Raw genomic sequence first — 57671 nt, forward strand, 5'->3', positions numbered from 1 at the left:
GCTTTATCCGTTTTATTTAGCATGGACATGCCTTTGGCAAAGGCTCTTACTCGTGAAGGATTAGCCACACAAACCTTTACACCTGCATCATATAGATAATATCCCAAATTCTCATGATAAACCGAAGCCGCTTCCATGATTGCTGTCACTTGATTAGGTTCAATTTTAAGAGTGATGAGCCATTTGAGCAGACTGCCAAAGCCACTTTCTGTATTAGTAAATATTTTATTTTTTCTTTTTCCAGTCAAACCTTGAGGAAAAATGCAACAATCTATTTTGGTTTTACTGACATCAATACCTAGCATAATCATGGTGATATTCCTTGAGTTTAAGCTATAATTTTTATCCCATTAACCATCATCTTACCTTGTGAATACAGCATCAAAGTGCTTAGTTACCGTTCAGAGTTGTATGAGGGATAAGGGCAAATTGTAGGTTTTATCTCAGGTTCAAATTTAAGATTTTAGCAGCACTCCAAACTCTACAATTTGCGTATAGTGGTAGCTAATCACTATATCAATCAAGATACAAGAAGCACTGCTTCGTAAGGGTGAGGGGATAGATAATTAGAGAAATTAGCCTTACTTTTGTCAGGGAGATGAGAAACACTACTTCGCAAGGGGAAGTTAACAATAAAAAAAGCCCCTACATGAGTAAAGGCTCTATAAATCACAAAGACTTACTTATTACATGCAGGCTGTGAACGGTCAATAATTTGAGTACCTTCTACACGGTAACCAATTTGACCCACGAGGAATGCTTGGTTCAGTTGAGTAATGACAACATCTGAAAGTGCCACAGCACAAGAGTCTTTTTCAATTGCACGATCAATAGCAGTTTTGAAATTAGGAATACCTAAAGGGAATAGTACAACAGGAACTTTATCTTCCCCTTTCACACGTTCACCTTTTACAAATTGGTTTGAGTTTAAATTATAGTTTTTGGTAGATGCTACAGTCATATCTGCCATACGAACTGAACAGCCAGTAAATACAATTGTTGACATTGCCAGAACTGAAACTAGTAATTTTTTCATATATACCCCGAATAATTATAAAGATAAAAGCGAGTAGATTTTATATTTAAAGAAATAAAAATCAACAATTTAATTTTAAATTTTGATCTAATTGGAGGTGAGGTTAGAGGTGCTAAACTGAGTTTTTAATAGAACTGTATTATATGAATCTTTAAAGCTTTTCATTTATAAAAAAAGCCCCTACAACGTAGAGGCTTTTTCTCATCTTAATCTAACAATTAAGACACTTTATCACCCGGCTTCGCGCCAGATTCAGGTGAAATCACCCAAACACCGTTGCCATTGCCCGCAGCGAGTACCATACCGTTTGAAATACCAAAACGCATCTTACGTGGTGCAAGGTTTGCATTCACAGAGAGTAATCGCTATTTATAGAATGGGATATAAGAAAGACTATTATTTTGATTGATTTAATATTTTCTCAATGTCCTTAGAGAAATCGACAAGCTCGAACTCTCCAGTATCGCAATTTGCTAACTTACAAACTTCTTCTTCATACTCATCAGAACCCATTGAAGCTATCGCTTTTTGCTTCCAATACTCTGCTTTTTTTATACTTTGTAACTTTTTAGGTAATCGAAAATTATACTCATCGACAAGTGTTCTTTGTGCGATAGGTGAACCTTGTTCGCCTGCTTTTTCTAAGAATTTTAGATATTTGGTGGGATCATATTCAAAGTGTTGAGCTAGTAAATACGAGGCATAAGCATTATTTTGATCTGATAATTTTTCAATAGGGCTTATATCAATTTCAGATTTTAGTTCAGTTTCTTTGAAGAATAATACGAATTCAAGAAGAGCCATAGATGCAGATGGATCACCCTGTAAAATATATTTATTTAAGGTCGCAAGGTATTTTCTTTTTTCTACATTAATATACTGATTGATCTTTGCTTCATTATTTTCTTTTAATAATTGATCTAATTCAGGTGAATATGAAATTGAGTTCGGTGCTGATGGATCAGACATTAATGAATTTATAAGCTTTTGATATTTATCTTTCGCTATTTGAATAGTCGGACTAAATTTATATGTTATTTCATTTTCAGTGGAATGTACCATCAGTGAGATGAACAAACTAATAATCAATATGGATATTTTTCTTAACATGGTTGTACCTTTTTATATGAAAAAGGCTTCCGAAGAAGCCTTATTTTAAAAATATCAATTAAGACACTTTATCACCTGGTTTAGCACCAGATTCAGGTGAAATCACCCAAACACCGTTGCCATTGCCCGCAGCGAGTACCATACCGTTTGAAATACCAAAACGCATCTTACGTGGTGCAAGGTTTGCCACCATCACCACCAGTTTGCCTTTTAAGTCTTCAGGCTTATAGAACTCACGAATACCGCTAAATACGTTACGTGGCTCAGCTTCACCCACATTTAACGTCAATTGAAGAAGCTTGTCAGAACCCTCAACGTGAGCTGCTTCTAAGACTTCAGCCACACGTAGGTCAACTTTCATAAAATCATCAATATTAATGATTTCAGCTTCACCGACTTTCGGTTCTGGCTTTTTCTCAGCTTTCTTCTCTTTTTTCTTTTCCGCTTTTGGTGCTTCCGCAGGCGCAGCTAAAGAATCTTTAGATGCATCGACCATCGCTGCGACCGCTTTCGGGTCAACACGTTGCATGAGCGGTTGGAACAATGCAATTTCATGACCAACTAATACAGTTTTACGTGATGCAAAGTCAAAGCTGTCGAGTTGTAAGAAGGCTTGAACTTGTTCAGCCAATGTTGGCAATACAGGCGCCAAGTAAACCGCCAATTGACGGAACAGGTTAATCCCGACAGAACACACATCATGCACTTGCTGTTCTTCGCCTTCAATTTTCGCAAGCGCCCAAGGCTTTTTCTCGTCGATGTATTGGTTGGCTTTATCCGCCAGTGCCATAATTTCACGAATCGCAGTAGAGAATTCACGTGCTTCGTATGCTTGCGCGATTGAATCACCAGCGTCAATAAAGCTTTGCACCAGTTCAGGCTCGGCACAGGTTGCACTTAACTTGTTATCAAATTTGGTGTTGATGAATTTGGCACAACGGCTGGCAATATTCACTACTTTACCCACCAAGTCAGAGTTTACTTTCTGCACAAAATCATCCAGATTCAGGTCAGAATCTTCAACTTTATCAGACAGTTTAGAGGCAAAGTAGTAACGTAAGTATTCCGGATTCAGATGCTGTAAATAGGTTTCTGCTTTAATGAAGGTACCGCGAGATTTCGACATCTTCTGGCCGTTTACAGTCAAGAAACCGTTTACAAATAAACCGGTTGGGGTGCGGTAATTAGCACCTTCCAACATTGCTGGCCAGAACAGCGCGTGGAAATAGACAATATCTTTACCAATGAAGTGATAGACCTCATTGTCAGAATCTTTTTTCCAGTAATCATCAAAATTCAGGTCTGGACGTTTGGTTTTGACGTAGTTTTCAAAGCTCGACATATAGCCGATAGGTGCATCGACCCAAACGTAGAAATATTTATTTGGCGCATCTGGAATTTCAAAGCCGAAGTAAGGTGCATCACGGGAGATGTCCCAATCGTTCAGGCCATTGTCAAACCATTCATCTAACTTGTTGGCAATTGATACCGGCAAACGGCCTTCATCACGGGTCCATTTTTGCAGGTATTCACCAAAGTTTGGCAATTTAAAGAAGTAGTGATCCGATGATTTTTCAATCGGCGTGGCACCGCTTAACGTCGATTTCGGATTTAACAGTTCAGTGGCGTTATACGTGGTTCCGCAGACTTCACATGAGTCGCCGTACTGATCTTCGGCTTTACATTTCGGGCAGGTGCCTTTAATGAAGCGGTCCGACAGGAACATGCCTTTTTCCGGGTCGAACAGTTGTGTCACAGGACGAACGGCAATATTGCCGGCATCACGGTTCTTGAGATAAATTTCTTGCGCGCGCGCCTTGTTGGTGTCGCTATGGGTGGAATCATAATGATCAAAATCGACCTTAAAGCCGGCAAAATCACGCATATGTTCGGCCTGAACATTGGCAATCTGCTGTTCTGGTGAAATACCGTTGGCTTCAGCACGTAGCATGATGGCGGTACCGTGAGCATCATCCGCACAGACATAAGTCACTTCATGGCCCATTGCACGCATGGCACGAACCCAGATATCTGCCTGGATATAACCGAGTAAGTGGCCCATATGGATTGGACCATTGGCGTATGGAAGGGCGTTGGTGACTAAAATTTTACGCACGGATTAACTCTCTCATTCGTATTCATTATGCAATGTCCGCGATTTTACCTTAGATGATGCAGGCTTGCACAAGGGAATCGGTGAATTCTTTTCAGGACCGGATAAAATCTGCATTTCTGTGCCGAAAAAACAGAAAAAACCAAGTCTTTGACTAAGATTTATAATTCCTGTGGCTGTGCTGGCTTAACCTTCGTTTAAATACCCGTTAAACTAGGGCATTCGGTTGTATATCCAGATTTGGAGTAACTTTATGTCGTGGCTTTCTTCACTAAAATCGGTCTTTGCTCCTGCACAGGAGGTGAAAGAGGAAGAAATCCAGAAGGTACTGCAAAACTATGTACTTCCTGCTTCCCAAAACGCACTCAAAGAGCGTATTTCTCAGGTCAATGTACAGGGACAAATCCTGCAATTAACTATCAATACTTATCCGGAAGAAAAACAGTATTTGCAGCAGATTCATGATGAACTGGCCGATGTACTCGAGCAATGCGGCATCAAGGAACTGAATCTGCATGTGGTGCAGCAAAAAACCGGAGCGAAAAAAGAGGGCGGCTGTGGTCATAACCATGCCGAAGGGGAAAGCTGTTCCAGCAAACCACAAGCTGCAGCAAAATCCAATCTGCCACCTGTGGTCGATGCTTCGGCAAGTTCAGATGCGCTCAAGCAAGCCAATGCCAACTATCAACCCCAGCAAGAAGAAGCGCCAATTCAAAAAGCTGCACCGCAGCAGCGTGATGTGCCAAAACATCCACGTATTCAAAACGTAATTCTGGTGTCGTCCGGTAAAGGCGGGGTTGGAAAATCAACCACCACCGTTAATCTGGCCTTGGCGATGCAACAGCTGGGTCTGAAAGTGGGTGTATTGGATGCCGATATTTATGGCCCGAGTATTCCAACCATGCTCGGCAATGCCGGCCAAACCCCGATGATTGAAGCCGAGCATTTTGTGCCTTTAGATGCTTATGGGATGGCGGTGCTGTCGATTGGTCATTTAACTGGTGATCATAATACCCCGGTGGCTTGGCGTGGACCAAAAGCTACGGGTGCCCTGATGCAGTTATTCAATCAGACCTTGTGGCCAGATTTAGATGTACTGGTGATTGATATGCCGCCGGGAACCGGTGATATCCAGTTAACCCTGGCGCAGCGTATTCCGGTCACGGGTGCCGTAATTGTCACTACACCGCAAAACGTAGCCTTAATGGATGCGACCAAAGGCATTGAGCTGTTTAACCGTGTACAGATTCCGGTGATAGGTGTGATTGAAAATATGTCGACGCACATCTGTTCTAACTGTGGTTTTGAAGAGCAAATTTTTGGGACCGGTGGTGGCGATCAACTGGCCGAGCAATACGATATTCCATTACTGGGCCGTTTGCCGCTGAATGTGCAGATTCGTGAAAATGCCGATGCCGGTAAACCTTCTGTGATTGCCGAAGATGATGCAGCTGACAGCTATCGGGAAATTGCTCAAAAAATTATAGATAAGCTGCCAAAAGTGGACAAAGACCAGAACCGTATTTTTTAATTCTGTAATGTAGCGAATAGAAAAAAGCCCAATCTTCTGATTGGGCTTTTTGTTTTAGGCAGACGATAAACCGGATGGCGTCGATTTTTGCTTTCGGGCTTGCAGTACATTAACGGCCACTGCAATTACCACCATGATGGTACCGGCAATATCGGTATAGGTTTCTGGAATAATCATCATTAAGGCACCCACCCCCATGAAAATTCGCCAGAACCAGTTTAAACCGGTTTTGAAATAGCCCTCGACCGCAGCGCCCAAGGCCAGAATTCCAATAACCGAGGTCACGGTAATGCTGACAATGGTGGTCCAGGCCGGGAAGGCAAATTCACGCGCATTAACGGCAACATTGGTGGTATCAATCATCAGCATGGCCGGGTTATATACAAACAGGAACGGCACAATAAAACCGGCCAGTGACAGTTTCAGTGCTTGAAAACCAGTCCGCATCGGGTCACCGCCAGCAATCCCGGCACCGGCAAAGGCGGCCAGCGCTACTGGCGGGGTAATATTGGCAAACAGACCAAAATAGAACACAAACATGTGCGCCACCAGGGTCGGAATATCAAAATGGGCCAAAGCCGGCGCAGCCATGGTCGCGGTAATGATATAGGCCGGAATTGAAGGCAGGCCCATGCCCAGAATCATGGAGGCCAGCATGGTAAAGAACAGGGTCAGGAACAGGCTGCCCGCACCAATACTCATAATGGATGAGGTCATGACGGTACCAAAACTGGTCAGGCTGACCACCCCAATAATAATTCCGACCACCGCACAGGCTGCCATCACCGATAAGGACTGCCGGGCGCCATCGGCCAGGGCATCCAGAATCTCCTGAATCCCCATACGGGTAGATTTTCTAAAGGCTGCCACAATAACCGTAAGCACAATGGTATACACCGCGGCATAACTGACCGGAATTGACTGGAACAGGAAAAACACCAGCGCCACAATCGGAATCAGCAAATGCCCGCGCTCTTTCAGCACCTCTTTAACCCGGGGCAAATCTGCTTTGGGTACCCCTTTAAGGTTGTCTTTCCCGGCACGAAAATGGACTTGGGCCATCACGCCTAAAAAGTACAACAGCGCCGGCAGGGTCGCGGCTAAGGCAATGGTACCATAACTGACCCCGGTAGTTTCCGCCATAATAAAGGCACTAGCGCCCATCACTGGCGGTAAAATCTGTCCACCGACCGAAGCACTGGCTTCCACCGCGCCGGCAAAATTTTTGTGATAGCCAATCTTTTTCATCAGCGGGATGGTAAAGGAACCGGTGCCGACCACATTGGCCACTGCCGTACCATTAATACTGCCCATAAAGCCACTGGAAATAACCGCCACCTTGGCCGGGCCACCCTGTTTATGTCCGGCCAGTGCCATGGCCAGATCATTAAATAATTTGCCCATCCCCGATTTGGCCAGAAAAGCGCCAAATAAAATAAACAGGAAAATGAAAGTCACCGATGCGCCAATCGCCGATGAATACAGGCCTTCGGTTTTCAGATACATCTGCCCGAAAATATCACTCACGGTATAAGGCCGGGTCAGTAGCCGTTCCGGCATCCAGTTAAAATGACTGATAAAAGGATAAGCCAGGAAAATCAGCCCGAGAATCGGCAGCATCCAGCCCATGACCCGTCGTGCTGCTTCGACCACCAGCACCACGGTCATAATTGAAAACACAATATCCAGCACATTGGGAATCCCGCCGCGGGTGGTCATAATGGCCTGATATTCTTTCCATAAATATAAAAATGAAGCGAGAGAGGCGAGGGCCAGAATCCAGTCGAACCAGGCCACATGCTGGCGGGAACTGGACTGTCGTGCCGGATAAAGCAAAAATACCAGCACCAGACCAATGGCCACGTGCGCCGAGCGTTGTAGCAGCTCTGGAAGCGGGTTAAAGGTAATAAACAGATGAAACAGCGAATAGCTGATGGCAATCGCGGCAATAAACCAGCTGACCGATTTGCTAAGAGGTTGGCGCGTGACCGATTCCCGGTCAAATTTTTCCAGCAGGGCCTGCTGTTCTTTTTCATCCAGCTGTTCAATGGTTACTTTTTCTTGTTGTGTCATACGCAGTCTCCTTGACCCCACCATTTCCAGAACGGTCGTTGCTGTACCGAAAAATGCACCACCGTGTAATCAGGAAAATCTTCGGCTATGGGCCAGCGTTTCTGATTGATCTGGAGCTGTCCTTGCATACGGCGTGAAATGGTCCAATGTAATTCTTTTAAATGATGATTGACCTGCATACGTACCTGGCCATTGGCTTGGCGCAGCACAGGATAATGATCCGGTGTACCGGCACCAAAGGACACCAGGTCGGTATGCGTTAAAATAAAATGCTGATCTTCACGCTGATAATGTTCCTGCCAGCGGGTTTTTTCTACCGAATGTTGCCACTGCAACTGAAACTGTTGCGGGCGAATCACACAGCTGGTGTTAGGACCTTTGTGACTCTCTTCAATCTTGACCAGGGTATAACTTTGCGGAAACCACAAGCCGAGCAGGATGATCAGCATCAACAGAAAAAGTGCAGCCCAAACTGCACTTTTATAGCTGAACATTAAGGTGCTGCCACCTCATCATAATAACGTTTCGCCCCTGGGTGCAGCGGTGCAACCAGACCTTGCTGGGCTTTTTCCAGAGTAATATCTGTAGCGGCCTGATGGGCATTGGCCAAATTGCCTAAATTGTCAAAGAAGGTTTTGGTCAGCTTATACACATCATCTTCAGACAGGTCGGAACGTACCACCAAGGCATTCATAATGGCTGCGGTCTGCACATCTTCTGTATTGCCATACGTGCCTTTTGGAATCACCATCGGCAGGAAGTAAGACTGGTTCTGGGCAATCTGTTTGACTTTGTCTGCATTAATACTCACCAGTTGCAGATCAAAACTCTGCTGTAGTTCCATCAATGATGAATTTGGAATACCACTGGTCAGGAAGGCCGCATCCAGTTTGCCACCTTTTAAGGCATCGGCGGCTTCGGCATAACCTAGGTAATCGACTTTGACATCGTCATAGCTAATCCCAAAACCATTCAGCAGGGTACGCGCATTAACTTCCACCCCGGAGTTTTGTGCACCCACGGCAATACGTTTGCCTTTTAAATCTTCAATAGAGCGAATCCCGGATTTTTTTGAAGCCACAATCTGCACGTAGTTAGGATATAAAGCCGCAATTTGCTGCACATTGCCAATTTTATCTTTAAAGCTGCCTGTGCCCTGAATGGCTTCGGTCAGACTGTCACTCATCACAAAAGCCATTTCGACTTTATTCTGTTTTAGCAGATTCAGGTTTTCAACCGAAGCGCCGGTGGTCTGGGTTTTGGAATTAACGCCGTAGGTTTTGTTATACAGTTCGGCCAGACTGGTCCCGATCACGTTATAGGGACCGGAGGCACCGCCCGTGGCAATACTGACAAAACGGGTTTGCAGTTTGTCGGCAGCAGCGGCACTGCTTTGTGGATCGGCCTGGGTGTTGTTCTGGCCTGGATCATTGGAACAAGCACTTACACCAGCTAAGGCCAGCGTCAGTAAGGTCAGTTGCGTCCATTTTTTCATTGACTTCTCCTGTGATTATTATCGTCATCCATTGTTGAAATATTGAAAGATTTCAAACTTAAAGCTGGTTCTGGTTATTCTGATTAAGGCAGCTTGTTGAGTTAAAAATTAACCGAATAATTTGAACTTGAACAGTTTTTTTACGCATTTATACAATTGGGGGAGAGTAAAAATGGACTAAAAACCCTTGATACATTAGAGATGAACGGCCCAGTTTTGATGACTGTTATATATTCTTTAATATGTTTTTAAGCTTATGATAATTAATGATAAATATATTGTAATTGACTGTGTTTTTAGTTGAGGAATTCCTCTGTTTTGCTGCACAATGAGGCCAGTTACAATTTATTTTTTGCCTATGCCTTGCAACTCCATTACATTTGCAGCATTCGCGCATGAGGCTGGCTATGATTTCATGGTTTTTTATTGGTTTGGTGATCACCATCTTGTTGACACCTGGTCCAACCAACACCTTGCTGGCCTCTTCCGGAATTCAGGTCGGCATCCGTAAATCTTTTCATTTAATTCCCGCCGAAGCCTTTGGTTATCTGATTTCCATTACTCTATGGGGCATGCTAATCGGGCAGGTGTCGAGCCAGTTACCGTTATTGCCCACTGTGCTAAAACTGTTTAGTGCGGTTTATATCATTTATCTGGCCATCAAGTTGTGGCGTACTGCCAATGTCGAACAGCAGTTTCAGCAGCCGACCATTCGCGCGCGTGAACTGTTTGTGGCCACTTTACTAAATCCGAAGGCCTTGCTGTTTGCTTCTGCAATTTTTCCGGCCATCACCTGGACCAGCGCCGCACATTATGTGGCACATATTCTGATGTTTCTGATCCTGATTATTCCCATTGCATTTTTCTGGACCCTTGTTGGTTCCTTTTTGGCTAATAATAAAATCCGCTGGCTCAATCCGGCCAATCTGCAAAAAACCGCATCCTTGCTGCTGTTCAGTTTTTCAATTCCTCTAAGTTATTCGGCGCTTTTAAGGCTTTAAACGCCCCATCTGCAGCGGGCAGAAAAGTCGACTTCATGCCTGCTTATTTCCATTGGTGCCGATTTCAGTTAAAGTACAGCGCAGTAAAACATTCGCTTTTGGATAGAAATAAATGGCAATTAAGTCTGATCGTTGGATTCGCGAAATGAGCGAAAAACACGGCATGATTGAACCGTATGCACATAATCAGGTTCGATTTGATGAAAATGGCAACAAACTGATTTCCTATGGCGTTTCAAGTTATGGTTATGACGTCCGTTGTGCGCGTGAATTTAAAGTATTCACCAATGTCCATTCTGCCATTGTTGATCCAAAAAACTTTGATGAAAAAAGCTTTATTGATATTGAATCGGATGTCTGCATTATTCCACCAAACTCGTTTGCCTTGGCGCGTACAGTTGAATATTTCCGTATTCCACGTAATGTTTTAACCGTGTGTCTGGGCAAATCGACCTATGCGCGCTGCGGTATTATTGTCAATGTCACGCCGCTCGAACCAGAGTGGGAAGGGCATGTGACCTTGGAATTCTCTAATACCACCAACCTGCCTGCACGTATTTACGCGGGTGAAGGCGTTGCACAGATGCTGTTCTTTGAATCAGATGAAGTGTGTGAAACCTCCTATAAAGATCGTGGTGGTAAATATCAGGGCCAAACCGGGGTAACCTTACCGAAAGCCTGATAGTGGAAACTTAAAATAAAAACAAGCGAGCCGTTGTGCTCGCTTGTTTCTTCTCCAATTCATTCATCGGAAAAACGGGCTTTTTGGCCCGTATTTTTTTGCAATTGATAAATTATTACGCATAATGAACAACAATTATGACTTGGTAATCGCATGTTTTTAAGGATAAAAACACATAAATAAATAGCCAAGTTCTGGATAAATAAAAGAATGATGCGGAGCATCTGGGAATAGGATGGTCGAGATGACTGAATATGGAATTGGCCTAAATTTTAGAAAAAGTTGCTTAGCTGCCTTGGTCGGGATGTTGCTAAGTTCTCCTGCATATGCTTTACAGAATCTATCCGATGAACATCTGGCAAATACCACAGGTGAAGGGATTGCCTTGCTTCCTGAAAATTTCAAAATGGTATTTCAGCGCCCGAATGATGAGTCTGCGGCATCAAGTTATACCCGTAATCTCGATAATCCGGAACAATATGACACCGGTTTTATTCGCATCATTCCGGTAGGTGAAAATTACGATAATTTAACCCTCAGTCAGACTGATGCTGCCAATCAGAGAACCAAAGCGGATATTTTTATTTATGGTCTGGCGCTCTCTGAAACCAATAACAATATGAACCAGCGCTATAGTAATCAGGGGTTTGATTGGGGCAGTGCTGCGAATCCCTGGTTATTTCGCGCTGGTACAGCCGAAAATATCCGTCAATTTGACAGTACGAATGCAGCGGCCGATATCAGTTATATTTCTTTAGAAGCTCCTTTGGCCAAAGTGGATGCTGATGATCAGGACAATAATATTAAACTTGGGCTTTGGTTAGATGCTTTTTCACGCAGCTGGAACTCAAGTAACAAGGTGGACCCAATTACGGGGGCACCTGTCACGACCGATGCGGTCAATGATCCTGACTTATTAAAAAATCAGCGAATTCGTTTGCAATTGGTGGCCAATGGTCTAAGCCTGAGTGGTTCACAGGTTCGACTGTTTCAAACCATGCCTTCTACCAATGCGGTAGAAAGTCAGACTTTAGGTATGGCCAGTCTTATCCGTCTGAATACCAATGATAATCCTGAAGTTCTAATTTATGAAAATACCCAGGCCAATAAAGAACTGCTCAATGCCAGAGGTTTGCGTATAAGTACAGCAACCCTCAATGATGGTACCGCGGTTACGCCTGCACTCGACCGTTCTTTAGCCCCAATTTTCCATGCTGAAGAGGGTTTGTATTTGTATAGCCCTAACATCAATTTAGTGCTCGGCAATATGCACCAACCGTTTATTTTGGGCTCGGAAGGCCAGAATATTATTTTAGAAGTGACCCGCATTCCGAATGTCCCTGAAATTTATAAACAGATTTATACCTATTATGCCGATATTGATGGTGATAACACCGAGATCAACCCTGCTGACTATAAAGGCTCAACCTGTAATGTTGCTTATTGTGGCTCTAATATTTCCCAAGTACTTTCAGGGGCAGGAACCACCAACTATCAGGGAACCAATGCAACACATAGCAGTATTTCAATTGGTAGTGTGACACGTGATCCGACCACGAATCTGTTAAAAGCCAACACTGCGAGTAATTCTACCGGTGTGGTATTTAGAAGTCCGCATGCAACTACAGCACCTGTAAACTTGGGCTCGGTGGCAATTGATGGTGTGCTGATCCAGCACTTGAAGTTTAAGACCACGGGACTATAAGAGGGAATTTGAGATGCTGAAAAAAATCTGCTTTCCACTGGCTCTTTGTGTCAGCACATTCAGTTCTGCTCAACTGGTCAGTTTAAATCAAGATGAACTGTTAAATACGGTCGGGCAGGGCGGTGCCGATTTAAGCTGGACGCTTTCTTTAAACCATAAATATGCCAATGACATGAGTCTCAAGAATATTTCCGAACTCAGTAATGGTGAGGTCACTACGGCAAATTATCAGTATGAATGTAGCAATGATGTGTTATGCCGTTTTGCTTTTTCTCCCAATAATCATCGTGATGAAAATGGTCAGAAGTGGCTGGTGTTTAAACAGATTCAAGGCACGATTCAGATTGATAAATTCTCCTTGGAAGGCACCACCATTATTAATAAGGATAAAAATCCACAAACAGCGATGCTGCTTAAATTTTATGATCAGCATCCTCTGAAAATCAGGAATCTAGGTTTTGCGAGTCTGGCGGTTGAGTCAGGTAATGAAGGTTATTTAAACAATACCCGATATACCACCTATAACAATGGTTCTCAGGTTCCTTCATTTGATCAGGGACAGGAACAGGGATTTATGGGACTGAATGTTCATGGCAACTTGCATCTGTCAGGAGATATCAAAATTTTCAGTTATAACTGCTCAGGAGCTGCAACCAGCCGCTGTTAAGCGTTGGGATTTCAAAAGGACATTGAAATGAATAAAACAATAAAATTAAATGTACTTGCCTTATCTATCTGTTTAGCTCAGCAGGCATACGCACTACAGCCTATTTCTGATCGTAGTCTCAGTCAGGTGACAGGGCAGGATGGTATTTCTATTACCCATGAAGTTTCGAAGGTGACAATTGATCAATTGAACTGGGTGGACTATCACAATACCGGAAGTATGAAACTGGGGATGCATGATATTGAAGTGCTCAGCTCGGGGGGGCAGAATATTAAAAGTACCCTTGATGTTGACGTTGGTACCACAGCAAATGGTGTCGGCATGCATATCCAGGCGAGTATTTCACCATTTAAATCTACGGTTCAGAACATCATGCTCATTTGTGAGCCGAACTGTGGTGATAACCAAACGGATCAGAACCTGGGGTCTTTAAGCTTTCATACTATTTCACCACTACGTTTTAACTTAATTACCAGTAATGGATTATTTAACCGAAATGATCTGGCTCATTTAGATTTTGAGCTTAAAAATGCCAGTATTTCTTATGGTCTAAATGGCCAGAACCTGACCTTAAAAGATTTTAACTTTAACCTGTCTGCAGATGGATATATGTATCTGGATCAGGATGAAGGGATTGTGCTGGCAACTAAAAACAGTCCTACTGGCCAAGACCATATTGTAAATTTAGGACGGGTAGAAGATCTGACCAATGTATCCGATAACCGGTCAGGAGCAACCAATCCAGGGGTGAATATCGATTTACGTTATGGTCCAGAGGGAAGCCAGAATAACCTGATTCGTATGGGGGCTTCTGGAGCAGTGACCAACGGTAAGCTCTTTATTAATGCTAACCAGGCTGGAATTGGAAAGTTTAATACGGTTAGTCGTAATTCAGGCGATTTGACTGAAACAACACGGCAAGCCGGTGGTTATGATATAGCCGGCCCGGGTGGTTTACATCTGGGTATGTCTGCCGAATTTACCCGAGAAGGCAACCCGCTACTCAATGGCAGGGCTCCGACTACACTCGAGATTGGGCATACAGGTACAGGCAGCTATGCAATTGAATTTTCTAACTTATCGCCACTTGCAGTACGTGATAGTAATAATGTTGATGACTTGACTAAACGCAACGCCTATATTGATTTTGGTGATATTTTTATTAATACCGTTCAGGCCAAATCTTTAAACTTTATTATCAATGAGAATATGCAAAAGGTGCTGGGCAGTAATACTCTAGAATTGATTTATAACATTAGCCCTGATCAGAATGCACAGAATTTAGCGCTTATTGCGGTGCGAGGTATGGATTTTCAGGCCATCGCGCGTAAGGCCAGATTCATTTCAGATAACTCGATTGATGCCATTACCGCGACTTCTGGCGAGTGGGGGATTGGTATTCCAATCTTTAACTTAAATACCAACCTGGCTTTGTATGCAAAAAATTATAGTCGTAATGGCATTGACCGTTCTGGTTTAGGTTATAACCTGGCACTTTCGACGGAAGGCTATGGTATTGACCAGAAAACAGGTGCACCAAGTACAACCTCTATTCTGATTATTGATGGTGCGACCGGTAAATACAGTGGTGAAGAAGTCAACTATTATGCGGGCCTAAGAAATATAGATGCGTACTTGAAATCGGATGGGGTGATTGGTTTTGAAGAAGATGGCATTTATGTCAAGGCAGATAACTTGCTGCTGGCTGCAAAAGCTGAAATTGCAATTGGTCAGTTGCCAGGCTCTTTATATAACTGTGCTGAAGTAGAATGTCAGAACCGGGTAGTTCCTATCGATAACTTTGCCAGAAAAGATGACATCTTGGCTTCTTTAGCCTTCAAGCTTGATGGTAAAGGTGAACTTATGATTATTCCTGGTCTTGAGTCCACGAATGCCACACCCGATACTAATTTTTTATCTTTAAAAGCAAATTTTGAATTTAATCCGATTGCAGAGACAGATAAAGATAATCCAAGTGTTTTGGGCAGTTATATCAGCCTGATTAATGAAGACCGGAATGGCGTCGGGACTAAAACCTCCAGTGTAAATTTAAACAAAATGCAAGGTCATGTTGGTTTAGATGCCCGTGTTCTAGTGAAACAAGATACGGTGGTCTTAGATAATCAGGTGAACTTTAATTATAAAGCGACAATGCAGTCTGGATTGGGACAAGCTTTTAAAGCAGAAATGGCGATGTCTCCATCTGGAACGATGCAAAAAATTGCTGATTTTGCCATTCCTGGTGGCAATATGCGTAGCACTTTAGGGATCACACCACGCTAAGTAGATGAAATTAGCTTAAGGATTTGAGTATGAAAAAAACAATAATAATGTGGGCTCTTATAGGTTCAGCTTTATCCATGACGAACACAAGTCATGCCTTATCTGTGCTTGAAGATGCTGAATTATCGGATGTGACAGGACAGGCTCTATTTTCTGTCGTGAAAGAGACAGATGCTAGTCAAGGTTTAGATTTTTTTAAACTGGGAATTGATGCTGAGTTATCACTAAATGCCAATATTAAATCCTTGCAACTTGGCTGTGGCGGTGAAAATGGTGCGGGTGCTTGTGATATTGATATCTCTGCACTGTCATTGGGCTGTGTGGTGGGTGCGAGTGGAAATTGTATTACCTTACCTACCAATATTGCAGGACAGCCCAAAGGTCAAGATTTTGATAACAGTTTAAGTAATCAAAAAGAGTTAAGAGATTTTGTCTTAACGAATCCCTTTTTCCAATTTGCGATCAAAGGAGGCGACCAAGCTGCAACTCGTGAAGTGGTCGGGGTAAGAGTGGGTGCGGATAAAGCCCAAGGCCCGATGAGCATTGGTGCTATGAATAATTTTAGTGGTTATTTAACTGGAATCAATAATTTATATATTCAGGCACAAACCAATGTGGCGGTTACCTGTAAGCAGGGAACAGCAAACTGTTCCGATGCAGATGCTTCAAAGTATTCTCAAGATTTCGTTGGTGATTATGGTCTTCTTGCTGGTGGGGAAAAGCAACAATATGAAGCAAGTGCATATTTAGGGGTTAAAAATGCTGAAATCCTTAATCTTCTTGGTGCTGTAACTGTGGAATATCGTGACCAGACGATTAATACAGCAGCAGCTCAACGGGAAAACTTAGGTATTGTCGCAAACGGAAATCGTATGACCCAAGTACAAATCCATGGTTTGCAATTAGGAAGCTTGGTCGATGAAGTTGTACAAAATCTGACAATTAACCAAATGTGTACCGGTCATGATCCTGGCAAGTGTAGTGCTATTGGTACAGAAACGATTGGAAATACGTTATTGCCTTTATTACGTACAGGAATTCAAATTTATATGAAACAGGAAACATTAAAAGGTTTAAATCTTCCTGTTCCTGAGCAAGGTACTTTGGAGCTGGATGGTGCTTATAGTACTAAACTCACCAATTTATTAAATGCCTATGTCTTGCCTTATAATTTAGGCAATGTACATCAAATTGATGTTGACTCCAACTTGTTTGGTATTGCCTTAACTTCTTTAGGGAATGGTATTCGTTTCCCTGGTTTTGCTGAGGATGCAAAAGCAACCAAGGGATGGTCAATGTATTTAGAAGATGCTTTTACGATTAATATTAATCAGCCTTTAACTACCTTAATGTCCAATATTGTACAAACCGGTTTGGCTGCTCAAGGGAATATTACAATGCTTGAGCAACCATACCGTAATTGCTATGGCAGTATGAAATTCTGCTAAGCCTTAAAACTAAAAAATCCCGCTGAAGCGGGATTTTTTATATACCAAGACTTATTATTTTGCGAGCTTCGCCAATAACTCATCTTTGCTTAAGTTGATTGATTCAGCATCACGGCGACCTTTATATTCAAAAGTACCCGCATCTAAGCCTTTTTCACCAATCACAATACGGTGTGGAATACCGGTTAACTCCAGATCAGAGAATTTCACTCCTGGGCGTTCATTACGGTCATCCAGTAGTACATCATAACCGGCAGCACTTAATTCTGCATATAAGGCTTCTGCAGCTTCTAATGTGCGCGGTGACTTGTGTGCATTCATTGGTACAATTGCGACTTCAAATGGAGCAATGGCAGCTGGCCAGATAATCCCTTTCTCATCGTAATTCTGTTCAATTGCAGAAGCCACGACACGGGTCACACCAATACCATAACAGCCCATGGTTACTACAAATGGTTTGCCATCTTCGCCTAACACTTTACAGTTCAGTGCTTCAGAATATTTTTGGCCCAGCTGGAAAATATGGCCCACTTCAATTCCGCGTTTAATTTGAAGTACACCTTTACCATCTGGAGATGGATCGCCTTCTACCACATTACGAAGATCATAGACCTCAGTAAACTGAGCATCACGTTCCCAGTTCACACCTGTTGCGTGTTGATCTGCGGCGTTGGCACCTGCAACAAAATCAGACAAGACAGAAGCAGCACGATCGACAATCACGGTCATGCCTTTTTCAACCAAGCCTTGTGGACCTACAAAACCAGCGGTCAGACCAAGCGCAGCAATTTGCTCTTCAGTAGCGAAGGTTAATGGCGCTGCAATTAAAGGATGTTTTTCAGCTTTAATTTCATTCAGTTCATGGTCACCGCGCAGGAACAGGGCAATCACCGGAACAGTGCCATTTTCATCGGCAATGCCTTGTACCAGTAAAGCTTTAACAGAATGTGCAGGATCCGTACCGAGGAAGCTTGATACATCCGCGATGGTCTTTTGATTTGGAGTATCTACAACAGTTAAGGCTTGGCTTGGCGCTGCACGCTCACCGACCAGAATCGCTTCCGCCATTTCAATATTGGCTGCGTAATCTGATTCAGTCGAGAAGGCGATATCATCTTCACCGCTGTCTGCCAGAACGTGGAATTCATGGGAACCTGAACCACCAATTGAGCCGGTATCGGCCTGTACCGGACGGAAATCCAGACCAAGACGGCTAAAGATCCGGCAGTAGGTGTCATACATGACATCATAGGTTTCTTGCAAAGAAGCCTGATCAACGTGGAAAGAATAGGCATCTTTCATGATGAATTCACGTGAACGCATCACCCCGAAACGTGGACGGATTTCGTCACGGAATTTGGTCTGAATCTGATAGAAGTTCATTGGCAGCTGTTTGTAACTTTTCAGTTCAGTGCGTGCCAGATCGGTAATCACTTCTTCATGGGTTGGGCCCAGCACAAATGGGTTGTTGTGACGGTCGGTAAAACGCAGTAATTCCGGACCATATTGCACATAACGGCCCGATTCTTCCCACAAAGATGCAGGCTGAGTCACTGGCATAAAGGTTTCTAAAGCGCCGGCGCGGTTCATTTCTTCACGGACAATCGCTTCGACTTTATTTAATACGCGTACCCCCATCGGCAACCAGGTATACAGACCTGAAGCCAATTTACGGATCATCCCCGCACGTAACATGAGCTGATGTGAAATCACTTCAGCATCATTTGGGGTTTCTCTTAACGTAGCAAACAAAAAGCGACTCGCGCGCATGGAAACTGTCCTGATAATTAATCGTGAAAGCAGAGATTATACGATAAAAAAATGAGGTGAACATTCGGAATGTCACCTCATTGTGTTTTCTTCTGGCTCAAGACATCAGTTTGCGGCTTTGGCGCAGCATGAAATTCTTGAAATCATCCAGATAGGTGAAGATGACGGGCACCACCACCAGCGTGAGCAGGGTCGAGGTAATCACCCCGCCAATTACCGCATGGGCCATGGGCGCACTCTGTTCGCCGCCTTCACCCAGACCGAGTGCCAGCGGGACCATGCCCATTACCATGGCAGAGGTAGTCATTAGAATCGGGCGTAAACGGGTTTTACCGGCCTGAATAATCGCCTCATATCGCGGCTCACCTCTGTCCATGGCCTTTTTAATAAAGTCGATCAGCAGGATGGCGTTCTTGGTGACTAGTCCCATCAGCATGATAATCCCGATAATCGAGAACAGGTTCATGGTGGAGTTCAGCAGGAACAGCGCCAAAAACACCCCAATCAGCGACAGTGGCAACGAGGCCATAATCGCAGCTGGGTGAATAAAGCTGTTAAATTGCGAGCCCAGCACAATGTAAATAAACACAATCGACAGGGTGATGGCGGTCAGTGCATAACCCGCAGATTCAGCCATATCGGCATTGGAACCTTGGGTATCGAAGCTGTAACCCGGTGGCAATTCAAAGTTGTTTTGAATGGCTTCAATGTCCCGGCCAATATCACCAGCTGGGCGACCTGCGGTATTGGCTTCGACCAGAACCTCACGGGCCAGATCACGACGGTTAATCTGCGAAGCACCAAGATTTTCTTCAAAGCTGGCCACGCTGGCCAACGGCACCAGAATGGCTTGACCATTGGCATCGGTTTTTTGTGAGGTCAGCGACATCTGCTGGACATCACCCGGCAGGCTGCGGCGGTCTTCAGTCAGACGGACATTTACATCATAGGTTTCGCCGTTTTCATCTTGCCAGGTGGTGACGTCATCGCCGGCAATTAGCGGACGAATTACGTTGGCAATCTGGTTCACAGACAGGCCTAAATCACTGGCCAGTACCCGGTTGATTTGCACTTCCAGTGTCGGTTTCGGTTCTTTCAAGGAGCTTTCCAGATCGACAATACCGTCTACCTTGGCAATTTCCAGCATAAAGCGGTCAGAAATCTGTTGTAGCTGGTTTAAATCCGGCCCTTTAATCGAAATCATCACCGGTTTTTGCCCGCCCGATACGGTTTCATCTGCCGAGGCTACCGAGGTGACGCGAATGCCAGCCACGGTTTGCAGCCGTTCACGGAATTCATTGTTCAGCTCGGTTAGGGTCTGTTTACGCTCATTGCGCGGTGTAACCCTCACGCGTAAATTGACATGGTTTTTACCGCGGTCAGTCAGACTGTTAACCGAACCATAGGTAGAAATAACCTGTGGATGCTGGCGAATAATCTGATCGACCTGTTTCAGTTTGGCCTGTGAATATTCCAGCGAGGCATCCACCGGAGTTTCAAATTTAATGCGGATTTCACCTTTGTCCGGTACCGGTACAAATTCGGTACCAATCAGTTTGGATAAACCGAGTGCGCCAAATAACGAGGCCACCGCAATCAGCAGGGTAATCAGGCGGAAGCGTAAGGCCAGTTTCAGCAGCTTTTCATAGACATGACTAAGATTGTCCAGTTTGGTGGAAATCCAGTTCAGAAAACGTTTCACCCGGCCTGGCTGTTTGTTGGGGTTCTTACGCTCGGCCCAGTGTGCCGACAGCATCGGGTCCAGGGTAAAGCTAACAAACATGGAAATTAAAACTGCGGTACTGACCGTGACCCCAAACTGATAGAAGAAACGGCCAATAATCCCGCCCATAAAGGCCACCGGCAGGAATACCGCAACAATGGTCAGGGTGGTGGCCAGAACCGCCAGACCAATTTCTTTGGTGCCATCCAGCGCTGCGGTAACGTGGTCTTTGCCCATATCGGCATGGCGGACAATATTTTCCCGTACCACAATTGCGTCATCAATTAGCAGGCCAATACTTAAAGACAGGGCCAGCAGGGTCATCATGTTGATGGTAAAACCAAAGGCCCAGATAAAGGTCAATGTGCCGAGCAGGGCAATTGGCAGGGTCAGGCCGGTAATGGCGGTGGAGCGGAACGAGCCTAAAAACAGCAGGACGATCAGTACTGCCAGTGCTGCACCTTCAATAATGGTGCGGGCCACATCACGGATACTGCCGCGAATGCCTTTGGAACTGTCGACCACCACTTTGGCTGTGGTGCCCTCAGGCAATTGTTGCTGAAGGTCATCCAGCACTTTATAGGTGTTATCGACCACCTCAATGACATTAGAATCTGAACTGCGCAGAATATCCACCGCAACCGCAGTTTTGCCATCCAAAAAGGCGCTGGACTCCAGTTCGGCCTGGCTGTCCTGAATGTCAGCGACCTGTTTCAGATAAATCGGTGCACCATTTTTATTGGCAATAATCAGGTCCCCAAAGGCCAGCGGATGGATAACCTTGGAGTTAATTTCAACCACCAGCTCGCTGTTGGCCTGTTTCAGGGTGCCGCCCGGCACTTCAACATTTTCTGCTTTTAGGGTGTTGATGACCTGATCTACGCCAATCCCGAAACTTTGCAGTTTTTCTGGTTGTACTTCAATCCGGATCTGGCGCTGTGCATCACCGAGTAAATTGACTGTTCCCACTCCCGGTACGGTGCGCAGTTGCGGTACAATGTGCTGGTCCAGATAAGCACTTAAATCACGCAGTGACATCTGCTCGGATTCAAACACAATCGACATAATCGCGTTGGCCGTCGGGTCGTAGCGCTCCACCACCGGGTCCTGGATTTCATCGCGGAATTCGGCAGTGACACTGGCAATTTTATCGCGTACATCCTGCGCCGCTACGGCAGAAGATACATCCAGATTGAACTCGGCAATAATGGTGGAAAGGCCCTCACTGGACTGGGAAATCACCTGTTTGAGACCGGAAATGGTGTTGATCTGATCTTCCATTTTCTTGGTAATTTCAGATTCAACCGTTTCCGGCGAGGCGCCCGGATAGTTGGTATAGACCACCACAAACGGGAAATCGACATCCGGAAATTCTTCAACGCCCATACGCTGCCAGGAAGCCAGACCCAGCACCATCAGACACAGCATCATCATGACCGTAAAAACGGGATATTTGACACTAATTCGGGTAAACCACATAGTTTTCTATCCTGAGGCGTTTTCGGCGGTCTGGCTGATGCTGACCGGTTGCTGTTCATTCTGCGGACTAAACTTGACCCGACTCACTAAATCGCCGGCCTGCAATCCGCTTACAATGGCGGTATTGTCACTATAGCGCTGCTCGAGCACGTGAATATCGACCCGGACAATCTTGTTCTGGCGAATGACCCAGACATAAGGTTTGTTTTGTATATCCTGAATGGTGTCTAAAGGAATCAGCTGACCGGAAATCGAGTTGGACGAAATAATATTGCCTTCAACAAAGGCACCGATGCTGAGCGAGTTGATGGATTCATTGGGTGTGGCAAAAAACTCGATCTGACGGCTGGCCAGATCGGCAATCGGAGATACCCGGCTTAAGGTGGCGGTCAGTTGGGCCGGATTGCCCTGAATTTTATATTCAATCTTTTGGCCGACCTTGAGTGCAGACTGCTGGTCACTTGGCAGTTTAGCCTGAATTTCCAGCCGGTCCGGATTAACAATTTCAAACAGGGTCTGGCCGGCAGAAACCGTCTGGCCAGGTTCGACCTGACGCTGGGTAATCACCCCGCTAATCGGGCTGAGAATGGTGCCATCGCGATCGGCTTTTTCGGCAATATCGACGTTGGCCTGCTGGGCACGGACATTTTCCAGCTGGGCACGATAATCGACCTGACTTTGTTCATATTCAACTTTGGAAATAAAGCCCTGATTCAGCAGGCGACGTTTACGCTCCATCATCACCCGGGCCTGATTGGCTTGTGCCTGCGTGGAGGCAAGGTTGGCGCGTGCTTGCGCCAGACGCGCGGCATTATCCTGATTGTTTAAACGGACCAGCACCTGACCTTTGCTAACCCGCTGACCCACTTGCGCATTGACTGCACTGGCGGTGGCAGTGACCTGTGCCTGAATGCTACTGTGTTGTACGGCACGAATAGTGCCGGTAAAGGCAGATTTGGACACCGAGTCGCCGGTTTGCACGGCCACCACATCATCCTGAATCAGTTCAATGGTTTCTGGTTCGCTACGGGCCTGTTCCGGTTCTGAGTTCTGGCAGGCGGTCAGCAGCAGGCACAGGCAAAGGGTACTGAGGCTCAGCAGGGGCGTGCGAAAACGGGTAGAAGTATGTGATATACGCGGTGCTGGTCGCATGCATATTTATCCTTATTTTTCTTGTCACATGACAATTCAATTAAAAACTTCACTTTATTCAAGTGCTTTTAAGCGAGTAATAATTCTGTCGTATTCTGCCTGTGTTTTTCGATAGCTCGTTTGTAACGATTGAATCTGCTGTCTTTTCTGATTTAAGTTGGTCAGGTTGTTGTTTAAATTGTTTTTCAGCTGTTCCGGGACCGGTTTGACTTTGCGCAGATATTCCATTTCCTGACGTTTAAACACAATCCGGTCATTCTGTAATTGTTTTAACTGTTCCTGCTGAAAGGCAATCTGCTTTTTAATATGTGCCAGCGCATTGTCACGTTGCTGGGTAGCAATATGACTGTTGGTATAGGCCTGTTTTAGTTTTAAATCCTGCTCGCGCTGACGGGCTTGCGCGGCACGTTGTGGCGCCTGACGGGCATCGGTTTCGCTATTATAGGGACGCGCACGCTGAATCACCTGCATGTTGCGGTCCAGTGCTTCATAGCCATAGCGGATATGGTTTGGCGTAACATTGCTGCTGATATTGGCCACGCCGTTTTTATCGTAGTAGCGATACCACGCCGGCTTGTTGTCGGTATTGGCAGACAGCTGTCCTATCTGTAAAGCCAGCAGCAGGCCCAGTAATGATTTACTGAACAATGATGTATGCGCCCTTTTTGTGAGAGCTTTTTGAAAAAAAGTACGCACAAGCTTCCCCGAGATAAAGTTGACTAATTTACTTATTTTTAAGTCTTTAAACTGTTATATTAGACCAGAATCAGAAATTTAAAAAATACAATAGACAAAAAAAAATCAATGGTCATGGAAAAGTGTGAAGCAGTTATACAAAGTTTCTATAAAGTGTAGGTTTGGGCAAAAACTGTTCATTGAAACCTAAAGTAAAGATATGTTAAAAATAACCATAATTATGTAAATAAAATTCTACTACACCGAATTGCTTGTACAAACAAAATGGGAAGGGTCATTAAATGGACGATAAACTCCAAAATCTAAAAGTCATGGTGATTGATGATTCAAAAACCATTCGTCGTACAGCTGAAACTTTATTACAGCGTGAAGGCTATGAAGTGGTCACTGCCGTCGACGGTTTTGAAGCATTATCTAAAATTGCCGATGCAAATCCGGATATCGTTTTTGTTGACATCATGATGCCACGTCTAGATGGCTATCAAACCTGCGCATTAATTAAAAACTCGCAAAACTACCAGAATATTCCAGTCATCATGCTGTCCAGTAAAGATGGTCTGTTCGATCAGGCCAAAGGCCGCGTGGTGGGTTCAGATGAATATTTAACCAAACCTTTTAGTAAAGATGAGCTTTTAAACGCGATTCGTAATCACGTAAGCGCATAACTCGGGGAATATAAAGATGGCACGTATTTTAATTGTAGATGATTCTCCAACAGAAACATTCCGCTTCAAAGAAATTCTGACTAAGCATGGTTTTGAAGTGCTTGAAGCAGCCAATGGTGCAGACGGGGTGACCATGGCACAGGCTGAGCTTCCTGACTTGGTGCTGATGGATGTGGTGATGCCGGGTGTAAACGGTTTCCAGGCAACCCGTCAAATTGCCCGTGGGGATACCACCAAGCATATTCCAATTGTGATCGTGAGTACCAAAGACCAAGCCACTGACCGCGTTTGGGGGAAACGTCAGGGTGCCAGCGATTATCTGACTAAACCTGTAGATGAACAACAATTAATAGACGTTATTAATCAACACCTGAATGCAGGATAACTTATGGCCGCAAATGGATTTATCGAATTACTTCGGTTGTCTAAACGGGGAAATAAAAACTACGTTACAACTGAAAATGAAGTAAACCGATGGTCTGGCATTGCGTTTGAGATGATGGGGCAATATTTCGTTGCCCCGTTGGGGGAAGTCACTGAGGTTATCTATCCACCAAAATATACGCCGGTACCTAACACCCAGAACTGGGTCATGGGACTGGCCAATATCCGGGGCCGATTACTCTCAGTTTCAGACTTGGCACATTATGTTTCTGGACATAGCAGTGCTTATTCACCGACTCAAAAAGTAATGTGTATTAGTCATCAAGACCATTATGTCGGTTTGGTTGTAGATCAAGTTTTGGGGATCCAACACTTTAATAAGAAAAGTTTCTTTTCTAAACACAATGATTTAGATAGTAATTTACAAGAATATTGTCAGGGATATTTCCACCAGCATAACCAGCAATGGCATATTTTCTTATTTAGTCGTTTATTGCAAAACCCAAAATTTATGAACGCATCTATAAAATTTATAAATTAACTATCGCGTACGCATATATAAAGGCGAAAATCGGGGAGAAGCTGCATGGGCTTTAAACTTAAAAAGAAAAACTCAGGCGATGGAACCAACCGCAAAAGCGGTTCGGCATCAGTCGCAAAATTACAGACGCAAATTGACCAGTTTGCGGGTGTATTCGGTGATACCAATAAATCAAAGCCACTTATTTTCATTGCCGCAGTTGCGCTGTTGGTCTCGATTATCAGTCTTTTGTCTTTATTCTATAGCGTACCGCGTACCAACCAGTTAACCCAGAGTCTGGGTGAATTGCGTTTGTTATCGCAGACCATTTCACGTCAGGCCACTGAAGCCACTGCTTCAGGCACCAAAGAATCGATCCAGAAGCTGACCCAGTCACAACAAAGCTTTAAAGACAACCTGGAAACGGTAAAAGATATTAGCAGTAACTCGGCCGAGCTGGAAAAAGTCGAAGCCGACTGGGCCAAAGTTTCTCAGAATATTGATACGATCAGCTCGCAACAGGCCATCATTAGCAAACTGTATGACACCAACATCGCGATCAGTGAAACCATTCCGGGGATTCAGGCCGAATATAACCTGATGGTTGACCAGATGGCACGTCAGGACATGCCAAGTAGCCAGGTGGTTATTGCCAAGAACCAGGTGTTCATTGCAGAACGTATCCTGCGTTCAATCAGCTCGGTATTAACCGGTTCAGAAAACTCGCGTGAATCTGCCGATGACTTCAGTGCCGATACCGAAACATTCGGTGCTTACTTAAATGCCCAGCTGAACGGTAGTGCAGAGCTCGGTGTACAGCGTATTTCGGACCCAGGCCTGCGTGAAGCTTTAGAAGGCATCCAGTTTGAATATGATGACGTTTTAAAATCTGCATCGGCAACGGTATTAAATAACTCGGCGCAGATTGTACGTGTACGTCAGGCTGCATCGGACATTTTCAGTCAGTCAGATGAGCTGTTAAACCAGTTAAACAAATTATCTAGCGGTGCAGGCCCGGCAGTCATTATTCCGGCCGTACTGTTAATTGCCAGCTTATTGGTCTTCCTGGTACTGGTATTCAAATTACTGACTTTACGTGGTCAATCCGATAAGCAACGTGTAACCCGTCTGCAAGACGAATATGACCGTAACCAGAACGCGATTTTACGTTTACTGGATGAAATTGCCGACCTGGCGGATGGTGACTTGCGTTCATACGCGACCGTATCGGAAGACTTTACCGGTGCGATTGCCGACTCGATTAACTTCGCAATTGACCAGTTACGTGACCTGGTATCGCGTATTCATGAAACTTCTCACGAAGTAGCGCGTTATACCGCCAATACTCAGGAAATTACCAACCAGCTGGCCGAAGCATCTGAACACCAGGCGCAGGAAATTGCCGGTGCATCTGCTGCGATTAACGAAATGGCGATGTCGATTGACCAGGTATCTGCCAACGCCGAAGAATCTGCAGCGGTTGCGGAACGTTCAGTACAAATTGCATCGAATGGTGCGGAAGTTGTAAACCGTTCAATTCAGGGTATGGATATCATTCGTGAGCAGATTCAGGAAACCTCGAAACGTATTAAACGTCTGGGTGAATCTTCGCAGGAAATTGGTAACATCGTTGCCCTGATTAACGATATTGCCGACCAGACTAACATTCTGGCCTTAAACGCAGCAATTCAGGCGTCGATGGCCGGTGAAGCAGGTCGTGGTTTCGCGGTCGTAGCCGACGAAGTACAGCGTCTTGCGGAACGTTCAGCATCTGCAACCAAGCAGATTGAAACCCTGGTTAAAACCATTCAGACCGATACCAACGAAGCGGTAATTTCGATGGAACAAACCACCTCTGAGGTTGTTCGTGGTGCGAACTTGACCAAGGATGCCGGTGTGGCATTGGATGAAATTCAGAACGTATCGAATAACCTGGCGAAACTGATTGCCAACATTTCTGACGCTGCGAAACTGCAGTCGGCTTCGGCGGGTCATATTGCGACCACGATGAACGTTGTACAGGAAATTACGTCGCAAACCACGACAGCAACCTTCGATACGGCACGTTCGGTTTCTGAACTGGCCAGCATGGCGGAATCATTACGTGAATCTGTAACCGACTTTAAACTTCCAGACTAAGGAAGCCACAGAGAGCTTCTTTCGGGAAGCTCTCTGTTTTACACAGATCAAGCCAAGCATCGACAAGATCAGCTTAACTTCAGGGTTAGGTTATACGTGATGGTTACAATTAAGTTTGAGTGCCGCTGGGCGCTGAAAACATAAGAAGCCTTAGCTATGAAAGAAATATTAAAAAATTTAGTTGAAACGACTGCGCTTCCTGAAGATAGTTATCTTGATCAAGATGCAGAAATTCTAGAAATTTTTGTTGAAGAAATTGAAGAAATCTTCGTTGAGCTAAAAGACCTGTTGGCTCAATGGGCCACGCAGCCTAACGATCAGGAAACGCTAACCACCATTCGCCGTCATTTTCATACCTTAAAAGGTTCTGGACGCATGGTTGGTGCCAAGTCGGCAGGAGAGCTGGCCTGGACGGTTGAAGATACCTTAAACCGGGTCATTTCCGGTAGCCTGACCCTGTCAGCGCAGGTGCAGCAGTTTGCAACTGCGGTGGCGAACGTCTTTGAATACAAACTTTATCCAAGCTTTAAACATGCTCAGCCGATGGCACTGGACCTGCGTCCATTGGTGCTGTTAGGACAACAATTACAACAAAATTTAAGTCCTGAACCGGCTTTAGAAGAGCTGTTACAACTGGCGAGCAGCTTAACATCCAGCGACAGTATTACCGGTCTAGAGTTTGATACAGCAAGCACTGATGAGCAGGGTGCTGCAGACACCGAGCTAGCTGTGGCTGATAGTGTTGAAGAAGATCCGCTAGCAGCTGAAACACTGGCCATCTTTATTGAAGAAGCGGAAGAACACCTGTTAACAGTGGACCGCTTCCTGGCACACGATGAGCTGAAAACCCAAGATTACAATGGCCTGATTCGTGCCCTGCATACCTTGCGCGGCAGTTCATCCATGGCACACATCGAGCAGATTTTTGATGCCAGCTCCAAGGTCGAAAACCTGTTCAAGACCTTGTTGCAGGATGAAATTGAATCGACCTCCAAAGAAACCGCACTGTTATTGCAATATGCTGAATTTGTGCGGGATTATCTGCATCTGTTGCCACAGAATGACAGTACCGGCATGGACCGGATTTATCAGACCTTCAATACTGCATGGCAGAACTACGGCTTTAGCCTGGAAGATGTCGATGAGTCAGTGAATCCGCAAGGTTTGGTATCCAAGCTGATTGAACTGAATATTGATCAGTTACTCGATGCCGAGTTCGAATTTGACCAGCGTGCGCAGGCTGAATATCCGGAATATATCCAGACCCTGAGCCATCAGGCGAAGCTGCTGGTAGAGCGTACCGATAACCGCGCCTCTCAGGGTATTCATGATTTTATCCAGGAATTACAACTGGCCTATGCGGCCTTGCTGGACAAGCCAAGCCTGCTGCATAGCGATTATGCCTTTGAATTATTTGGACAGGCGCATCAGGAATTTATCCATCTATTTGATACCCTGGCTGCCGGGCAACGCGTCAGCTTAAGCGAAGATGCTCAGCAGATCATCAATAACCTGAGTGCCTTTGTACAGCAGGATATTGAAGCACTAAGCCCAGAAACTGATACCACAGAAGCTGTAACCGAAACGGTTGAAGCCGGTGCCGGGCTGAATCTGGCCGTATTGTCACAGCGTCTGGAAGCTGACCGTCAATACATGGACAGCGCTGAAGCCAATAAGGACTTTGACTCAGACCTGCTGGACATTTTCCTGGAAGAAGCCGAAGAGTTACTTACGGGTATTGACCAGGATGTTAACAGCTGGAGCCAAGACTTGAGCAATACTGCTGCACTGAACAATCTGATGCGCCATCTGCACACCTTAAAAGGTGGTGCCAACATGATTGCAGCCAGCCATATCGGTCTGATTGCGCACCATTTAGAAACTATTTATGAGCGCATCATTAACCGTCAGATGAGCGCATCGACCGCATTGATTCAGATTATCCGTCTGGTTCAGGACAATATTGCGGACCGTATCCAGACCATCCGTGAACAGCAGGTCGATTATCCGGCGCAGGAATCACTGGCGATTCTGGAAAATATTAGCGAACTGGCCCAAGGTCAACTGGTTGAAGCTGAATCGCTGGCAGTGGCGGCTGAAGCAACCTCTAGCGCAGATGTACAACAGTCTGATGCATCTGCACTTGAATTTGAGTTGGAACCAGCACCTGCAGAAACAGCCTATGCTGCGCCTGAAGATGAGCAGCAGCCAGATACTAGCAGCGAACCGGTACTGGAAGATGCACCGACCCTGGCTGAGCAAACCATCCCTACAGATGCGGTATCTACTACTGAAAATGACGGTGAAGACAATCTGCATTCGATTGTGGAAGAAACCTTCCTGGAAGAAGCTGAAGAGCTGCTCGACACCACAGAAAGCCTGTTAAAGCAGTGGTTTGACCATCGTAGTGACCGAAGCATTTTGCTGCAGTTACAACGTGCTGCGCACAGCCTGAAAGGCGGCGCGCGTATGGCCGAAATCGAGCCGGTGGCCGTGATTGCCTATCAGCTGGAAAATACCTTTGAACAGTTCGCGGTGCATCAGTTTAATTCCAATGCCTATGATGCCTTACTGAACACCACTGTGGCTTGGTTAAAAGAAGCCATCTTCCAGCGCGATTACAGCAATTTTGATAGCCTGAAAGCCAGCCTGGAGTCGATTGAATACGTCAATGCGACGGCGCAGCTGCCAGAACGCTTCCATACCGCCGATCTGCTGGCGCCAAGCAAAACCTTCGAATTTGTGCAGGGTGATGGTGCCGAGCCGCCATCCATGCAGGGCGAATGGAGCGAAACCGCACAGCTGGATAACAGCAATGAGATGATCCGTATTTCGGCTGATCTGGTTGAGAAGATGATTGACCTGTCGGGTGAAAACGCGATTAACCGCTCGCGAATCGAGATGGAGCTGGGTCAGCTGGGCGGTACCCTGAATGAAATGGAACTGGCGATTAAACGTCTGGCCGATCAGTTACGCCGAATGGAAGGCGAGCTGGAAAGCCAGATTATTGCCAAACATGGTGATGAACATTCACGCTATACCGACTTCGACCCGCTGGAGATGGACCAGTACTCCTCCTTGAACCAGCTGTCAAAATCGTTGGCGGAATCGGCGTCGGACTTGGTGGACTTTAAGACCACGCTGGCGGACAAGATTCGTGATGCCGAAGGTCTGTTACTGCAACAGTCGCGGATTCAGGCAGAAATTCAGGAAAGCCTGATGCGTACCCGTCTGGTACCGTTCTCGCGCATGTTGCCACGTTTACAGCGGATTGTGCGTCAGACTTCATCGACCTTAAACCGTCCTGCCGAGCTGGTGGTACACAATACCGAAGGCGAGCTGGACCGGACCATTCTGGAACGCCTGATTTCACCATTTGAACACATGCTGCGTAATGCGGTGGACCATGGCCTGGAAGATGCCGCTGTACGTAAACAGGCAGCGAAGCCGGAAGTGGGCCAGATTGAGCTGAACATTGGCCGTCAGGGCACTGATGTACTGATTAGCTTTACCGATGATGGTAAGGGGATTGATGAAACCAAAATTCACGCCAAGGCCCTGAGCCTTGGCCTGATTCAGCCAGAGCAGCAGCTGGACAAGAAAGAAATTCTGCAGCTGATTTTCCATCCGGGCTTTAGTACCGCACAAGCCGTGACCCAGATTTCAGGTCGTGGCGTCGGTCTGGACGTGGTGCAAAGCGAAATTAAAGCGCTGGGCGGCCATGTCGAGGTCGATTCTGAACTCGGTAAAGGCACCACCTTCAGTATTCGCGTACCGACCACAGTGGCGGTATCCGATGCCCTGATGGTGAAAGTTGGCGATCAGCAGTTCGCGATTCCACTGGCGCAAATTGACCGTATTGTACGAATTTCGCCTTCTGCACTGGAAAGTTACTTCAGCAGCAAAGATGATTACTTCAAGATTGATCAGCAAAACTATAAGTTGCGCTATCTGTCCGAGTTTGTTGCCAATCAGCCATTACCACGGTTAAGCAATATCGCGCATTCATTGCCGGTGCTGCTGATTAAAGGCAATACTGGTCAGACCATTGCCTTACTGGTGGATCAGCTGATTGGTTCACGTGGCCAGATTGTGATGAAACCGATTGGGCAGCAGTTCTCCAGCGTGGGCTCGATTGCCGGCGCGACCATTCTCGGTGATGGTCAGGTCTGTCTGATTCTGGATGGTCAGAATATTGCCCGTCAGATTCAGGCCACCCAGCGCATCAAGCATGTGATGGAGCCGCGTGAAGTACAGCGTCGTGATACCCGTCGTCTGGTGATGATTGTGGATGACTCGGTGACCGTACGTAAGGTCACGTCACGTCTGCTCGAACGTCAGGGCTTTGATGTGGTCACAGCCAAAGATGGTGTCGATGCGATTGAGCAGCTGGAAAATGTTAAACCGGATCTGATGCTGCTGGATATTGAAATGCCGCGTATGGACGGTTTTGAGGTGACCAACCTGGTACGCCACCATGACATCCATCGTGACTTGCCAATTATCATGATTACCTCGCGTACCGGTGAAAAACACCGCGAACGTGCCTTTAGCTTGGGGGTAACGCACTATATGGGTAAACCGTTCCAGGAAGCAGAATTGCTTGCCAATATTGAAAACATTTTGCATAGCAGTGAGGCTAAAGCATGAGTCAAAGCAACAGCACCAGCAAAATCGACCAGATTAGCCAGCAGGAACTGCAACATCTGATTACCGTTTCGACCGGCTTTATTGATGCCTATATTGTGGAATGTCATGATCAGGAAGATATGCTGATTCCGCAGAATATTGTCCTGTCGGCGCTGGACAGTTCTACCGCAGTCGATCATGTCGAGTGGCATGATCTAAAACTGCCGGTATATCGTGTTACCCATCCAGAGCAAAATCAGGGCGTTGCCTTGGTGATTGAAGGCGATGAAATTGACCAGCGTTTTGCCCTGATGTGTAATGCCATGCCAAAAACCATCCGTCTGCGTATTTCGGAAGTGGTTGATGATGAGCGTGAAGGCCAACATCCGGCGGTATTCCAGTATGTGCGTATAGGTGAGCAGGTATTCCATGTCCCGAATCTGGCACATATTCAGGCCAGTCTGGGTTTGAATAGCTAATTTAACAGTTGGCAACAGACACAAAAAAAGGAACTCCACGGAGTTCCTTTTTTATGCAACAGCAAAAAATTAAGTCAGCAGGCCTTCAAGAATCTGCTCATAAATTTCAGCCAGTGGTTCTAAATCATCAATATTCACGTGTTCATTGATCTGGTGAATGGTCGCGTTCAGCACACCGAGTTCCAGCACTTGTGCACCGGTTGGCGCGATAAAGCGGCCATCTGATGTTCCGCCCGAAGTAGACAGTTCAGTCTCAACACCAGTCACATTGCGAATCGCATTTTTGGCGGCATTGACCAGTTCACCGACTGGGGTCAGGAATGGTAAACCGGACAGTGTCCATTGAATGTCATAGTTCAGTTGATGATGGTCCAGAATTTCCAGTACCCGGGCTTTGAGCTGCTCAGCAGTCACTTCAGTCGAGTAGCGGAAGTTAAAGGTCACGGTCATGGTACCTGGTACCACGTTGGTTGCACCGGTACCGGCCTGAATATTCGACACCTGGAAAGAGGTGGCCGGGAAGTATTCGTTGCCATTGTCCCAAACGGTTTCGCACAGTTCAGCCAGCGCTTTAGAGGCGGTATGAATCGGGTTAATCGCCAGATGCGGATAAGCCACATGGCCCTGTTTGCCTTTCACGGTTAATACCGCATTTAATGAACCACGACGGCCATTTTTGACAATATCACCCAGACGATGGGTACTTGATGGTTCACCGACCAGACACCAGTCCATTTTTTCATTGCGTGCTTCTAAGGTTTCAACCACTTTCACGGTACCGTTAATGGATGGGCCTTCTTCATCGGAGGTAATTAAGAACGCAATTGAGCCTTTATGATCTGGATGTTTGGCCACAAAGCGTTCTGAAGCCACTACCATGGCTGCCAATGCTGTTTTCATATCGGCACTGCCGCGGCCATAGAGCTTGCCATTACGAATTTCTGGAGCAAACGGGTCAGAATGCCAGGCATCTAAACTACCGGTAGGGACCACATCGGTATGACCGGCAAAACAGAACACCGGGCCTTCTGTGCCTTTACGCGCCCAAAGATTATCGACATCTTCAAAACGCATTGATTCAATATTAAAGCCAATCTTTTTTAAGCGTTCCGCCATGATGTCTTGGCAGTTATGATCAACAGGTGTTACGGAAGGTTGACGTAATAACTGTAAGCTGAGCTCGAGCGTATCTGAGTGGTTCATGGCTTTGGAATCATGCAAAAAATTTGCCCCTATAATAGGGGAATCATGCCGAGAAGGGGAGTTTTTAATATAAAAAAACCTTATCAGGAGATAAGGTTTTTGCCGGGAATTTGCATTGAAATTTGATTATTGACGGATTTCATCCTGAGTTTTTTCAGCCGTATTACTTACCGCATTACCTGCTGAAGAGACATCTTCACCTAGACCTTTTACTGTATTACAACCAGTCAGAACAAACATCATTAGTAATGAAGTCGCTAGAATTTTTTTCATCATCATCTCCGTATCATTAAGCATAAATTATTCTGATGTGAAAATTAGAGTAAGAAATATACAGCCAAAAAAATATAGTGCTTTGATTGTGGTTGAGTAATTAAATGTTGTTCAAAGATAGGCTTTTAGTCCAATAGTGCTGATAACAGGCATCCATCAGCACCGGGTTACGATACATATAAAATGCTGACTGATCCTGATTCAGATATAAGCCATTGCTCCAGAATGCGTTGGCTGAACTGCTTGGACTGGCATGTGGGCAAATCCATTCATGCCGTTGCAGTCGGTAAAAATCCTGATGACTTTTCGGCAAATGCTGGCCCCAGGTGCCAATTCTGCGCTCGGGATTGACCCAGTCAGGAAGAGCCTGTGCAGTAGCATGTTCAGGCAGATACAGCTGGCCTTTTAACACGGCAAAGCGCTGTTGAATGGTATGACCTTGGGCCTGCTGAAACTGAAACTGCTTTTGGGTAAAGTGGGTTAACTTGCGTAATAAGGTGTCGCTGCGGTTCAGCCCATACCAGTAGGGCAGACTCAAATCACGTTCGGCCAGATAATATTTGAGCGCCACTTCCCAATGTTCAATTTGCTGGTGGTCATGATTTAGCAGCAGAAAATCGAGTTCGCCCGTGGTGCGTGGTCCATCAATTATCTGAATGCTATGTCCGAGCAATTCATAAGGATGATAGTCACGCTCGGTCAGCCAGAACCAGAGCAGCATTTCAAACCGCAGCCCTAGCCGGGTACTTTTGAGCTGGCTTAAAAAATCTTCCAGTGCAGCCGGATGCTGGTCTAAATGCTTCAGCCGGCTTTGATAATGATCAAAGTGCTGCAACCAGCAGTCTGTGGGATGAAAATCAAAGCCATAACGCTGCTCCAGTGCTGGTGGCAGCTGCTGTAAAATGTTGGGACTGGCCACGCTAAAGGCCAGTTGCCGCACCAGCGGATTGCGGAAATTTAACCAGGGTTCAGCAGAAATATCAGTAAAGGTGTTAGGCGACATCAGTAAATCCATGGTTAAACAGCAGAATTACAACGAAGAAAAGTTTAAAAACGCTTTATACTAGCGCAATTCGACGGGTAGGGTTGCGGTATGAGAGTATTGTTTTGGCGAAGTTTGGTGGTGATTTTTGTCATCCTCGGCTTCATTGGTGCAGTGTTGCCCGGTATGCCAACAACAGTCTTTCTGATTTTAGCGGCCTGGGCCGCGTCCAAAGGCTGGCCGCAAATGGATGCCTGGTTGCTGAACCATCCCAAATATGGCCAGACCTTAAGAGACTGGCGTGCCAATGGCACCGTACCGCGTAAAGCCAAATGGTTTGCCACCATCATGATGCTGATCAGTGCCTGCATCATGTTACTTACCACGGCTCCGCTGGCCGTCAAAATTTTTACCAACCTGACTATGTTTGTGGTGGCAATCTGGTTATGGCTACGTCCTGAACCTGTTGTTGTCACTCCACCAAAGGTAAAGCAAGAATGATCTATCCTCTACATGCTGCGGATATTCTGGTCGATTTATCTGAGCAGACCTTATATCTACCAAAACACAATAAACTGTATGTGGTGTCTACCGGTGAAAAGGGCATTGGTGAAGCGGAAAATAGTGGCAAAACCCCGCGTGGCTGGCATCAGGTGGCCCTCAAGTTTGGTGCAGATGCGCCGGAAAATACCGTGTTTATTGCCCGTCAGCCGACGGGTGAAATTTATGATGATGAGCTGGCCGAACAGTTTCCTGAACGTGACTGGATTTTGTCCCGTATTTTATGGCTATCAGGGCTGGAGGATGGTTTTAACCAGGGCGCTGGCTGTGACACCTTTAAACGTTATATTTATTTGCATGGCACGCCAGATACTGAACCGATGGGTATTCCCAAGTCACATGGCTGTATCCGGATGCGCAATCGCGACATTATCGAGCTGTTCGAGCTGATTCCAGAACAGGCATTGGTGTATCTGTCTGAAGAGCGGCTGGATTTTAGTCCCTTGGCCATTGAACCCCAGCCATAAGACTTAAGCCTGAATTTTGCTGCCATTTTTCACAGGGAAAAAATAAAAATGTGCAGGCGAGCAGGGGGGTAATTGCAAGAAATTTCTTCTATTCTCAAGTGGGCTAAAAATAAAATTTTTTGAATAAAGTCAAATAACATACAGAATTTGTTTGTTTTTCTAGCGAATCACTTATTTTTTAATCACTCAGTCATAAAAAAGTGAAAACTGGCAGAAAAGCGTTTGACAGGCGGTAAAGATTCTCTATAATGCACCTCACAAACGATGAAGACGTTAAGGGCGCTTAGCTCAGTTGGTAGAGCGTCTGCCTTACAAGCAGAATGTCGGCGGTTCGATCCCGTCAGCGCCCACCAAGCCTTTACGTTAAAGATTCTTACGTGCAGCGGTAGTTCAGTTGGTTAGAATACCGGCCTGTCACGCCGGGGGTCGCGGGTTCGAGCCCCGTCCGCTGCGCCACTTAAGCTTCTTTAATATTCGTTTGAACCACAATAGTGACTTTGTGTAAGTGCAGCGGTAGTTCAGTTGGTTAGAATACCGGCCTGTCACGCCGGGGGTCGCGGGTTCGAGCCCCGTCCGCTGCGCCATTTACATAAAATGCTTTTGAGGGCGCTTAGCTCAGTTGGTAGAGCGTCTGCCTTACAAGCAGAATGTCGGCGGTTCGATCCCGTCAGCGCCCACCATGATTCTTTTGCGATGCAGCGGTAGTTCAGTTGGTTAGAATACCGGCCTGTCACGCCGGGGGTCGCGGGTTCGAGCCCCGTCCGCTGCGCCATCTTAAAGAATAGCCCTATAAGTTTCCTGAGCTTATAGTGGACTCAAGATTGACAATCTTAATCAGGGCGCTTAGCTCAGTTGGTAGAGCGTCTGCCTTACAAGCAGAATGTCGGCGGTTCGATCCCGTCAGCGCCCACCATATTCAAGCTGTAAAGCTTAAAAGACCTTAATTGCTTACGCAATTACCGTTGCAGCGGTAGTTCAGTTGGTTAGAATACCGGCCTGTCACGCCGGGGGTCGCGGGTTCGAGCCCCGTCCGCTGCGCCATTTTTCATGCCCTGATGTGAAAAATGTGATCAATTACCAAGACTACACACTTCGTTGGTCTTGCGTCGTAAAAAATAATATATTATTTTTTACTCTTCAGGGCGCTTAGCTCAGTTGGTAGAGCGTCTGCCTTACAAGCAGAATGTCGGCGGTTCGATCCCGTCAGCGCCCACCATATCTTTCTTGCCTAAATCTTAAATATTCCATAGAATCCCAGCATTATAAAACAATAAAATGGACTGGATGATCTATGCGCAATCCATATCAACGCAAGGCCGCGTCTAAATCTCAAACTTCAAGCTATAACGTTCAAGATATTTACAAACAGTTTATTGAAATCATGGTCAGCCAGGGACAAGTGTTTGCGCTGTATCATGACGGCTGGGCCTTATGTGCCACACCCACCGGACAGCGCGCTTTTGCGGTCTGGCAAAATAAAAGTCTGGCCAAACTGCTGGTCAAAGACAACTGGGAAAATTACGATATTCAGGAAGTCAGCTTTAAAGATTTTATTGAAAAAGTCCTGCCATTTTTAAGGCAGGAAAGCACACTGGTGTCAATGAATCTTAGTCCTGAAGGGCAGAATGTGCTGGTAGCACCGGAAAAGCTGCTGCTGGATATTAAAAACTATCTTTACCAGATTTATTTGCAAAAACCTGAGGTCTATAAAAACCTGCAACTGCCTTCGCCACGTTCCATTCGCCTTAATTAATCTTTATTGGGTATTAATATTCATTGAGCAGCCAACCACTTACATAAGCAAAATATTCGCGTAACCAGGAGTTATAGCGAATATAGAGTGGTGTAGGAGCGCTATAGGGCAAGGGCTGCTGATAGCCCTGTTTGCGGGCAATGGCCAGCGCACGCGGTAAATGAAAATCACTGGTGACCACGGCAATCGGATCACTGAGCTGAATGTCGTGCTGTGCCAGCAAGGCCTTGGAGTTTTGGAAATTCAGAGCGGTACTGGTGCTGCGTGCTTCCAATAGAATCCGTGTTTTCGGAAGATGATGTTGCTCTGTTAAATAGTGCGCCATCACTTTGGCTTCGGTCCACTGATTCCCAAAAGCGGCGCCACCACTGACGATAATGGGAATTTGTGGCAGCTGCTTGGCCAACGTGGCACCTGCATTTAGGCGTTTGGCCAAGGTCGGCGTCGGCTGGTTGTGCTGGATTCCCCCGCCTAAAATCAGAATCGCCTGCGTATTTGGATTGGGTTGGCTATGCAGGCTTTGCCAGTGTAAGTAGCCAAAGAACAGCGCTACACTGAGTAGCCAGACCCAGAAAGCACCCCATACTAAACGCCAGCCTTGTTGATAGAGCGGGCGCTGTCGAATCCAGCGCTGTAGCGGAACATAACACAAGGCATAAATGAACAGTGCTGCACCGAGCAGCATCGGCAGCAGGGTACCAAAATGAAAGCTGTTCAGACTGAGCAACCACAGACCATTGGCCAGTAGTAGAATTGCAGCCATCAGGCTCAGAAGACGTTTCAGTGGGGCGTGGCTGTGACTCTGCATGGCGGAATGATCATAAATAGCGTGATGTATCTGCAGATTATAAAAGATCAAGATGAAAAAAACGGACATCAAGTCCGGTTTTTTCAATTTTAGTTTTCAGCAAGTTAGCAAAACTTAGTAGACATCACGGCGGTAACGGCCTTCACTGCGTAACTGATCCACCGTAGCTTCACCAAGCAGTTCAATCAGGGTCTGGTCAACATCGCTGGCCATGCCATCAATACTGCCGCAGACATAAATCACGGCACCTTGCTCAATCCAGCGTTGCAGTTCTTTGGCCTGTTCACGCAATTTATGGTGTACATATACTTTCTGTTCCTGATCACGCGAGAAGGCCACATCCAGACGCTGCAACATGCCGGTGCTTTGCCATGCAGACACAATATTTTCATAGAAAAAGTCATGTGCGCGCTGACGTTCACCGAAAATCAGCCAGTTCTGGGTATAGTCATGACGGATACGTGCCTGTAACAGACTCATCAGTCCGGCAATACCAGTCCCGTTACCAATACAGATGATTGGACGGTTGTCATCAATCAGGTGGAACGACTCATTGGTGCGAATGCGCAGGGCAATACTGCTCTGTAGCGGCGCATGTTGGGTGAGCCAGCCCGAACCAAGACCCAGTTGACCTTGGGCATCGGATTGCTGACGGACCACCAGACGCAGAATCTGCTGTGATGGAATGCTGGCAATTGAGTATTCACGTGCAGGCAGGGTCGGTAACTGTTCCAGTAACTGTTCCAGATTGGCAAACGGCTCGACTTCAATGGTCAGGTCTTTGTCCCAGAGCGCCTGTTCAATCGGTTCACCAGTCGAATCTAGCAGGGTACCCGGCTGAATCTGATGCTGTTGTATAAAGGCTGCCAGACGCTCAGGACTGTTCCCTGGCTGGATTTCGGCAATATCACCGGCTTCCCAGTGTGCTTCGTGTTGCGGCGCCAGCTCGATATTATAGGCTGGTGCACCCAGACTGTTCGGATTGAGCAGATCACGCTGTTTCAGAATCCAGCTGTCAAAGGTCTTGTGAATGTCCATGCCTTGCAATTCAAGCTGGGTGGCTTGAGCTAGTGCTGTATTCCAGCGTTGGATATCTTCATTGCTGGCATTGTCCACTTCAATGGTGGCAAACAGAGGCTGCGCCTGATTGCGTTGTAACCACTGATCAATTTTATGACCAAAGCTGCAGTAGCTGTCCGGATATTCCTTGGAGCCCAGCGCCAGTACCGCATAACGCAGATGCTGTAAATTGGCCGAGCTGCTCAGGATTTTCTTGTCAAAGCTGGAGGCTAAATCAGGTGCTTCACCGGTACCATAGGTACTGGCTACAAACAGCACCTGTTCTACCGATTGCAGATCTTCCAGACTCAATTGCTGGACCGGTTTCACGGTCACCGGCTGATGCGCTTCCTGCAAACTGGTCGCAGTACGCCAGGCCAGCTGTTCAGCCACGCCGGTTTGGGTAGCGTAGGCAATCAGCCACGGTTTGGCATTTGGATCAACCGTGACGGCGCTTGCGCTATTCCGTGCTGCCTGGGTCAGTTTCTTCTGCTTGCGACGTTTCAGATACAGCATCCAGCCGGTCACAAAGAACAGCGGCATCAGCAGGGAAGCGACCATGGCAAAGAACTGGTACACCGGACCAAAGAAGCTGCCACGGTGAACCGGTAACATGCTGCTCATGATTTTTTCATTGAGCTTTTTATCTTCATACAGGCTGATGTCGGTGAGGCTGGCCGTCTGATAGTTATAGGTTGCACTATTACGGGCACGTTCATGCTGCGGTACTGCATCGACAAAGTTCAGGCTGACTTCACCATTGGCCTGTTTGGGCAGATTCAGGGTCATGGTTGAGTAGTCGCGTCCCAGTTGTGCCTGTACGCCAGTCCAGGTCTGGTTTAATACAGCCTGCATTTGCAGCGAATCCAGTCCTTCCGCACGCTCGCCACGACCTTCACGCGCAGCACCTTCGCCACGTTCACGGCCTTGCGGCGCGGCATTGGCCTGCATTTGCGGTTGTGGACGCTCTACGCCCAGCACCTTGAACATGCCATTACGCCACCAGTCATAAGACCAGTACAGGCCGGTACAGGCTAGAATCAGGTAGAAAATCACCACCCAGGTGCCGACAACGGCGTGTAAATCCCAGATAAAGTTACGGCCTTTGAGTTTTGGCTTCACAAAGAACCACTGTTTTACCGAATGCTTTTTCGGCCAGCGTAGATACAGACCACTCAAGACAAAGAAAATTAGCATCAAGGCACAGGCACCGGTAATCTGCTTGCCGACCGGGCCAACGGTCAGGTTACGGTGTAACTGCTGGATAAACTGGAAAAATTCACGGCCTTTAATCTCGGGTAACACTTCTGCGCTGTAGGGGTTAATCAGCACATTCTGGCCGCAGCGTGTACCTTCTTTGGCAATATTGACACTGGACGATGCTGCCGGATCGGAGGCAATGGTAATGCTATTAATTTTGGTTTCAGGCTGAGTCAGCTGAAAATGCTGATAGATTTCCGCCGGGGTGAGCTTGGCCCGGTTTTCGACCTGCACGGTATAACTGTCCGGATTCATCCATTTTAGAATTTGTTGTTCATAGGAATAAATCGCACCGGTAACACCCATCAGTGCGAGAATCAGGCCCGCACTAATTCCAAGGAACCAGTGCAGCTGGAAAAATATTTTTTTAAGCATAGCAATACAGCAGCAGTGTGAAGAGAACAATGGGCGAAATTATAACTGAAGAATAGCGAGATGGAATAGAGTTTGAATATAATATTTATTCTCATTATCATTTAGATTGGTACAAACCGGATAAAAAAACCTCCAGCAGGGTGGAGGTTTTTTTGAACATACAGGCTTAAAGCTGTTTTGGCTCACCTACAGATTCAAGCAGGTGCTTACGAATGGTTTTAAAAGAAAAGTTTTTAGAATCCAGACGTTTTGGCAAGATATAAGCGCCTTGCTGACCTTTGACGGTAAAGTTCACCAGAATGAAATCCGGGGTAGAATACCATTCATAAATATCTTTCCAGCTAATCGCGCCCATGCCTTCTTGCAGGCCCATTTGCTGGCGCATGATGATGCCGTGCGGTTGCACGCCCAGACGGATGCCTTTAATTTCCTGTACCGGAAATTCATTCATTTTGCGTTTGGCATACCATTCCAGACCGAATTTACGGATCAGGAAGTACAGCACCACACAGACCAGAGCTACCCAGCAGAAAATGGTGGAATAGTTCTTGATCAGGATAATCCCCAGAATAGACAGGGCCGTAATAATGCCCATGATCGCCCAGGCTTTGGTGCCAATTTTGTTGGTGCTACGCCAAATTAAAAGCTGGGCATGACGTTGCTCGGCTTCGCTAATGTCGTAGTTCACAGGCTGTAAAGTATAAGCGTATAAATTTTTCGCGGTCATAGTGGAACTAACAAATTTCAAACTCAGAAAAGTTTAGCATTAATTACAGCATTTCAGGAGTCTATTGTTGCAAAATCATCCGAATTATAACGAGGCCAGTTCGGTGGCATCCTGATCACGGTCATGGCTTAAACTCTGTTTTAGCTGACTCAGTTGATGCAGGATGGTCAGCATCAGCGATAACTGCTGCAAAATAATCAATCCCTGTTGATCTTCCTGATGATTTTGGCTTAAACGCTGCCGGATGGTATGCAGCATATTTTGCGAAGACAGATCGGGTACTTCATCGTTCAGCAAGGCACCGCGAATATCTTCCAGCGCTTTATCCAGCAGGGTTAAAATCTCTGGATCTTCAATTTTTTCCCGGTGTGCCCCCAGCGCGGCAATATAGCTGATAAAGGTATGATTCAGGCACAGCAATTCAAAAGCCTGGGCTTTTTGCGAGGCATCAAAATCCGGTTCAGTGGCCAGGGTAGAAATGAGCGAGGCCAGTTCGGCATCGGTATTATGCGCTGCACGGCGTACCACGCGATAGGTCAGGCCGTTATTGCGCCCGGTTTTGTATTGCTCGATCACTTCGGTCAGGTAATCACACTGCGCATTTAAGGCACGGCGAATGGTGCGCGGTAAACGGCGGAATTTCCAGTCCGGGAAAATAAAGCTGACGCCAAACCAGGCCAGTGCACAGCCAATTAAAGTATCAATCATACGCGGCAGGGCGGCGGCAAAGCCCATGCCATCGAGGTTAAAGTTAATCAGCGCCAGAATGGTAATAAAGGCGGTGGCTTGGGCATACTGCTTACTGCGTAATTCAAAGAACAGAATTCCGCTGACTACCAGCAGCAACAGCTGACCTTCGACCGACGGAATAAAATATAAGATGCTATAACCGACCAGAATCCCGACCAGGGTGCCGACAATCCGCAGGCGTAAGCGGCGTTTGGTGGCGTTAAAGTTGGGTTGGGTCACAAACAGTGCGGTCAGTAAAATCCAGTAGCCGTATTCAATATTGGTGACCTGGACAAAAATATAGCCAATCAGCAGCACCGCCGATAATCGAATGGCATGCCGGAACAGCACCGATTCCGGAGTTAAATGCTGCTTGATGCGGATGACCATATCATCCCAGCCTTTCAGGTCATCATCTTTAAGCTGGTTTTCAATATGTTTGGTTTTATCCAGCTTGATATAACGCTCGGTTTCCAGGTTGCGTAACTGCGCGTCAATAGATTTAAGGTTCTGATACAGGGCAAACAGGGCATTGACCCAGACCTGATCATACTGCTGTTCGCTACGTAGCTTTTGCAGCGAATGTTTCAGGTTTTCAAAGGCATGTTTAAAACGTTTGCTGTGAATATAGGGTTCACGCTTCAGGATGCTTTCGCTTAAATCTTTACAGGCCTTGCCCTGAATCGCCAGAATGCGCTGGAAACGGAACAGGATGTCGCTGTGCTCAAAAATTTTGGCCAGTTTCTGATAGTCAATATGCGCAGAGTCGGCGCGTTCATGAATATCCTGGGCAATAAAATAATACTGCAGGCTGCGGCGGGTGTCTTTCTGGCCACGGTCACCTTTTAAACGGGTCAGTAGCGCGGTTTTCAGTTCATTAAACAGGCCAATCAGCTTGCCATTTTCCATTGACAGGTCAATCAGGCTTTGCTGATAGCTGCCGGGGGTCATATCGACATCAAACAGATTGGATTTGGCAAACAGGAAATCGCCTAACGAGGCATAGCTTTGCGAAAGTTTGTCTTGTAGCTGCCGTACCGGAAACAGTAAAAAGCTGATGGTGGAAATCAGCCCGTACCAGACTGCACCGGCCACCAGCAAGGCTGGCTGGGTGTACCAGTCTTCAAACAGGTCCACACCGAGCATGGCATAAACCGAAATCACCAGACAGCCATAGGCAATGGTGGCATAACGCCGGCCCAGAGAACCGAGCAGAATCAGGCCAATACAGGAGATAATCAGGCCAATGGCAAACAGCACCGGATGTGGAAACAGCAGCTGAATGGAGGCGGCGGTAATAAAAAAGCCGATATAGGTATAAGTCTGGTTCAGGATTCTTAAAGAGAAGCGGTCATCAATATCGCTTAAACCGGCTGCGACCACGCCCAAGGTTAGCGGAATGGTGGCCAGCTGATAGCCGAGCAGATAAGGAACAAAGGCGGTGCCGGCAAAGGCGATCATCATCCGGATGTTATAGATAAAGGCCGTGTTGTAGGCAATGTGTTTGAGACGTGTGAGCCAGGATTTCAAGACTGTTCCTTAAACGAAGCCAGATGCTATGCAGCGGGCAGCAATTATGTGAAACTTCACTTTCAGTACCCTGAAATAATACTATGGACTGTGTACCTTGTCTTTAAATCAGTCATTTAAAAAAGAAATATGAATATGTCCGATTCCCATGCCAGTGCAAGCCCGCAGCAGCAGTATCCATCTTCCTGGATTTTACTGCTGGCATTGCTGACCTCGCTTGGTCCGCTGTCGATTGATATGTATCTGCCGGCCTTGCCCCAAATGGCAGATGATTTTGGGGTCAGCACACAAATGGTGGCCAATAGTCTACCGGCTTATTTTCTGGGCCTGGCGATTGGACAGTTAATTTATGGCCCTTTAAGTGACCGGATTGGCCGTAAAACCCCACTGTATTTTGGTTTGGGACTGTATTTTCTGGCCAGCCTGCTCTGTGTTTATGCCCAGGATGAATGGAGCCTGATTGCTGCGCGGGTGTTACAGGCCTTAGGGGGCTGTGTCGGGGTGGTGATTGCCCGTGCGGCAATTCGTGACCGGCTGGATATGCAGGCTTCCGCGCAGGCTTTTTCCAGCATGATGATTGTGACCGCAATTGCGCCCATTATTGCGCCGGGTCTGGGGGCGATTGTGCTGAGCTTTTTTGACTGGCAGGCGATTTTTGTCTGTCTGGCCATCATGAGTTTGGTCTGCTGGCTATGTGTTCATTTTTTCTTTCAGGAAACCCTGCCGCCAGAGCGCCGTCTGAAATTGAATTTCTATCAGGTACTGACCCTCTATCTGGCGATTTTTAAGGACCGCAGTTTTTATTTACCGATGATCGCTGGCTGTTTTACCGGCGGGGCGATGTTCTGTTATATCAGCAGTTCTGCCGCTGTTCTGATGGATGGTTATGGCCTGAACCAGCAGCAGTTTTCGATTGCTTTTGGTGCCAATGCGGTCGGTATTATGCTGGCCTCGACCTTAAACAAGCATTTGGCAACCAGCAGCTCTTTAATGACCCGTTTAAAAATAGGCGGTACGGTGCAGGGCACTGGCGCGCTAATTCTGGTCATCGCCGGGCTGATGAGCCATGCGCCGATTGCTGTGGTTTTTGCCGGGCTGTTTTTAGCTGTGGCCGGAATTGGTTTTACTGGCCCCAATGCCATGGCGTTGGCGATGTCGGAGCAGGGTGCCCGTGCCGGTACAGCCAGTGCGATTATGGGCAGTATGCAATTTAGCTGCGGTTTAATTGGCGGCTTAATGCTGAATGTACTGATCTGGGATGCTTTATTAAATATGGGCAGTGTGATGCTGCTGTTTATTCTGATTGGGGTGAGTGCGATGTATATCATGCATCGGGAGCGGAAATTAAAAACCGCCTAACCCCGATTCATTCTTATAAATAAAAAGAAGAAACCCGGGTGGTTTCTTCTTCGCTCTTTAAGCTGTTGCAGCGTGAGGGCCAGAGCTAAAAAATTATTCTACAAACACGGCAAATTCTTCGACCGGTACGCGCGGGGTAATAAAGCTATTTACAATATGCTCTGGATCGGCATAACCCAGGGCCATACCACAGACCAGTTCTTCATCGGCCGGGGCGTTTAAGACCTCCAGTACAATGCGATGAAAGCTATTCCAGGCTGCTTGTGGACAGGTGTCCAGCCCGCGTGCCTTGGCGGCAATCATCACGTTTTGCATCATCATGGAAAGATCCATTTTTGAACCAATTTCCAGGTCACGGTGTAGGGTAAAAAACAGGCCTACCGGTGCATCAAACAGCTGAAAATTACGCAGATGCTGCGCGGCCATCTTCTGCTTTTCACCTTTTTCAATATTGAGTAGGCCATACAGTCCCCAGCCATTTTCACGGCGCCGCTCAATAAAAGGCGAGAACCATTGTTCCGGATAATAGGAAAAGGTGGCCTGATAATCGGCCGCACGTTCAGGATGCAAATACAGTTCAGTTTGTGCCTGACAGACCCGATCAATGAGTTCCTGACGCTTTTGACCGGTCACTACATACACCTTCCACGGCTGAATATTGGTGCCAGAAGGTGCGCGGCTGGCCACGCTTAGAATATCTTTAATCATTTGCGGATCGACCGGCCGATCTAAAAAGGCGCGCACTGAATGACGCGAGCTAATGGCCTGATCGACCAGTTGTACTTGTCCTTTATCCATGAAAAATCCCTTAAAATGTTTATGTTCTAATCAACTGTTGCTATATACAATAGTCTAATATTTAACCGGGTGGGTAACTTTTGCTTTTCGATAAAACTATGATAATTCGATATTTTTACAAACGAGAATTAGAAAAATTGATCAGTCCTTTATCCTTATACGTTAGAAGTGATTTTAATAAAATAAATTAATTGTTAGATTGAAAGCATAAAACGATTACAGTTTTGTGTAATTCTTTATCGATAAGACTTTTAATTAGTTGATAAATAGCAAAAGTGTGATGATTAAATGACATTTAAATTAGGGATGCTTGCCATCTGAGTCAGTATTTAAAATGTCTTAAAAGAGCACGGATGCGCATTATTTTTTACTCTGGAGAAACCCATGGATCGTAAAATCCAAACTTCACTTATCACAAAAACATTAGCGGTCGCAATTACAGCAGCAATGGCGTCTACGGTACAGGCGGCAAGCACTGAACAACAACAAATTCAAGAATTACGCCAGGAAGTACAAGCACTCAAAGCTTTAATTCAACAGCAGCAACAGGTTCAGCAACAGCAACAAGTCCAGATTCAGCAAGTGCAGGCGCAACCGGCACCTGCAGCAAAATCGGCTTCACCATTTTCCTTAAAGTCGAAGGGCGGTGCTGAAGTCAATCTGTACGGTTTTGTGCGTGGTGATGCCAACTATATTGTTGAAGGTGCAGACAATGACTTCAACTCGGTACATACCAGCACAGGTGCTGCTAAAGACAAATTACGTGCAACCCCAAAAACTACACGTTTAGGTCTCGATTTCTCTTCACCAGTAGGTGACCGTAAAGTGGGCGGTAAAATTGAAGTTGACTTTGCTGGAACCAACGATGCATTACGTATCCGTCATGCATACTTAACGCTGGACAACTGGTTATTGGGTCAAACCACCTCTAACTTCCTGTCAAATCATGCACCAGAAATGATTGACTTTGGTACCAACGTCGGCGGCGGTATTACCCGTATTCCACAAGTGCGTTATAGCCACAAACTGGCACCGGCGACTCAATTGTTGGTTTCTGCTGAAGAAGGGAATAGCTCTGCTACTGGTAGTGATGTGACTTATCGTGTACCAACGGTAACAGCTAAATTGACTCAAGGCTTTGCTGAAGGTAAAGGTGCCGCATCAGCACGTGCATTGGTTGAACACTATAAGGCTGAATCAGGTGATGACAAAACAGGTTGGGGTGTAGCTGCAGGTGCATATTATCAGGTTGCAGAACCACTAAAAGTATCGGCTGATGTTTCTTATGTTCAAGGCAACAGCAATTATCTATACGGTGCGAATACTGCATTTGTAGAAGGTGCTAATGGTGATATTGAACAAAATGAATTTACTGCTTTCCAGGTCGGTGCAACCTATAAGTTTGCGCCAAACCTGCGTTCAACACTCGGTTATGGTGCTATTTTTGCAGATGATGGTACAGACTACGCAGCCTTAAATGAAGATGCAAATAAAGAAGTGTATCAAGCATGGTTAAACTTTATTTATTCGCCAGTAAAACCAGTTGATTTGGGTATTGAATATATCAACGGTGAGCGTGAAACCTTTGCAGGTGAAACGTTTAAAGACAACCGTTTTGGTTTAATGGCACGTTATAACTTCTAAGTGCTGAACCAAAAAAGAGGTGGCTTGCCACCTCTTTTTTTTTATTTACCATTTTAAAAAAACAATTTTAAATTCAGTTGCTTAAATTTATAGTTAAAAGCAATAAGTTAGACTAATAGCGAATAGCGTTAAAAAAATAAAGATTTTTAGAGAAAAAGATGCATAATGTGCGATTTTTTAAGCTGTATTGTTCAGCTTTTTCTATGAATTAAGATGTATTTGTTGGCTACATGAAGCAATGCATTTTCTATGTTTAGGAGCCTATATGAGATTATCTTTCTATAGTAAGCCTATTCAGAGATTTCAGCCTGACATTACCCTGCCACTGAAGTGTCTGTATTTTATTTTTCACTCCTTCTTTTTCAGGCAGTGCCGGTTGATATGAATTTGAGGAGCGAAGCTGAGTCTTGCGCTCCAGCTCAGATGCTTCATCGCCAAATCAGAAATTTTTCTGATTTACATTATTCATATTGCAGAGTTTTCCCGTTTATTTAAATTAAACAGAGCAGCCTTATCATAAAAGGTGCTTATATCATCAGGTTTAAATAATCAGAACCGGAAAACAATAAGCATTGACCATATTAAATGGATATTGCCATGGAATTTACTTTTAATGCGTTTTACACCTTAATTGCGGCTGTAATCGTTCTCCTTTTGGGACGTTTTTTAGTTAACAATATTGATTTTCTAAGACGTTACAACATCCCGGAACCTGTCGCGGGCGGTTTGGTCGCTGCGGTAGTGTCTTTAATCGTGCACAATTTCTGGGGCTACAGCATTACCACCAGTAGTGAGCTACAAACCAGTTTTATGCTGATTTTCTTTGCCTCCATCGGTTTAAGTGCCAACTTTGCCAAACTGCGTGAAGGCGGTATTGGTCTGGTGATCTTTCTGATCGCAATTTCACTATTCATCATTGTACAAAACTTTGTCGGGATTAGTCTGGCGACAGTATTGGGCATTGATCCGCTAATTGGTATGATTGCCGGTTCCATTACCTTAACCGGTGGTCACGGGACTGCGGGTGCATGGGGTGAAATCCTTGAGGTTGAACATGGTATTCAGGGGGCTTTGGCCCTGGGGATGGCCAGTGCGACCTTCGGTCTGATTATTGGTGGTATTATTGGTGGGCCATTGGCCAAACTGCTGATCAACCGTTATCAGTTGGCTACACCACGTACCGATGCACAAATTGAACAGCGTGACAATACGCCAGTTGAACCGGTACCGGGTGAGTTTGTGCCATTTGAATATCCGCATCAGGTGCGTTTAATTACCGCAGACAATGCCATTACCACTTTAGGTTTATTTGCAGCCTGTCTGGCCTTTGCCGAGTTTATGACCGGTTATGCCAAAGGCACGCTGTTTGAATTGCCAACTTTCGTCTGGGCTTTGGCTGGCGGGGTAATTCTGCGTAACGTATTAGAAGGCATTTTCAAAGTCACTATTTTTGACCGTGCGATTGACGTATTTGGTAACGCTTCATTGTCTTTATATTTGGCGATGGCATTGCTGTCATTGAAATTATGGCAACTGGCAGATCTGGCGGGCCCGCTAATGGTCATTCTAGGCGCGCAAACCATCACCATGGCCTTGTATGCGGCCTTCATTACCTTCCGTGTTATGGGTAAAAACTATGATGCTGCTGTACTGGCTGCGGGTCACTGTGGTTTTGGTATGGGTGCAACACCTACTGCGGTTGCCAACATGCAGGCCGTTACCAATATGTACGGTGCTTCTCATAAAGCCTTCCTGATTGTACCGCTGTGTGGTGCTTTCTTTGTCGACTTGATTAATGCGACTGTCATTCAAGTCATTCTTAAGTTTTTTGTTTAAGTAATTTGAGTGGAAAAGCCTTGTTAAAAGGCTTTTCTTTTTAGGATGACTCAATCAGCAAAGGGTGCGAAAAAATGAATGAACAATTAAATGAAACCCTAATGTCCTGGGTGACGCTTCTAAATACCCCGCTGTGGGATTTTCTGGTGATCTTTCTGGTTGGTGTCGGGATATTTTATACCCTGATCACCGGCGCTGTACAAATTCGCCTGTTCTGGCGCAGTATTAAAGCCATGAGGTCGAGCCGTAAAAAAGGCGAAGACAGTTATGGGATTACCCCATTTCAGGCCCTTGTGACCGGTTTGGCCAGTCGGGTCGGGGTCGGTAACGTTGCCGGTGTTGCGATTGCGATTGCGATTGGTGGTCCGGGTGCGGTGTTCTGGATGTGGTTTACCGCATTTTTAGGCATGAGTTCGGCCTTTGTCGAATCTTCACTGGCGCAGCTATTTAAGGTGCGTGATACCAGCAACCAACAGTTCCGTGGTGGTCCGGCCTATTACATTACCCAAGGCCTGAAACAGAAATGGCTGGGTGTAGTATTTGCGGTTGCCCTGATTTTAACTTACGGTTTCGTGTTTAACGCGGTGCAGGCCAACTCGATTATCAGTGCCACATCACATGCCTGGGGCTGGAATCAGGCCAATCTGACTGTGCCAATGGGTGCATTCAGTTTTGAACTGTCCTGGTTGGGGCTGGTTCTGGTCGTCATGACCGCCATGATTATTTTTGGCGGGATTAAACGTATTGCCAAAGTCGCAGAGAAGTTTGTCCCGATTATGGCGCTGTTATATCTCGTGGTGGCGCTATATATCGCAGTGATTAATATACCGATTATTCCGGATATTTTCCGCCTGATTTTCAGCAAGGCCTTTGAGTTTGATGCCGCTGCCGGTGGTTTCTTTGGGGCGATGGTGTCGATGGCGATGATGATGGGCATCAAGCGTGGTCTGTTCTCCAATGAAGCGGGGATGGGTTCTGTACCAAACGCGGCTGCTGTGTCGGATGTAAAACATCCAGTGAATCAGGGACTGGTACAGATGCTGGGCGTATTCGTGGACACCTTTATTGTCTGTTCATGTACCGCAATTATCATCCTGTCTTCCGGTTTATATCAGAATGCCGGTTTTGAAGGGGTGACCCTGACCCAGATGGCGCTGGAAAGCCAGATTGGCCATTGGGGCGATGACTTCCTGGCCATTATCCTGTTTATGTTTGCTTATTCGTCGATTATTGGGAACTACGCCTATGCCGAAGGTAACGTGCAGTTTATTAACAATAACCGCAAGATCATGCTGATTTTCCGTTTGTTGGTGCTGTTTATGGTGTATTTCGGCGCGATTGCTACCGTACCACTGATCTGGTCGATGGCTGATCTGTTTATGGGTGTGATGGCCACCATCAACCTGTTTGCCATTTTACTGCTGACGCCATTTGTGCTGATGTTGCTAAAAGACTTCAAAGCACAGCTGAAGCGTGGCGTGAAAGAGCCGGAATTTAAACTGGACAATCATCCTAAATTTAAAGACCGGGTTAATTCCGATATCTGGTAATACAAACAACAACAGCCTCATCATGAGGCTGTTGTTTTATTAATAGCAGGTTATCTTTTAGATGCTTTAGCTTAGCAAAGACAGCAAACCCATATACACGCCAAAGCTACCAATCAGGCTGACCCACACCGGCAGTTTGCTTTTCAGTAAAACAATCACAAACATCACAAACGCCAGATCCAGCACTGATGTTAAATAATCCTGTCCCATATCAACAATGAGCGCCAGCAATAAACCCACCACCGCGGCATTAATACCAATCACCGCATGTTTGATTTTGTCCTGATGCATCAGCCAGGACCAATGCGGCAGGGTAGCAAAAATCAGAAAGAACGAGGGCAGGAAAATGGCGATGGTGGCAATGATCGCGTTCAGCACCGGATAGGCGGTTAAATCCAGAAAATAGCCGACATAGCTGGCAAAGCTGAATAAAGGACCCGGCATGAGCTGGGCAAAGGCATAGCCTAAATCAAACTGCTGGGCTGAGATCATGCCGGTACTGACAAAGTCCTGATGCAGCAGCGGTAAAATAATATGCCCACCACCAAAGACCAGTGCAGCAGACTGATAAAAGCCTAAAAAGCCTTCAGCCAGCAGATTCGGATTGATCCAGTTCAGCGCACCGAGCAGCAGAAATGGACAGATAAATAAGATTAGCCAGAGTGTAGTCGAGCCGAAACTGCGCTGTTCCAGCTGAAAGCTCGGCGTGGTATGACTGCCGCTTTGAGGTTGTGCTTTGGCAATCCACATGCCGGCCAGACCAGCCAGCACAATCACCAGAATCTGGTTATATGACAGTGGCAGGAACCAGATCATGAGTGCGGACACGAGCATTAGCAGGTATTGCCACCAGCTTTTGCAAAAGCTTTGCAGCATTTGCCAGAAGGCCCAGAACACCACCGCCAGTACAATCAGTTGAATGGCATGAAAATACGCCGAACTGATCCACGGGAATAACTGCTGACCGATAAAGGCCAGTAGGGTCATCAGCAAGGCCGAGGGCAGGGTAAAACCCAGCCAGGCCACCACTGAACCTAAATAGCCACGTTTTAAATAGCCAATGGCCAGTCCGACCTGACTGCTGGTCGGGCCGGGCAACAGTTGCGCTAAAGCGACGACCTGGGCATAGTCTTCATCTTTGAGCCAGTGCAAACGCTGCACAAAAGTCTGGTGAAAAAACACCAGATGCGCGGCTGGGCCCCCAAAAGATAAGCATCCCAGCTTAAAGAAAATCAGAAAAATCTGTGAATAAGATAAAGAAGACATTGGCTAGAATTTTAAAAAACCCGACTTAAGTTTAAACTGAGCAGATGACAGTTTAACGAATTTAAACAATGCACTGCAGAAAATCTCCTTAGACTACAGCAGGCCTGTCGAGTTCAGATCGAGGAATTCATGTTGAATAAAAATCTTGGCTTTATCAGTATGATGGGGGCAGTCATGCTGACCTTAGGCGCCTGTCAGCATCTGCCAGAACAGCATCAGCTGGTGTCCTCCCAATTAATGGCGCCCCCGGCAATGGCTGAGGCCAGCCAGCAGAACGCACGCATGAACTTTAAAACGTTGCCACAATATACCGGACAGGACCCGGTCATTGCTTTGGTGCTGGGCAGCGGCGGCGCGCGCGGTTATGCCCATATTGGCGTAATTGAAGTGCTGGAACAAAACGGCATCCGCCCAGATTTTATTGTCGGGACCAGTGCCGGAAGTATAGTCGGGTCGATTTATGCCAGCGGCAAAAGCGCGCATGAGCTGCGTCAGATTGCCCTGAACATGGAGGCCAATGATGTCCGTGACATCAAGCTGGATATGAAAGGCTTCTTCGATGGCAAAAAAGTCGAGAACTATGTCAATACGCAGGTCAACCAGTTGCCGTTAGAGCAGCTGCCAATTCCGATGTATGTGGTGGCCACCGAATTAAAACAGGGCAAGAAAGTGGTGTTTAATGCCGGCAATACCGGACAGGCGGTACGGGCGTCGGTGTCAATTCCAAGCATGTTTATTCCAACCCGAATTGCCAATGCCGAATATGTCGATGGTGGACTGGTCAGTCCGGTGCCGGTAAATGTCGCCCGCGAACTGGGTGCGGACATTGTGATTGCAGTCGATATTCTGGCCCAGCCGATGTATACCGAAACCAGCCATGTCTGGGGGCTGTTTAACCAGAATATTAATATCATGCAGAAGCATCTGGCTCAGGAAGAGCTGAAACATGCCGATATTGTGATTCAGCCAGATTTACGCGAAAAAGCACATATTTTTGATGTGCAGGGCCGCGAAGCCACCATGCAGGCCGGTGTGGTCGCCGCCTATGGCAAGCTGGGGCAGATTTCGCAGGTCTATCAGCATAAAGGCTATGCCGATGGTCACCGGATTCAAACCTATAACCTGCAACAAAATACTGTTGATACACATTCGGGGCGCTAGAATGCTGCCGGTTTTTTTCTATAACTTAAGTCGAATAAAAATGGCAAGAATGCTCATATTGCAATTTGCTTTTGGCGTTAATTGCCTGATGTTATTCAATAAAGGTATTTCGATTCATGCTCAAAAGGTTGCGATTAATATTTAAAGTTTATATATAAGTGTATTTTAATTCAGCTATTTAAGTTTACCTATTGTTAATAAAGCTCTTATACTGACCGCATTAGAATATAATGATTTATCTTAGAAGCTAAAACTGAGCAGGGCATGAGCATGAAGCAATTACACATTGGACAATCTGTACAACTGGCCAGCATGGAACAAATTATTTTTACCATTAAAAAAATTAATGCCGATGGTTCCTATGAAATTGAAGCCCAGCTCGATGCACAAAATGTTTTAAATTATGGTCATGTGTCGCCGGAAATGTTGCGTCATATCAACCCGGCTTAAAAACTCAGGCAGTAAAAGTCCAATTTTGGGCTGAGCTCATCGGCCCGAATGGAAAAAATCCACCTCCTGACGCACCTGCTGAAATCCTGTTCAAGTGGTGTCGGGATGTGGATAAATAATTGAAAATTCAAGTAATAGCACAAAACACTATATATTTTTCTAAATAATACCCCAATCACCATAAATAATAATGATGACTTTATTGCCGAATTGAACATTTAATTTGTGTTAAAAACGATATAATAATATTCACATATCCTGTCTTTTATAAGAGCCGAAAACAAGATGTCCCCATTAGATCAGCTTAAACCCATCTTAGAAGATCAATCTGAATTAACCATGTCGGTGTTAATGACGCCAGATATGGCAAACTTTTCCGGTAATGTTCATGGGGGAACAATTCTAAAATTACTGGATCAGGTGGCTTATGCCTGTGCCAGCCGTTATTCAGGCAGCTATGTAGTTACACTTTCGGTAGATAAAGTGAACTTTAAGGAACCAATTCATGTCGGCGAGTTGGTGACGTTCCTGGCCAGTGTAAACCATGTAGGCCGTACTTCCATGGAAATTGGCATTCGCGTCGAAGCGCAGAATATTCAAAAACGCACCGTGCGTCATACCAACAGCTGCTATTTCACCATGGTCGCAGTTGATGAGCAGGGCAAACCCAAACAGGTGCCGGCCTTAAATCTGGACAATGACTGGAAACGCTGCCGTTTTGAAGCGGCAGAACAGCGTAAAGTGGCGCGTTTACAGGAAGGTACTCATCCATCTTGCAGTATTTACAAAAAGTCGATTTAAGTCTGACTTTCACTGTGTTGAAGAAAGACCTGAAATTTCAGGTCTTTTTTATTGCCACATTTTTTATACCAGACGACAGAAGAATCACTCGCCAGCCGGCACCAACTGGCTTATTATAAAACGATACGTATCGTTTCGTTTTGGACTGGGTATGGAAACTGAAAAATCATCACGGCGGCAGCAATGTATTTTAAATGCCGTGGTCAAGGCGCTGGCAGAGTATGACTATAGCCATCTGACCATTGAGGATATTGCGACGCGGGCCGGTGTGGGGAAATCGACCATCTACCGCTGGTGGAAACATAAATCCGAACTGGTGTTCGATGCCTTTAAGCTGCAAACCGCCTCGATTTTTGAACTCGACTTTAGCCAGTCTTTGCAGTTTAACCTGACCCAGCAATTGCTCAAGCTGAGTCAGGCGCTGAATCATCAGGTTGGGCGGGCGGTACTGGTGGTGATGGCCGAGCAGCGTGAAACTGCCGCGGCGTTTTTTCGTGAATATTTGCTGCCACGGCGTGAACAGATGCGCAAACTGATTCAGCTGGCGATTCAGCGTGGTGAAATTGTGGCGCAGTATCCGTTTGAACTGATGCTCGACACGCTATATGCACCGATTCATTACCAGATTATTTTCTTTAACCGGATGCCCGATGCCGACTATATTCAGCAGCTGATTGAGATGGTGCTGGCACCAGTCCGGCTTCAGCCACTTATTGACGCGCAGGAGCGCTAAGCCTATGTCTGCTCAAAGTTCTGCTGCATTATGGAATCGTGCATTTATTCTGTGTCTTTTCAATAACCTGTTTCTGTTTGTTTATTATTTTGCCCTGCTAGCCGTATTGCCGATTTATATCATGAATGATCTGGGCGGCACGGTCAAAGAAGCCGGTTTGGCTCTGACCCTGTTTCTGGTGTCCTCGATTGCCATCCGGCCGTTTTCCGGTTTAATCGTGGAAAAGCTGGGCAAGAAACTGTCTTTTCGTGGTTCTGAGCTGTGCTTTGTGCTGTTTGCCTTTTGCTATATCTGGATTGACAGCATGTGGAGCCTGCTGCTGGTGCGTTTTTTACATGGCATCTGGTTCAGTATTTTAACCACGGTGGCGGTGCCGGTGGCCAGTGACTTTATTCCAGAAGCGCGTAAAGGCGAGGGCATTGGTTATTTTGTGATGTCGACCAATTTGGGCGTGGTTTTTGGGCCTTTAATTGCCTTAACCACCATCCAGTTCACCAGTTTTCGGGTGTTGTTTGCCGTGCTGGCAGTGATTATGGCGATGGGTTTTCTGTTCTGCCTTAGCCTGAAACTGCAGGATGATCGGGTCAAACCAGCTAATCTGTCTGATCCATCTGCCACGAAACCCCGGCTGAGCCTGCATGATATTGTCGAAACCCGGGTCATTCCGGTGGGGCTGGTGGCCATGCTGACTGCCTTGGCCTATTCCAGCGTGATCAGTTTTATTACTGCCTATAGTGAAGCCAAGCAGTTACTGGCCTATACCAGTCTGTTCTTTGTGGTCTTTGCTGTGTCCATGATTGTGGTGCGGCCGTGGGTCGGCAAGCGTTATGATCGTAAAGGTCCAAGTGCGGTGATGTATCCGTCCTTTGTGTGTTTTGCCATGGGACTGGTGATTGTCAGCTTTTTATCTAATCCGTGGATTTTATGGCTGTCGGCGGTGTTTATTGGTATTGGCTACGGCACCTTGTTTCCGTGTCTGCAAACCGTGGCCATTCAAACGGTCAATAAACAGCGCATGGGTCATGCGATTTCAACGTTCTTTACCCTGTTTGATCTGGGGCTGGCACTCGGTTCCGTGCTGATGGGCATCCTGATTGCCTGGATGGGCTTCCAGCTGACCTATTTACTCTGCGCCGTGCTGGTGCTGTTGACCTTGCTGCTTTACAAAGCCATGGTCACACCAACCTTGCGTCAGGCTCCCTAAGAGGCTTCAACATGGAGTTAAGACATTTACGTTATTTTGTTGCGGTGGCAGAAGAGCTGAACTTTACCCGGGCCGCAGCCAGAATGTATACCGTGCAGCCATCTTTAAGCCAGCAAATTAAAGATCTGGAACAGGAGGTCGGGGTACAGTTATTGCTGCGTTCCAACCGTAAAGTGGAACTGACTCCAGAAGGCGAGGCCTTTTTAAAGCAGGCGCGTTTGTGTCTGGACTATGCCGACAAAGCCATTCAGGAAGCGCGGCAAGTGGCACAGGCGCAAAAAGCACAGTTGAATATCGGCTTTGTGCCGGTGGCCGAAATGAAAGTGTTTCCTTATATCATGCCGAATATTCGTGCCCAGTTT

At 46.1% G+C, this 57671-nt stretch carries 46 protein-coding genes, 8 tRNA genes and 1 pseudogene (1 of these 55 running past the window's edge); 34 read left to right on the forward strand and 21 right to left on the reverse strand.

Annotated features, from left to right (window positions below):
* The 5 genes and pseudogenes from FTU54_RS09845 to metG all read right to left on the reverse strand — a co-directional run.
* On the reverse strand, positions 1–311 hold a 311-nt coding region (locus FTU54_RS09845), incomplete at its 3' end, for a transposase (protein WP_180074689.1).
* 368 nt (positions 312–679) lie between these two features.
* Positions 680–1036 (reverse strand): hypothetical protein, encoded by a 357-nt coding sequence (locus FTU54_RS09850; protein ID WP_045796302.1) that lies wholly within the window; start codon positions 1034–1036, stop codon positions 680–682.
* 218 nt (positions 1037–1254) lie between these two features.
* Positions 1255–1389, reverse strand: a pseudogene (locus FTU54_RS09855) (hypothetical protein); the annotation flags it as partial.
* 43 nt (positions 1390–1432) lie between these two features.
* Complete coding sequence (locus tag FTU54_RS09860; protein WP_045796304.1) at positions 1433–2146, reverse strand: hypothetical protein; 714 nt, start codon at positions 2144–2146, stop codon at positions 1433–1435.
* A 58-nt stretch (positions 2147–2204) separates the two neighbouring features.
* On the reverse strand, positions 2205–4262 hold the full coding sequence (metG, locus tag FTU54_RS09865) for a methionine--tRNA ligase (RefSeq protein WP_180074690.1): 2058 nt from the start codon (positions 4260–4262) through the stop codon (positions 2205–2207).
* 250 nt (positions 4263–4512) lie between these two features.
* Between metG and apbC the strand changes: the two genes are divergently transcribed.
* The gene (apbC, locus tag FTU54_RS09870; protein WP_180074691.1) at positions 4513–5790 is read left to right on the forward strand and encodes an iron-sulfur cluster carrier protein ApbC; all 1278 of its coding nucleotides are present in this window, start codon (positions 4513–4515) and stop codon (positions 5788–5790) included.
* Positions 5791–5844: 54 nt separating this feature from the next.
* On the opposite strand, the gene FTU54_RS09875 is transcribed toward apbC, so the two are convergent.
* From FTU54_RS09875 to FTU54_RS09885, 3 genes are read right to left on the reverse strand one after another with little or no spacing between them, the layout of a single operon-like run.
* Complete coding sequence (locus FTU54_RS09875) at positions 5845–7863, reverse strand: TRAP transporter permease (protein WP_180074692.1); 2019 nt, start codon at positions 7861–7863, stop codon at positions 5845–5847.
* Positions 7860–8357 (reverse strand): DUF1850 domain-containing protein, encoded by a 498-nt coding sequence (locus tag FTU54_RS09880; RefSeq protein WP_127798619.1) that lies wholly within the window; start codon positions 8355–8357, stop codon positions 7860–7862. Before FTU54_RS09880 ends, FTU54_RS09875 begins: the two co-directional genes overlap by 4 nt.
* Positions 8357–9358: a TAXI family TRAP transporter solute-binding subunit gene (locus tag FTU54_RS09885; RefSeq protein ID WP_104490423.1), complete on the reverse strand. Its 1002-nt coding sequence runs from the start codon at positions 9356–9358 to the stop codon at positions 8357–8359. The genes FTU54_RS09880 and FTU54_RS09885 overlap by 1 nt, the downstream gene beginning before the upstream one ends.
* A 407-nt stretch (positions 9359–9765) precedes the next feature.
* Between FTU54_RS09885 and FTU54_RS09890 the strand changes: the two genes are divergently transcribed.
* The 6 genes from FTU54_RS09890 to FTU54_RS09915 all read left to right on the forward strand — a co-directional run bounded on the left by FTU54_RS09890 (position 9766) and on the right by FTU54_RS09915 (position 17144).
* Positions 9766–10359 carry a LysE family translocator gene (locus FTU54_RS09890; RefSeq protein ID WP_180074693.1) on the forward strand — a complete coding sequence of 198 codons (594 nt, stop codon included), beginning with the start codon at positions 9766–9768 and terminating at the stop codon, positions 10357–10359.
* Between the two features lie 112 nt (positions 10360–10471).
* Positions 10472–11041 (forward strand): dCTP deaminase, encoded by a 570-nt coding sequence (gene dcd, locus FTU54_RS09895; protein WP_005179553.1) that lies wholly within the window; start codon positions 10472–10474, stop codon positions 11039–11041.
* Positions 11042–11285: 244 nt separating this feature from the next.
* Entirely contained in the window at positions 11286–12746 is a 1461-nt protein-coding gene (locus tag FTU54_RS09900; RefSeq protein ID WP_180074694.1) for a hypothetical protein, read from the forward strand.
* 13 nt (positions 12747–12759) lie between these two features.
* Positions 12760–13413, forward strand: a complete 654-nt coding sequence (locus FTU54_RS09905; RefSeq protein ID WP_005179550.1) for a hypothetical protein — start codon at positions 12760–12762, stop codon at positions 13411–13413.
* A gap of 27 nt (positions 13414–13440) precedes the next feature.
* The gene (locus FTU54_RS09910; protein WP_104473078.1) at positions 13441–15696 is read left to right on the forward strand and encodes a DUF6160 family protein; all 2256 of its coding nucleotides are present in this window, start codon (positions 13441–13443) and stop codon (positions 15694–15696) included.
* 29 nt (positions 15697–15725) lie between these two features.
* Positions 15726–17144, forward strand: a complete 1419-nt coding sequence (locus FTU54_RS09915; protein ID WP_180074695.1) for a hypothetical protein — start codon at positions 15726–15728, stop codon at positions 17142–17144.
* A gap of 54 nt (positions 17145–17198) precedes the next feature.
* Here FTU54_RS09915 and FTU54_RS09920 read toward each other — a convergent pair whose 3' ends face one another.
* From FTU54_RS09920 to FTU54_RS09935, 4 genes are all read right to left on the reverse strand, one after another.
* Positions 17199–18914 carry a proline--tRNA ligase gene (locus FTU54_RS09920; protein ID WP_180074696.1) on the reverse strand — a complete coding sequence of 572 codons (1716 nt, stop codon included), beginning with the start codon at positions 18912–18914 and terminating at the stop codon, positions 17199–17201.
* A gap of 97 nt (positions 18915–19011) precedes the next feature.
* Entirely contained in the window at positions 19012–22116 is a 3105-nt protein-coding gene (locus FTU54_RS09925) for an efflux RND transporter permease subunit (RefSeq protein WP_180074697.1), read from the reverse strand.
* 6 nt (positions 22117–22122) lie between these two features.
* Positions 22123–23268, reverse strand: a complete 1146-nt coding sequence (locus FTU54_RS09930; RefSeq protein ID WP_180074698.1) for an efflux RND transporter periplasmic adaptor subunit — start codon at positions 23266–23268, stop codon at positions 22123–22125.
* A 54-nt stretch (positions 23269–23322) separates the two neighbouring features.
* On the reverse strand, positions 23323–23916 hold the full coding sequence (locus tag FTU54_RS09935; RefSeq protein WP_171525083.1) for a hypothetical protein: 594 nt from the start codon (positions 23914–23916) through the stop codon (positions 23323–23325).
* A 329-nt stretch (positions 23917–24245) separates the two neighbouring features.
* Between FTU54_RS09935 and pilG the strand changes: the two genes are divergently transcribed.
* The 6 genes from pilG to FTU54_RS09965 all read left to right on the forward strand — a co-directional run bounded on the left by pilG (position 24246) and on the right by FTU54_RS09965 (position 32780).
* A complete protein-coding gene (pilG, locus tag FTU54_RS09940; RefSeq protein ID WP_005179541.1) occupies positions 24246–24629 on the forward strand; it encodes a twitching motility response regulator PilG in 384 nt (127 codons plus the stop codon).
* Positions 24630–24645: 16 nt separating this feature from the next.
* Complete coding sequence (locus tag FTU54_RS09945) at positions 24646–25014, forward strand: PleD family two-component system response regulator (RefSeq protein WP_005179539.1); 369 nt, start codon at positions 24646–24648, stop codon at positions 25012–25014.
* A gap of 3 nt (positions 25015–25017) precedes the next feature.
* The gene (locus tag FTU54_RS09950) at positions 25018–25554 is read left to right on the forward strand and encodes a chemotaxis protein CheW (RefSeq protein ID WP_005179538.1); all 537 of its coding nucleotides are present in this window, start codon (positions 25018–25020) and stop codon (positions 25552–25554) included.
* Positions 25555–25599: 45 nt separating this feature from the next.
* Complete coding sequence (locus FTU54_RS09955; RefSeq protein ID WP_180074699.1) at positions 25600–27672, forward strand: methyl-accepting chemotaxis protein; 2073 nt, start codon at positions 25600–25602, stop codon at positions 27670–27672.
* 156 nt (positions 27673–27828) lie between these two features.
* On the forward strand, positions 27829–32322 hold the full coding sequence (locus FTU54_RS09960; RefSeq protein WP_180074700.1) for an Hpt domain-containing protein: 4494 nt from the start codon (positions 27829–27831) through the stop codon (positions 32320–32322).
* Complete coding sequence (locus FTU54_RS09965) at positions 32319–32780, forward strand: hypothetical protein (RefSeq protein WP_180074701.1); 462 nt, start codon at positions 32319–32321, stop codon at positions 32778–32780. Before FTU54_RS09960 ends, FTU54_RS09965 begins: the two co-directional genes overlap by 4 nt.
* Before the next feature lie 69 nt (positions 32781–32849).
* Here FTU54_RS09965 and dapE read toward each other — a convergent pair whose 3' ends face one another.
* The 3 genes from dapE to FTU54_RS09980 all read right to left on the reverse strand — a co-directional run bounded on the left by dapE (position 32850) and on the right by FTU54_RS09980 (position 35259).
* The gene (gene dapE / locus FTU54_RS09970) at positions 32850–33983 is read right to left on the reverse strand and encodes a succinyl-diaminopimelate desuccinylase (RefSeq protein WP_180074702.1); all 1134 of its coding nucleotides are present in this window, start codon (positions 33981–33983) and stop codon (positions 32850–32852) included.
* Between the two features lie 126 nt (positions 33984–34109).
* Positions 34110–34256 carry an entericidin A/B family lipoprotein gene (locus FTU54_RS09975; protein ID WP_005179532.1) on the reverse strand — a complete coding sequence of 49 codons (147 nt, stop codon included), beginning with the start codon at positions 34254–34256 and terminating at the stop codon, positions 34110–34112.
* Positions 34257–34356: 100 nt separating this feature from the next.
* Complete coding sequence (locus FTU54_RS09980) at positions 34357–35259, reverse strand: DUF1853 family protein (protein ID WP_180074703.1); 903 nt, start codon at positions 35257–35259, stop codon at positions 34357–34359.
* A 90-nt stretch (positions 35260–35349) separates the two neighbouring features.
* Between FTU54_RS09980 and FTU54_RS09985 the strand changes: the two genes are divergently transcribed.
* The 11 genes from FTU54_RS09985 to FTU54_RS10035 all read left to right on the forward strand — a co-directional run bounded on the left by FTU54_RS09985 (position 35350) and on the right by FTU54_RS10035 (position 38019).
* Positions 35350–35739 carry a YbaN family protein gene (locus FTU54_RS09985; protein ID WP_005179527.1) on the forward strand — a complete coding sequence of 130 codons (390 nt, stop codon included), beginning with the start codon at positions 35350–35352 and terminating at the stop codon, positions 35737–35739.
* Positions 35736–36266: a cell wall-recycling L,D-carboxypeptidase ElsL gene (elsL, locus tag FTU54_RS09990; protein ID WP_005179524.1), complete on the forward strand. Its 531-nt coding sequence runs from the start codon at positions 35736–35738 to the stop codon at positions 36264–36266. Before FTU54_RS09985 ends, elsL begins: the two co-directional genes overlap by 4 nt.
* 277 nt (positions 36267–36543) lie before the next feature.
* Positions 36544–36619 (forward strand) — tRNA-Val (locus FTU54_RS09995).
* Positions 36620–36645: 26 nt separating this feature from the next.
* Positions 36646–36722 (forward strand) — tRNA-Asp (locus FTU54_RS10000).
* A gap of 51 nt (positions 36723–36773) precedes the next feature.
* A tRNA-Asp gene (locus FTU54_RS10005) sits at positions 36774–36850 on the forward strand.
* A gap of 20 nt (positions 36851–36870) precedes the next feature.
* Positions 36871–36946, forward strand: a tRNA-Val gene (locus FTU54_RS10010).
* A 15-nt stretch (positions 36947–36961) separates the two neighbouring features.
* A tRNA-Asp gene (locus tag FTU54_RS10015) sits at positions 36962–37038 on the forward strand.
* A 65-nt stretch (positions 37039–37103) separates the two neighbouring features.
* Positions 37104–37179: transfer RNA gene (locus FTU54_RS10020), tRNA-Val, on the forward strand.
* 51 nt (positions 37180–37230) lie between these two features.
* Positions 37231–37307: transfer RNA gene (locus FTU54_RS10025), tRNA-Asp, on the forward strand.
* 99 nt (positions 37308–37406) lie between these two features.
* Positions 37407–37482 (forward strand) — tRNA-Val (locus FTU54_RS10030).
* Between the two features lie 75 nt (positions 37483–37557).
* Positions 37558–38019 (forward strand): DUF2750 domain-containing protein, encoded by a 462-nt coding sequence (locus tag FTU54_RS10035; RefSeq protein ID WP_005179520.1) that lies wholly within the window; start codon positions 37558–37560, stop codon positions 38017–38019.
* A gap of 13 nt (positions 38020–38032) precedes the next feature.
* On the opposite strand, the gene FTU54_RS10040 is transcribed toward FTU54_RS10035, so the two are convergent.
* The 4 genes from FTU54_RS10040 to yccS form a co-directional block, all read right to left on the reverse strand.
* Positions 38033–38827, reverse strand: a complete 795-nt coding sequence (locus FTU54_RS10040) for a YdcF family protein (protein WP_180074704.1) — start codon at positions 38825–38827, stop codon at positions 38033–38035.
* Positions 38828–38941: 114 nt separating this feature from the next.
* Positions 38942–41521, reverse strand: a complete 2580-nt coding sequence (locus FTU54_RS10045; protein WP_180074705.1) for a sulfite reductase flavoprotein subunit alpha — start codon at positions 41519–41521, stop codon at positions 38942–38944.
* Positions 41522–41687: 166 nt separating this feature from the next.
* Positions 41688–42248 carry a YcxB family protein gene (locus tag FTU54_RS10050; RefSeq protein ID WP_005179510.1) on the reverse strand — a complete coding sequence of 187 codons (561 nt, stop codon included), beginning with the start codon at positions 42246–42248 and terminating at the stop codon, positions 41688–41690.
* Positions 42249–42332: 84 nt separating this feature from the next.
* Positions 42333–44507, reverse strand: a complete 2175-nt coding sequence (yccS, locus tag FTU54_RS10055) for a YccS family putative transporter (RefSeq protein ID WP_168370088.1) — start codon at positions 44505–44507, stop codon at positions 42333–42335.
* A 135-nt stretch (positions 44508–44642) separates the two neighbouring features.
* Between yccS and FTU54_RS10060 the strand changes: the two genes are divergently transcribed.
* The gene (locus tag FTU54_RS10060) at positions 44643–45866 is read left to right on the forward strand and encodes a multidrug effflux MFS transporter (RefSeq protein ID WP_180074706.1); all 1224 of its coding nucleotides are present in this window, start codon (positions 44643–44645) and stop codon (positions 45864–45866) included.
* 93 nt (positions 45867–45959) lie between these two features.
* On the opposite strand, the gene FTU54_RS10065 is transcribed toward FTU54_RS10060, so the two are convergent.
* Positions 45960–46664, reverse strand: coding sequence for a nitroreductase (locus FTU54_RS10065; protein WP_104471189.1), 705 nt, complete (start codon positions 46662–46664; stop codon positions 45960–45962).
* A gap of 384 nt (positions 46665–47048) precedes the next feature.
* Between FTU54_RS10065 and FTU54_RS10070 the strand changes: the two genes are divergently transcribed.
* The 3 genes from FTU54_RS10070 to FTU54_RS10080 all read left to right on the forward strand — a co-directional run bounded on the left by FTU54_RS10070 (position 47049) and on the right by FTU54_RS10080 (position 51694).
* Positions 47049–48308: a DcaP family trimeric outer membrane transporter gene (locus tag FTU54_RS10070; RefSeq protein ID WP_180046351.1), complete on the forward strand. Its 1260-nt coding sequence runs from the start codon at positions 47049–47051 to the stop codon at positions 48306–48308.
* Positions 48309–48905: 597 nt separating this feature from the next.
* Positions 48906–50144: a sodium/glutamate symporter gene (gene gltS, locus FTU54_RS10075; protein ID WP_180074707.1), complete on the forward strand. Its 1239-nt coding sequence runs from the start codon at positions 48906–48908 to the stop codon at positions 50142–50144.
* 74 nt (positions 50145–50218) lie between these two features.
* The gene (locus FTU54_RS10080) at positions 50219–51694 is read left to right on the forward strand and encodes a sodium:alanine symporter family protein (RefSeq protein WP_180074708.1); all 1476 of its coding nucleotides are present in this window, start codon (positions 50219–50221) and stop codon (positions 51692–51694) included.
* A gap of 66 nt (positions 51695–51760) precedes the next feature.
* Here the strand turns inward: FTU54_RS10080 and chrA are convergent, their stop codons facing one another.
* Positions 51761–52960: a chromate efflux transporter gene (gene chrA / locus FTU54_RS10085; RefSeq protein WP_005179498.1), complete on the reverse strand. Its 1200-nt coding sequence runs from the start codon at positions 52958–52960 to the stop codon at positions 51761–51763.
* Positions 52961–53089: 129 nt separating this feature from the next.
* Between chrA and FTU54_RS10090 the strand changes: the two genes are divergently transcribed.
* From FTU54_RS10090 to FTU54_RS10115, 6 genes are all read left to right on the forward strand, one after another.
* A complete protein-coding gene (locus FTU54_RS10090; protein WP_180074709.1) occupies positions 53090–54121 on the forward strand; it encodes a patatin-like phospholipase family protein in 1032 nt (343 codons plus the stop codon).
* Positions 54122–54391: 270 nt separating this feature from the next.
* Positions 54392–54571 carry a hypothetical protein gene (locus FTU54_RS10095; RefSeq protein ID WP_227543056.1) on the forward strand — a complete coding sequence of 60 codons (180 nt, stop codon included), beginning with the start codon at positions 54392–54394 and terminating at the stop codon, positions 54569–54571.
* A gap of 285 nt (positions 54572–54856) precedes the next feature.
* A complete protein-coding gene (locus tag FTU54_RS10100) occupies positions 54857–55372 on the forward strand; it encodes an acyl-CoA thioesterase (protein ID WP_005179490.1) in 516 nt (171 codons plus the stop codon).
* Between the two features lie 151 nt (positions 55373–55523).
* Positions 55524–56105 (forward strand): TetR/AcrR family transcriptional regulator, encoded by a 582-nt coding sequence (locus FTU54_RS10105; protein ID WP_180074710.1) that lies wholly within the window; start codon positions 55524–55526, stop codon positions 56103–56105.
* Positions 56106–56109: 4 nt separating this feature from the next.
* The gene (locus tag FTU54_RS10110) at positions 56110–57309 is read left to right on the forward strand and encodes an MFS transporter (protein ID WP_168370091.1); all 1200 of its coding nucleotides are present in this window, start codon (positions 56110–56112) and stop codon (positions 57307–57309) included.
* Between the two features lie 11 nt (positions 57310–57320).
* Positions 57321–57671: the beginning of a LysR substrate-binding domain-containing protein gene (locus FTU54_RS10115; protein ID WP_075174579.1), read on the forward strand. Its footprint extends 543 nt past the window's final position; only the first 351 of its 894 coding nucleotides appear in the window; it begins with the start codon at positions 57321–57323; the stop codon falls past the right edge of the window.

Source organism: Acinetobacter sp. YH12116 (assembly GCF_013418895.1).
Classification (GTDB): Bacteria; Pseudomonadota; Gammaproteobacteria; order Pseudomonadales; family Moraxellaceae; genus Acinetobacter; species Acinetobacter indicus.

What these genes read in the sequence shown, in the direction of transcription:
- FTU54_RS09930 (WP_180074698.1), bottom strand. Translation starts at nt 23,268, where the DNA reads ATGCGACCAGCACCGCGTATATCACATACTTCTACCCGTTTTCGCACG.
- pilG (WP_005179541.1), top strand. Translation starts at nt 24,246, where the DNA reads ATGGACGATAAACTCCAAAATCTAAAAGTCATGGTGATTGATGATTCA.
- FTU54_RS10040 (WP_180074704.1), bottom strand. Translation starts at nt 38,827, where the DNA reads ATGCAGAGTCACAGCCACGCCCCACTGAAACGTCTTCTGAGCCTGATG.
- FTU54_RS10105 (WP_180074710.1), top strand. Translation starts at nt 55,524, where the DNA reads ATGGAAACTGAAAAATCATCACGGCGGCAGCAATGTATTTTAAATGCC.
- FTU54_RS09920 (WP_180074696.1), bottom strand. Translation starts at nt 18,914, where the DNA reads ATGCGCGCGAGTCGCTTTTTGTTTGCTACGTTAAGAGAAACCCCAAAT.
- FTU54_RS10035 (WP_005179520.1), top strand. Translation starts at nt 37,558, where the DNA reads ATGCGCAATCCATATCAACGCAAGGCCGCGTCTAAATCTCAAACTTCA.
- FTU54_RS09915 (WP_180074695.1), top strand. Translation starts at nt 15,726, where the DNA reads ATGAAAAAAACAATAATAATGTGGGCTCTTATAGGTTCAGCTTTATCC.
- FTU54_RS09885 (WP_104490423.1), bottom strand. Translation starts at nt 9,358, where the DNA reads ATGAAAAAATGGACGCAACTGACCTTACTGACGCTGGCCTTAGCTGGT.
- FTU54_RS09980 (WP_180074703.1), bottom strand. Translation starts at nt 35,259, where the DNA reads ATGTCGCCTAACACCTTTACTGATATTTCTGCTGAACCCTGGTTAAAT.
- FTU54_RS09900 (WP_180074694.1), top strand. Translation starts at nt 11,286, where the DNA reads ATGACTGAATATGGAATTGGCCTAAATTTTAGAAAAAGTTGCTTAGCT.
- FTU54_RS09925 (WP_180074697.1), bottom strand. Translation starts at nt 22,116, where the DNA reads ATGTGGTTTACCCGAATTAGTGTCAAATATCCCGTTTTTACGGTCATG.
- FTU54_RS09960 (WP_180074700.1), top strand. Translation starts at nt 27,829, where the DNA reads ATGAAAGAAATATTAAAAAATTTAGTTGAAACGACTGCGCTTCCTGAA.
- FTU54_RS09955 (WP_180074699.1), top strand. Translation starts at nt 25,600, where the DNA reads ATGGGCTTTAAACTTAAAAAGAAAAACTCAGGCGATGGAACCAACCGC.
- FTU54_RS10100 (WP_005179490.1), top strand. Translation starts at nt 54,857, where the DNA reads ATGTCCCCATTAGATCAGCTTAAACCCATCTTAGAAGATCAATCTGAA.
- FTU54_RS09875 (WP_180074692.1), bottom strand. Translation starts at nt 7,863, where the DNA reads ATGACACAACAAGAAAAAGTAACCATTGAACAGCTGGATGAAAAAGAA.
- FTU54_RS10050 (WP_005179510.1), bottom strand. Translation starts at nt 42,248, where the DNA reads ATGACCGCGAAAAATTTATACGCTTATACTTTACAGCCTGTGAACTAC.
- FTU54_RS09965 (WP_180074701.1), top strand. Translation starts at nt 32,319, where the DNA reads ATGAGTCAAAGCAACAGCACCAGCAAAATCGACCAGATTAGCCAGCAG.
- apbC (WP_180074691.1), top strand. Translation starts at nt 4,513, where the DNA reads ATGTCGTGGCTTTCTTCACTAAAATCGGTCTTTGCTCCTGCACAGGAG.
- FTU54_RS09850 (WP_045796302.1), bottom strand. Translation starts at nt 1,036, where the DNA reads ATGAAAAAATTACTAGTTTCAGTTCTGGCAATGTCAACAATTGTATTT.
- FTU54_RS10095 (WP_227543056.1), top strand. Translation starts at nt 54,392, where the DNA reads ATGAAGCAATTACACATTGGACAATCTGTACAACTGGCCAGCATGGAA.
- dapE (WP_180074702.1), bottom strand. Translation starts at nt 33,983, where the DNA reads ATGAACCACTCAGATACGCTCGAGCTCAGCTTACAGTTATTACGTCAA.
- dcd (WP_005179553.1), top strand. Translation starts at nt 10,472, where the DNA reads ATGGCAATTAAGTCTGATCGTTGGATTCGCGAAATGAGCGAAAAACAC.
- FTU54_RS10090 (WP_180074709.1), top strand. Translation starts at nt 53,090, where the DNA reads ATGTTGAATAAAAATCTTGGCTTTATCAGTATGATGGGGGCAGTCATG.
- FTU54_RS09975 (WP_005179532.1), bottom strand. Translation starts at nt 34,256, where the DNA reads ATGAAAAAAATTCTAGCGACTTCATTACTAATGATGTTTGTTCTGACT.
- chrA (WP_005179498.1), bottom strand. Translation starts at nt 52,960, where the DNA reads ATGTCTTCTTTATCTTATTCACAGATTTTTCTGATTTTCTTTAAGCTG.
- FTU54_RS10045 (WP_180074705.1), bottom strand. Translation starts at nt 41,521, where the DNA reads ATGCTTAAAAAAATATTTTTCCAGCTGCACTGGTTCCTTGGAATTAGT.
- FTU54_RS09890 (WP_180074693.1), top strand. Translation starts at nt 9,766, where the DNA reads ATGATTTCATGGTTTTTTATTGGTTTGGTGATCACCATCTTGTTGACA.
- FTU54_RS10060 (WP_180074706.1), top strand. Translation starts at nt 44,643, where the DNA reads ATGTCCGATTCCCATGCCAGTGCAAGCCCGCAGCAGCAGTATCCATCT.
- FTU54_RS09985 (WP_005179527.1), top strand. Translation starts at nt 35,350, where the DNA reads ATGAGAGTATTGTTTTGGCGAAGTTTGGTGGTGATTTTTGTCATCCTC.
- FTU54_RS09860 (WP_045796304.1), bottom strand. Translation starts at nt 2,146, where the DNA reads ATGTTAAGAAAAATATCCATATTGATTATTAGTTTGTTCATCTCACTG.
- FTU54_RS09910 (WP_104473078.1), top strand. Translation starts at nt 13,441, where the DNA reads ATGAATAAAACAATAAAATTAAATGTACTTGCCTTATCTATCTGTTTA.
- FTU54_RS10110 (WP_168370091.1), top strand. Translation starts at nt 56,110, where the DNA reads ATGTCTGCTCAAAGTTCTGCTGCATTATGGAATCGTGCATTTATTCTG.
- FTU54_RS09905 (WP_005179550.1), top strand. Translation starts at nt 12,760, where the DNA reads ATGCTGAAAAAAATCTGCTTTCCACTGGCTCTTTGTGTCAGCACATTC.
- FTU54_RS09950 (WP_005179538.1), top strand. Translation starts at nt 25,018, where the DNA reads ATGGCCGCAAATGGATTTATCGAATTACTTCGGTTGTCTAAACGGGGA.
- FTU54_RS09880 (WP_127798619.1), bottom strand. Translation starts at nt 8,357, where the DNA reads ATGTTCAGCTATAAAAGTGCAGTTTGGGCTGCACTTTTTCTGTTGATG.
- FTU54_RS10080 (WP_180074708.1), top strand. Translation starts at nt 50,219, where the DNA reads ATGAATGAACAATTAAATGAAACCCTAATGTCCTGGGTGACGCTTCTA.
- FTU54_RS10065 (WP_104471189.1), bottom strand. Translation starts at nt 46,664, where the DNA reads ATGGATAAAGGACAAGTACAACTGGTCGATCAGGCCATTAGCTCGCGT.
- FTU54_RS10070 (WP_180046351.1), top strand. Translation starts at nt 47,049, where the DNA reads ATGGATCGTAAAATCCAAACTTCACTTATCACAAAAACATTAGCGGTC.
- elsL (WP_005179524.1), top strand. Translation starts at nt 35,736, where the DNA reads ATGATCTATCCTCTACATGCTGCGGATATTCTGGTCGATTTATCTGAG.
- FTU54_RS09945 (WP_005179539.1), top strand. Translation starts at nt 24,646, where the DNA reads ATGGCACGTATTTTAATTGTAGATGATTCTCCAACAGAAACATTCCGC.
- gltS (WP_180074707.1), top strand. Translation starts at nt 48,906, where the DNA reads ATGGAATTTACTTTTAATGCGTTTTACACCTTAATTGCGGCTGTAATC.